This window comes from Nocardia sp. NPDC055050 (assembly GCF_053608345.1).
In genome coordinates this window covers 1-55,133 of the sequence record NZ_JBSGVG010000031.1, presented here as the reverse complement: position 1 = coordinate 55,133, position 55,133 = coordinate 1, and the positions used below count along the sequence as shown (strand labels likewise).

The following is a 55,133-nucleotide window of genomic DNA, read 5'->3' as shown; positions in this document are numbered from 1 at the left end:
GTGCCGCGTGACCTGGGTGAACGCCCCTGGGAGGATCTCGACTTCCTCGGCTGGACCGACCCCTCGTACGCGGGGCGCTGTTATATCTCGGTGCCGCGGGCGGACGGGCTGGTCAGCGTCGCGTTGCGGCACGAGACCGGCGGGTCGGGCAAGACGCAGATGTGCACGATCTGCCTCACCACGCACTCCGGCGGCGGCGTTTCGCTGATGACCGCGAGCAAGACGGGCGAGTCGGGGCGCAAAGGCAACACGGTCGGTAGCTACATGTGCACCGATCTGGCCTGCTCGCTGTATGCGCGCAACAAGAAGCGGCCGTCGATGGGCAGCCGGTATCGCGAGGATCTGACGCCGGAGGAGAAGGCCCACCGCGTGGTGGAAAACCTGAACGCCTTCGTGGACCGGCTCTACACGTAGCCGACCCGACCCGCCGAACGACAGGAGGTAGATGCCGTGCGCCGACACTCGACAATCCGGTAAGCCCGAGTTCTGTTGAACCCCAACAGAACTCGGGTCGGTGTGTTCCTAGCCGGTCGAGTCGGCCCGGGCTGATCCCGGACCGTCCCGAGCGGAGCAGGAACCTAGAGCATCGCGTTCATGATGGTGCCCGCGCTGGTGGCGACGACGCCGCCGATCATCGCGCCCGCGACCATCTTCGGCGACTCCATGGAGCTGCCTGTCCACTTCTCCCAGGCGAACTTTCCGCCCGCGACAGTGATGGCGATGATGCCGGACAACAAGATGAACCAGGTCAGGTACCTGACCAGCTGCATGATCTTGTCCGCCAGTGGCGGTGCTTCGGGGGTCGGATTGCCGATCTGCGCCAAGGTATCGGTGACGGCGGCCAGGAGCATGGGGTCTCACTCGGTATCTCGGAGGAACGGGACGACGATGAACTCTGCACTGATGGTATCCGGTCATGTGTCACCGTGTCGGCGCCCATCTCGATCGAACCGATCGGTTTTGTTGGTGTGCAGGGGGTTCGCGCCCGTATCCTGGACCACGATCGAATACGGCAGGGCTGGAACGCAGTTCGCGTCACGCGATAGGGGAGCAGGCTATGAGCATCATTCTGACGTCGATGGCCGACACCATCACCACGTACGCGCAGATCGGCAACCCGTCGCCGGAAGCGCCTCCGCTGTCGGACAAGATCATGAAAATGGTTCAGTACCTGACCTGGTTCATGATCCTGTCGGGTGTGCTCGCCATCACCGTCGCCGGCGGAAAGTTCGCCTGGGAGAAGTGGACCGGTAGCTCCATGGAGTCGCCGAAGATGATCGCGGGCGCGATGATCGGCGGCGTCGTCGCCACCAGCGGCGGCACCATCATGAACGCGATTCTCGGTTAGATCCGCGCGCCCTTGGCGCGATTGCAGGCCCGGCACAGGATCTGCAGGTTCGTCACGCTCGTCGCACCACCGCGGCTGAGCGGGATGATGTGGTCGAACTCCAGGTAGTGGCCGTCGCCGCACTCGACGCACGCGCCGCCGTCGCGCTGCCACACCTGGGCTTTCACGTCCTGGGGGATGCTGCGGCTGTCGAGCTGTCCCGGCGTCAGGACCAAGCGTTTCGATACGCGCAGTGCACCTTCCAACGCTGCCGCCACATAGTCGGGGTCGGTGACGCCGAAGGTAGCGCCGCCGCGCGCCGAGGTTGCCGCGAGCACGACGGTGCCGTGCTCGGGATGCACCGACACCACCCGGTTCCACGGCAGCTCGATGCCGGTGCCGTCGCCGACGAAACGCAGCTTCTTGGAACTGCCGATCAGGCGGCCCTCGGTGTTGCGTGGGCCGCGCGCGAGCATGCGGATGTGGACGGCGGGCAGATCGAGGTGCACGCGTTCGTCGGGATCCAGATGCAGACCGGGGGTGTTGACGGTGGGCAGTTCGCCGGCGCGCAAGCGGGACAGGGTGCGGCCGCGATGCATTCGGCGACGCAGATCGTCGACGATGCCGCCCGACAGCGCCAGCTCGCTGACCACGTGTTCGAAAGCGTCCAGTTCCTCGGCGAACACCTCACCGTCGGCGAAGGCGAAGGCGACCATCCGCTCGACCTGGGTCAGACCCGCCTCGCGCAGCAGTGTTCGGCCGCGCTCCTCGTCGATGCGCTGGAAGCGCAGAGCGGCCCACACCTCGGTCCACTCCACCGACATCGTGCCGGGACCCGCGAGGACGCGCCTGGCTCGGTTGCGCCAGTGCGTGAGGAACTCCTCGATTTCGGCGGCACAGTTCTTGCACGGTCCGTGGCCACCGAACAGCTTGCGCCGCAGTGGGCTACCACAGCGGGTACAGCGGGTGCGGTGATCGTGGATGTGCGGGCGGACGCTCGAGGTCCACTCGTCGCCGTCCCACCAGCGGAGTTGATCGGGGGTTTCCGGGTCGGGGTGCCAGTCGGCGATCTCCGGGTCGACCGGTGGCGGGGGCGGCACGTCGATGACCCGGCGGGACAGGGCCGGTGGGCGCGTCGACGCCGGTCCGTCGAATCGCGCTGCGGCGGGATTCGCAGACTCGGGGGACGAGCGGTTCGCCCGGTGATCGGCGCCGGGCAGATCGGCAGTAGACGTCGACGCGTCGTGCCGTGACGGCACACTCGCGAATCGTGCGCGATCGGCGGAGCGCGCGGCGTCGGCGGCTGCCCCATTCGGCCGCGCGGGCACCCGCGAGCTGTCGTCGGGAGTGATGCTGGGACGTCCGGTGGTGGGCTCGTCGACCGTGACCCCGAATTCACCGGCGAGTCCGGCCAGCCCGCCCGACCAACCCTGGCCGATCGCACGGAACCGCCACTGGCCGTCGCGGCGGTAGAACTCGCCGAACATCATCGCCTGGACGTCTTCGATACCGTCGATGGTGAACTGGGCGACCGGGCCGTCGGCGGCGTGCACGGTCAACGTGAGGTCGAGGAGCTGGTCGAAGGTGGCGTCGTCGAGGGACGCGCTGATGACGATGCGCGCCACCTCGGGTTCGGTGCGGGGCAGTGAGATGCTCAGTCGCGCGGTGCCGGGGGCGGGCTCCTGGTCGAGGGTCACCGCCTGGGAGGCGTGCCGGGGTGCGTTGAAGAAGACGAAATCCCGGTCGGCGCGGACCAGGCCCGACTCGGTGACCAGCAGGGCGTGCGCGTCTACGGTATGCGCCGACCGCCATGAAACGACCACGGCGAGAAGCGATGTCGGTACCGGCGTGTGCGCACCCTTGCGTAGTTCCATGGTGCTCGCATGATGTCATGAGGGTCCGACAGGGTTTTTTTGAGCGCTGGCGCGCTCGAGTTCGCGGCCCCGCCGGTCCCGCTGTTCAGGTGCCGTTGCTTGCTCCTTCGTCGCCTACGCAACGGCACCTGAACAGCGGGACGGCCGCGAACCGCCGCTGCGCGGCGGACCCTCCTCGAGGTCGGGTCGTGCGGGGCTGGGAGTGTTCTGTCGCCGGACACGGAGGTGAGCGGGGGTGCGGTTCCCTGCGTAGGCGGCGTGGTTGCGGCACAGTGGTGTCATGACGAACCCGAGGAAGCGGGGGCGCGCGGAGGAACCTGCTCCGGCGCAGGCGCGGAAGGTGCCGGGGGCGGAGTTGCTGTCGGCGGCTCAGGCGGCGGTGGGGGCGGCGCAGACTGCGGCGGGACAGGCTATCGATGCTGCGCAGCAGACTGCGGGGTACGCCTTCGACGCGGCGGTTCGGTTGCCGCCCGCGTCGGCGCAGCTGGCCGCGCAGTTGCCGGATCTGGTGGAGAACCTGTCGATCGCGGTCGATCGGCTCAACAGCACGATCGACCGGCTCGATCGGACGTTGGCGCTGGCCGATCCGGTGTTCGCGACCTATGACCGGCTGTTGCCACGGCTCGAGGCGATGATCTCCCTGGGCGAGGACGTGTTCGGTGCGGTGGCGAAGCTGCCCGGTGTCGGATTGCTCGGGCGGATCACGGGGCGTGGGGGCGAGGAACCCGCACCGGAACCGGAGCCGGACAAGCGCGGCCGTCGGCGGCGCTGATTCCTCGAACGCCGTCCGCTCCGGCGGCGAGGTGGCCCGACCGGTGTTGCCGCGTGCGCGTCGAACTCACCTTTCGGGAGTCAGCGCCCGGAATGTCGCCGCCGCCTTGAGTACCATCTCCGCGTACTCGTCCTCGGGATCGGAATCGAGGACGATCGCGCCGCCCGCGCCGATCCGCCACTCGTCGTCGTAGCGGACGGCGGTGCGGATGACGATGTTGAGGTCGGCGGTGCCGTTCAGGCCGAGGAAACCGATGGTGCCCGAATAGATGCCGCGCGCTTGGGTTTCCAGTTCGTCGAGGATTTCCATGGTCCGCAGCTTCGGCGCGCCGGTCATCGAACCGCCGGGGAAGCAAGCGCGCAGGCAGTCGATCACCCCGGCGTCGGGGAGCAGCGTGCCACGCACGGTCGACACCAATTGGTGCAGGGTGGAGTAGGTTTCGGTGTCCATCAGCTTCGGGACGTGCACCGAACCCACTTCGCAGACGCGGCCGAGGTCGTTGCGCAGCAGGTCGACGATCATCAGGTTCTCGGCCCGGGTCTTCGGGTCGTCGGCCAGCGCGCGACGCAGGCGCTCGTCCTCGTCGGTGGTCCGTCCGCGCGGGGCGGTGCCCTTGATCGGCTTGCTCTCGACCACCCGATCCCGGTCGATCTTCAGGAACCGTTCCGGCGAGGAACACGCCACATCCAGACCGTCGAAGCGCAGGTAGGCGGCGTACGGTGCCGGATTGCAGCGGCGTAGTCGCCGGTAGAAGGCGAATCCGTCCCCGGGCGCCGCGGCGACGGCGACCGCGTCGGTCAGGCAGATCTCGTAGGACTCGCCCGCGTGCAGCCGGTCCTGACACACCGCGATGTCGGCGAGGTAGCGGTCGCGGCCACGCACCAGATGCGCCTGCACGGCGCCGGGATCGGCGGCCACGGGCAGGTCGGCGGGATTGACCCAGGTGGGGAGATCGTCGAGGGAGTCGGAAGTCTCGCGCAGCCACTGCTCGGCGCCGCTCGCGGTGGCGGGTTCGCACAGGGCGAGCAGGTGGGTTCGCCCGGCCTCGTGGTCGACGACGATCAGCCGGTCGGCGAAGATCCACTGGGCATCGGGGGTGGGGGAGCGGTGCGCGATGTTCGCACCACAGTCGGCCTTCACCTCGTAACCGAGATAGCCGACGTAGCCGCCCGCGAAATCGAAAGGCAGCGGCGGGGTTTCGCAGTGCCGCGCCCGGAGTTCGCGATCGAGATAGTCCAGGACCGTGCCCGCGACGGTACGGGTGCCTTCGATGTCCGTCACGGTGACGCGGGCGTCGCCGACCCGATAGCCGACGATTTCGGCATGCGGCCCGCTCGCGTCGCCGAGGAAGGAGAACCGGTCCAGGCCGGGTTCGACGTGCTCGCTGTCGAGCCAGAACGCGTTCGGAGCGTCGGCGCAACGGCGCAGGAAGATCGCTTCGGTGTCGATCGCGCGTTCGATCACCTTGTGCCGCAGGTTGAATGAGCGTTCATGGGAAACGGGCGCCACGACACTGGGCCCGCGCACGACCACCGGTGCGGCTACCCGCGTACGCGCTTTGGTGAGATCGGCGAAGTTGCGCAGCAGCGCGGCGCCGAATTCGCTCGACACCGACTCGGGGTGGAACTGCACACCCCACTGTGGCCGCTCGCGATGGCGCACCCCCATGATCACCCCATCGCTGGTCGACGCGGTCACCTCGAGCGAGGCGGGCAGCGGCTCCCGCGCCGCGAGCGAGTGGTAGCGCACCACGGTGAAGCCCTGCGGCAGACCGGCGAACAGATCCCGATCGTCGTGGGTCACCCGATCGAGGAAACCGTGCCTGGCCTGTGGCGCGCGCTCCACCGTTCCGCCCGCACCGAGCACGATTCCCTGATGGCCCAGGCATACGCCCAGCAGCGGCAGATCGGTCTGCGCGATCAGCGCTGTCGACGCCCCCATGTCGCGGGCGCGGTCCGGGCGGCCGGGTCCGGGCGAGATCACCACATTGTCGAACTGATCGAGGTCGAGGGAGCTGTCGGCCTCGTCGTTGCGCACGACGGTCGGCTCGCTCCCGTTGACCTCGCTGATCAGCTGATAGAGGTTGTAGGTGAACGAGTCGTAGTTGTCGATCAAGAGCGTGCGCATCGTGGCAGAAACATTACGCCGGGCGTGCGCGTGCGCATTCCCGCGCAGTCCCCGCCGATCTCCGGGCACAATGTGCGGCATGGCTGTTTCTCAACCTGTCGATGTTGACCCGGCGATCGCCGATTTCGCGGCGATCGGGCGGTGGATGGACGAACAGGGCTTGCCCGGGACGGAATTCGATGCGGTCACCGCTCTGGGCGGCGGCACGCAGAACGTGATGCTGCGCTTCACCCGGGGCGGGCGCGAGTACGTGCTGCGGCGCGGGCCCAAGCATCTGCGTGCCAAGAGCAATGAGGTGATCGGCCGGGAATCACGACTGCTGCGCGCGATCGCCGGCACCGAGGTGCGCTCGCCCCGGGTGATCGCGGCCTGCGACGACGAGTCGGTGATCGGTGCGGTGTTCTATCTGATGGAGCCCATCCGCGGCTTCAACCCGCAGACGGAACTGCCCGAACTGCACGCCGGTGATCCCGAGGTCCGGCGCCAGATGGGTCTGTCCGCGGTCGAGGCCATCGCCCGGCTCGGCTCCCTCGACTATCAGGCGCTCGGCCTCGACGACTACGGACGTCCCGCGGGTTTCCTCGAGCGGCAGGTCCCGCGCTGGCTGCGCGAACTCGACTCCTACAACGCCAACGAGGGCTACCCCGGCCCGCAGATCCCCGGTCTCGAGCGGATCGGCGACTGGCTCGAGCGGCACCGGCCGGCGGACTGGCTGCCCGGCATCATGCACGGCGACTGTCACCTGGCGAACATGATGTTCGACTACGACGGCCCCGAGGTGGCGGCGATGGTCGACTGGGAGATGTCGACGATCGGCGATCCGCTGCTCGACCTGGGCTGGCAACTGGCAACCAGGCCAGAGCCCGGCACCGTCGGGGCGGGTCTGATGGGCACCCTCGGCACCGTCGGCGGTCTGCCGACCGAGGCGGAGATGATCGAGCACTACGGCAAGTTCTCCGATCGCGATCTCAGTGCCGTCACCTGGTACACCGTGCTGGCCTGCTTCAAGCTGGGCATCGTCCTCGAGGGCACGTACGCGCGGGCCTTCGCGGGCAAGGCGCCCAAGCCGGTCGGCGACTTCCTGCACGCGGTGACGCTGGAACTCTTCGAGCAAGCGAATCAGCTCGCCGAATGATGCCGGATCTCGCCGGTAGTTGGCCGAATATAGATGGAGCATAAAAAGAGGACAATTTAGGCTGACTTCCATGATCGTCCCCGACACCAAGAACTGGACCTGGGTCCTCGAACGCACCTGCTCCGAGTGTGGATTCGATGCCGAGGCCACCGCGTACTCGGCCGTCCCCGAGCTCGTGCTCGACAGTGCCACCCGCCTCGGTGCGGCGCTCGAACGCGACGACGCGCGAGTGCGTCCCGACGAGCTGACCTGGTCGGTCCTCGAATACGGCGCTCACGTGCGCGATGTGTGCCGGATCTTCGATACCAGGCTCGCACTGATGCTCGACGGTGACGGGGTCGAGGCGCCGCGGTTCGAGAACTGGGATCAGGACGCGACCGCCGTCGCCGATCGCTACGACCGGCAGGACCCCGCCGTAGTGGCCCGGGAGCTGGCGCTCGCCGCCGATCGGGTGGCTGCCGCGTTCGGCGCGGTGCCCGCCGATCGGCTCGATCTGCGGGGCGCGCGCAGTGACGGTTCGCTGTTCACGGTCACCTCGCTGGGCCGGTACTTCGTGCACGACGTCGTGCACCACGTCCATGACGTGCGCGGATAGAAATCTCTCGAATATTTTCTAGAACGTGTTTCAGAAACCGGTGATTTGTGGCTAGGGTGAGTGCAGTCACAACGAGGCACGAGCTTGGCGAGAGGTCTACCGGCATGAAGACGAAGGGCGCGATCCTGTGGGGCACCGACCAGGAATGGTCGGTCGAGGAGATCGAGGTCGGCGACCCCGTCGCCGGTGAAGTGCAGATCCGGATGGAAACGGCGGGCATGTGCCACTCCGACCATCACATCGTCACCGGCGCGACGCCGATGCCGGCCTACCCGGTGATGGGTGGGCACGAGGGCGCGGGTGTGATCACCAAGCTCGGCCCGAACTGTCCGGCCGACCTGGCCGTGGGTGACCACGTCATCCTGTCGTTCATCCCCGCGTGCGGCCGCTGTCCCTCGTGCGTCGCCGGCAACATGGCGCTGTGCGACCTGGGCGCCGGACTGCTGATGGGGCAGGCCATTTCGGACGGCACGTACCGCATCCAGGCGCGTGGCGAGAATGTCATCCCGATGTGCCTGCTCGGCACGTTCTCCCCGTACATGACGGTGCACCACACGTCCGTGGTGAAGATCGATCCCACCATCCCGTTCGAGGTGGCGTGCCTCGTCGGCTGCGGCGTACCGACCGGGTTCGGATCGTCGACCCATGTGGCACAGGTGCAGCCGGGTGAGACCGTGGTGATCGCGGGTATCGGCGGCGTCGGCATGAGCGCGCTGCAAGGGGCTGTGCTCTCCGGTGCGTCGAAGGTCATCGCCATCGACCCGAATCCGTGGAAGCGCGAACAGGCGCAGAAGTTCGGCGCCACCCACACCTACGAGAGCATGGCCGCCGCGATCATGCCGATGATCGAGGCCACCGAGGGTCGGATGGCCGAGAAGGTCATCCTCACCATGGGTGAGATGCACGGCGACTACGTCGAGGAGGGCCTGATCCTCACCGGCAAGGCGGGCACTCTCGTCGTCACCTCGATGGGGCGCATGGACGCCGGCGACGTCAAGATGAACAGCTTCCTGCTGTCGATGTTGCAGAAGACGGTGAAGGGCACGATCTTCGGCGGCGGCAACGCTCGCCAGGACGCGCCGCGCCTGCTCTCGCTCTACAAGGCGGGCCAGCTCAATCTCGACGACATGGTCACGCGCACCTACTCGCTCGAAGAGATCAACCAGGGCTACCAGGACATGCTGGACGGCAAGAACATCCGCGGCATCATCCGCTTCACCGAAGCCGACTGGTAGTCAGCTCTTGCCCGCCCGCTCGGCGAGGCGGACCGCGACCTGGGCGATCAGGTCGTACGGAATCGGTTCGCCGAGTGGGAATTTCAAGGTGCCACGGCCCGAGTTGTAGGGCTCGACGGCTTGCTCGAGCGCCTCGTCCCCCTCGGGGACGGGGTACACGCTCACGTGGGACTTCCAGCCCGCGAAGAAGATGAACACCCGGCCGTCGATGGTGGCGGCCGGGATGGCGTAGCTGATCTTTTCGCCCGTGTCGGGCACCGCGCGGTGGATCGTTTCGCGGATCCGCTGCAGGACAGCGCGCTCCGACGGCGGTTGGGCCGCCAGATAGGCGTCGACGGAGTCGGGTTTCTCGGTCATGTCCTCGACTCTAGGCTCTGACCAGCACTTTCTCCGGATGACCCGCGGCCTTCAGTCGCCCGTCCCGCAGCAGCAGACAGTGGTCTGCCCGGCTCGCCTCGTCCAGGTCGTGGGTGGCCTGGACGACAGTCACACCTTCCGTGCTGATCTGCGTCAGAACCCGGGAGATCTCGGTCTGAGACGCCTCGTCCAAGCCCGCCGCCGGCTCGTCCAGCAGCAGTAGATCGGACTCCTGCGCCAAAGCCTGTGCGAGCAGGGAGCGTTGGCGCTGACCGCCCGAGAGGGTGTCGAGCCGCCGGGTCGCCAGGTCGGCGAGCTCCATGCGCTCCAGGCAGGTGCGCGCGATCTCGCGATCCGCACGGGTGAGACGCCGCCACGGTCCGCGGTGCGCCCAGCGCCCCATCGCGACCACTTCTCGCACCGTGATCGGCAGCGTCGGTGGAATCGCTGTGTGTTGCACCACGAAGGCGGGTCGCCGGGTGGTGGACCGGTGCACCGTCCCCTCCTGTGCCGCCACGGTGCCGGCGAGAACGCCGAGCAGGGTCGATTTCCCCGAGCCGTTGGGTCCGACGATCGCGGTCACCTGCCCCCGCGGGATCGTGGCCGTCACCTCGTGGAGTACGGGCCGCCGGGCGTAACCGGCGGTCAGCCGCTCGATCCGGATTGCTGCGTCATCTGTGTGCTGCATCTCACCTCAATTGAAACGATAATCATTTTCAGTATATCGTCTCGCGCTATGGATTGGCTGTTCGCCCCGTTCGAGGTGGCTTTCGTGCAACGCGCGCTGTGGGGTGGGCTGCTCGTGTCGTGCGTATGTGCCCTCGCCGGGACCTGGGTGGTGGTGCGCGGCATGGCATTTCTCGGCGACGCGATGGCGCACGGGATGCTGCCCGGCGTCGCGGTCGCCGCCTTGCTCGGCGGGAACCTGATGATCGGCGCCGCGATCAGTTGCACCGCGATGGCCGCCGGAGTGTCGCTGCTCAGCCGTGGCAAGCGGTTCGCGCCGGATACCGCGATCGGGCTGTTGTTCGTCGGGATGCTCGCGACCGGGGTGATCATCGTGTCGCGGTCGCAGTCCTTCGCGGTGGATCTGACCGGGTTCCTGTTCGGTGATGTGCTCGCCGTGCGTGCCGTCGACTTGTGGTATCTCGTTGCGGCCCTTGGCGTCGCGCTGGTGGTGGCGGTGCTCGGACATCGCGCGTTCGTCGCGCTGACCTTCGATGCACGTAAGGCACACACCCTCGGCCTGCGTCCGAAGCCGGCGCACGCGGCGCTGGTGGGGTTGGTCACCCTGGCGATCGTGGCGTCGTTTCATGTCGTGGGGACGCTGCTGGTCTTCGGATTGCTGATCGCACCGCCCGCCGCCGCGGTGTTCTGGTCGAACCGGGTGCCGGTGGTGATGGCGGTTGCCGCGTTGATCGGTGGGCTGTCCACCGTGGGGGGACTGGTCATTTCGTGGCACGCGGGAACCGCGGCGGGGGCCACCATCGCGGCGGTGGCCGTCGGCGCGTTCTTCGTGTCCGCGCTCGTTTCCGCGGTGCGGGAACGGGTCGGCCGGGTGGGCGTGGTCGCGCTCGCCGCGGTGCCGTTGGTCGGCTGCGGGGCAACGGAGGTTCCGGTCGTCGAGGAGGCGGCGCCGCACGGGTTCGTCGCGGGCGCGGAGGAGATGAGCGAGGCTCAGACACGCGTGGTTGTCGCCGACGGGGCCGGGGCTGTACGGGTGATCGATCTGTCGAGTGGGGAGGTCACGACAGTCGCCGCCGGTTCACCGGAAAGTGTTCGAGCGCAACCGCATTCGAGTGCACCAGGTGGTGCTGCGCCGTCACCGAGCAGTGGCGACCAGAAGGTGTCGACCGTGGGAGCGGTGGGGGACGGGCGTTTCGCGTACCTGAGTTCAGGTGGGTCTATCCAGGTCGTGGACAGCGGAGCGTGGACCGTCGACCACGTCGACCACCGGCACTACTACAAGGCCCCCGTGCGGGAGATCGGTGCGATTGCCGCGACCGACAGTGGTGCGACTACCGGGCCTGGCGCCGCAAGTGTTTCTCCCGCACCGGAAGGCGCCCGCGGGGTTGTCGGGGCGTACAGCGATGCTGCCGTCGCGTCGGTGGTGCTGGACTCCGGCGCGTCGATCTTGTTCGACCGTCCGGCGCTGGACGGCGGCGTCGTCCAGACGCAACGCCGCATCGAGGGCATCGCGGTGCCGTATGCCGAGCGGATCGTGGTGGCTGACAGCTCGGGTCGAGTCGAGGTGCGCGGGCGTGACGGCGCGGCCGGGCGAGTGCAGGCTGCCACGTGTCCGCAGCCGAGAGGGCAGGCCGTTACCAGGCGCGGAGTAGTTTTCGGCTGTGCGGACGGCGCGGTCGTGGTGGCACAGCGCGAGGGCGAGGTCGTCGCCGAGAAGATTCCCTATCCGGCCCAGACCTCGGACCGGGCGAGCGCCTTCACCCACCGCCCCGGCAGCACCACCCTGACCGCGCTCGCGGGCCGCGATGGTGTGTGGACGCTCGACATCAGGAAGAAGACCTGGGCTCGTGTCGCGATCTCCGGCGCGGTCGCGGTGAACACCGCCGGTGAGGGATCGCCGCTGCTGGTGCTCACCCGCGACGGCGTGCTGCACGGCATCGACCCCGGCACCGGCACGGAGACGACGCGGACCGCGCTCATCGCCGGACCCGTCGAAGGAGATCCGGTGATCAATGTCGACCCGGAGCGCGCCTACATCAACGACTCTCGGGCGCGCACCGTCCACGAGATCGCCTACAACGACAATCTTCGCGTCGCGCGCACGTTCTCGCTGGACATCGCGCCCTCGCTGATGGTGGAGACCGGCCTGTGAAGCGCGCGCACATCTCTCACGTTCTGCCCTCGAGCCGACGGCGGGCAACTGCCGTGCCGTCGATACCGCTTCGCCGCTACGACATTGGTCGAATCACGGAGACGATCCGCCGCGCATTCCCGCTCCTGTTCGCGGCTGCCCTGCTCGTGCCGCTGGTGAGTGCGTGCAGCAGCGGGGCCGAGCGGTCCGGGATCGTGGTGACCACCAACATCCTCGGCGATCTGACCCGGGCCGTCGTCGGTGACACGGTGCCGGTGACGGTGCTGATGCAGGCGGGGGCCGATCCGCATTCGTTCGGTATTTCCGCACGTCAAGCCGCCGAGATCGAGCGAGCCGCACTGGTGGTGCACAACGGGCTCGGGCTCGAGGAAGGTGTGGCCCGGCACGTGGGGGCTGCCGCCGGTGCCGGGGTTCCCACCCTCGCCGTGGCCGAGCGAGTGGATCCGATCACCTACACCTCCGATGAGTCGGCGGGACAACCCGATCCGCACTTCTGGACCGATCCGCGCCGGGTGCGCACGGCTGTCGAGGCGATCAGTACCGAGGTGCTTGCCCGGGTCGACGGCATCGACGCCGACACAGTGCGGGCGAACACGCAACGCTACCTCGGCGAGGTCGACGAGCTGGACCGGTGGATGACCGATCGGTTCGCCGCCGTCCCGGCCGAGCGCAGGCAGCTGGTGACCGACCATCACGTCTTCGGGTATCTCGCACAGCGATTCGGATTCCGGGTGATCGGCGCGGTGATCCCCAGCGGCACCACCCTGGCCTCGCCGAGCGCCTCCGATCTCGACGACCTCGCGACCGCGATCAGGACCGCGGGCGTGCGCGCGATCTTCGCCGACTCCGCACAGCCCGATCGGCTGTCGCGCGTCCTCGCCGAACACACCGGGCTACAGGTGCAGGTGATCGCCCTGCACACCGAGTCGCTCACCGCGCCCGGTGGCGGCGCGGCCACCTATCTGGAGATGGCTCGCGCCAACACCGAGGCCATCGCCCGTGGTCTATCCGGGCCCAGCACGTAATGCACGCACAAGAGATGGAGCACTACATGAACAGGTCACGGACCACCACCATGGTGGCCCTGTCCGCGGCACTCGCCTCGGCGATGGCGCTGAGCGGTTGCGGCACAGCGGATTCCGGTCACGACCACCCGCACACGCCCGGTGCCGAACCGATCGCCCTCACCTATGACGGCGGAATCTACGTCCTCGACGGCGCGTCACTGGCCCAGCGGGGCGAGGTGAAGATCGATGGCTACAACCGGCTCAACCCGGTCGGGGACGACGACCATCTGATGGTGTCGACCAAGGACGGCTTCCGCGTCTTCGACGCCTATGAGGCCGCGTTCACCGGAACCCAGTTCCCGGCCGCCAAGCCGGGCCACGTCGTCCGGCACGCGGGTAAGACGGTGCTGTTCGCCGACGGCTCCGGTGAGGTCACCGTCCTCGACACCGCGCAGGTCGACAGCGGTAAGCCGACGGAGGTCTACAAGGCCGCCGCCCCGCACCACGGTGTCGCGATCGAGTTGAGCAACGGGAACATGGTGCTCACCCTCGGCACCGAGGACAAGCGGGTCGGCGTCGTCGCGCTCGACAAGGACCGCAAGGAGCTCACCCGCAACGAGGACTGCCCCGGCGTGCACGGCGAAGCGGCGGCCCAGGGCGAGGCGGTCGTGATCGGCTGCCAGACCGGCGCCCTCGTCTACCGCGACGGCAAGATCACCAAGGTCACCAGCCCCACCGCCTACGGGCGGATCGGCAACATGTCCGGCACCGACGCGTCGCCGATCGTGCTCGGTGACTACAAGCAGGACAAAGACGCCGAACTCGAACGCCCGCAGCAGATTTCGCTGGTGAACACCGTCGACGGCACGCTGCGACTGGTCGACATCGGCACCAGCTACACCTTCCGTTCGCTGGCCCGCGGCCCGCAGGGTGAGGCGCTGGTGCTGGGCACCGACGGCAAGATCCACGTCATCGACCCCGTCGCGGGTGCGGTGGTTCGCACCATTCCCGTGATCGGCAGCTGGCAGGAGCCGCTCGACTGGCAGGTCGCCCGCCCGAACCTGTTCGTTCGCGACGGCGTCGCCTACGTGAGCGACCCCGCGTCCAAGCAGGTGCACCGTGTCGACCTGGCCGCCGGAAACATCACCGCCAGCGCCACTCTGGCCGCCACGCCGAACGAGCTGACCGGCGTCACCGCGCACTGATCGAGGTCACCACGCTCGCCCGTGTTCGTTTCGGGGAACACCGGGCGAGCGTGGTGCTCGTCGGTTCGGATCGTGGACTCAGGCGGCGCACCGCACGACGACCTCGCGCAGGTTGCGGCTGCGCACATCGTCGAGAATCGCCATACCGAGGCGATTCATGCTGTAGCCGAAGCCCACTCCGGTTGCCGGGTCGGCGAATCCGAAGGAGCCGCCCAAACCGGTGGTGCCGTACGCGCGTTTGTCCGAGCCGAAGCGGAACGTGCCGCGCGACTTGCGGAAACCGAGGTGGTAGCGGCTCTTGGTGTGCAGCACCAGATCGTCGGCGGGCACATCGTCGGCGGTGTCGGCGGCGGCCAGCAGGTCGAGAACGTCCTCGCTGATCGGCAGCACACCGGTGCGGCCCGCGGCGGCGCCGTAGACCTTCGCCAGCGCGCGGGCATTACCGACGCCGTTCATGCCGGGCCATTCGATTTCTAGGAACTCCCGTCGCGCGGCGCGGGCGGGAGCGCCGGGGCGCGGATTGGTCAGGGCCGCGTAGGAGTATCCGCGCTTGGCATAGACCTCACCGCCGATGCGCAGCGGCAGATCGCGCCACTCGTAGCGCCAGATGTCCCAGCCCTTGGTCGCCGAGAGCTGGGCGACCCGGTCCATCGACTCGGTCTCGGGCAGTCCGATGAACAGATCGGCGCCGACCGGGGCGGCGATCTCCTCGGCGAAGAATCGCCCGAGACTTCGGCCCGCCGGATCCACCCGCCGCAGCAGTTCGCTCTGATACAGCCCCAGCGTGAGCGCGTGATAACCGTGCCGAGTGCCCGGCTCCCAGGCCGGCTTCTGCGCGGCCAGCAGTTCGCCGAGGGCCTCGCGGTCGACCAGTTCGCGCAGTTTCACGATCCGGTCCAGTCCCGACAGCCCGGCCTGATGGTCGATCAGCTGACGCACCGTGATGCGCTCCTTGCCGTGCGCGGCGAACTCCGGCCAGTACTTCGCCACCGGGGCCTCGTAGTCGAGCAGCCCCCGCGATACCGCCGCCGCGAGGGTGAACGCCGACATTCCCTTCGATGAGGAGAACACCGGCACGATCGTGTCGCGCTCCCAGGCCACCTCGCGCTTGCGGTCGCGATGGCCTGCCCACAGGTCGACCAGGGGTTGGTCACCGGAGTAGACGGCGACGGCGGCGCCGATCTCGCCGTGCTCGGTGAAGTTGCGGCGGAAGGCGTCGGCGACGGGGCCGAAACCGGCCGCCACGTCGCCGTGGATCGATGGTGCGGGACTCATGGTGTCCACGATCGTAGCCGCGTCTCGTACGCTGCCGATATGCGATCGTTGCAGCAGGTACAGCACTGGCCGGTCGAGAACGCCGCCGCCGCCGTCGTCACCGCAGGCACGGTGTCGAGCATCGGCGACACCGAACGGGTGTTCCGGCTGGCCTCGGTCACCAAACCGCTCGTCGCCTACGCCACCCTCGTGGCGCTCGAGGAAGGTGCGGTCGAACTCGACCAACCGGCGGGTCCGCCCGGTTCGACCGTGCGGCATCTGCTGGCCCACACCTCGGGCGTCGCGTTCGCCACTCCCGAAGTTCTCGCCGCACCAGGGGCCCGGCGTATCTACTCGAGCGCGGGCTTCGAACTGCTCGCCGATTTCCTCACCGAGCACACCGGGATCGAATTCCCGCAGTATCTGCGTGAGGCGGTTTTCGAGCCGCTCGGTATGCGCACGGCGGTCCTCGACGGTTCCGCCGGCCATGCGGGCAGTGCTTCCCTCGCCGACCTCACGCTATTCGCCGCCGAGTTGCTGACACCTCAATTGATATCTCAGCAAACTCTGGACGACGCGACCTCGGTGCAATTCCCCGACCGCAACGGAGTCCTGCCCGGATACGGCTCCCAGCGCCCCAACGACTGGGGATTGGGATTCGAAATCCGCGACGGGAAAACCCCGCATTGGACGGGGGCAACCAATTCCGCCCGCACCTACGGGCACTTCGGGCAGTCCGGCACGTTCCTCTGGGTCGATCCGGAAATCGGAGTGGCGACAATCGCGTTGAGCGACGAGAATTTCGGGGACTGGGCCAGAGCGGCGTGGCCGAAATTCAGCGATTCCGTTATCGCAGAGACACATAACACGCAGTAAAGTAACACGCGCAACACCGCACACTTCAGTACACTCGTGCCACGCCAGACCACGACGGGCCGTTGGGGAAGACGTTCCTTGTCGAGGCTGGAGGTGTTGGTAAGTGCGCGCATCGAGTCAGTTCGCTGACGCGACGGCGGGTGTGGTCTACATCCACTCATCGCCTGCCGCGTTGTGCCCTCACGTGGAATGGGCGCTGTCCACCGCGCTGTCGTCCCCCGCGAAATTGCGCTGGAACACCCAACCGGCCGACGGACAACTCCGCGCCAGCAGCGACTGGGTCGGCCCCGTCGGCACCGCGGCCCGGATAGCCCAATCATTGCGCACCTGGCCTGTACTCCGTTTCGAAGTCACCGAGGACCCCAGCGAAGGCGTCGACGGCGAACGCTACAGCTTCGTCCCCGCCCTCGGCCTCTGGCACGGATCCACCGGCGCCAACGGTGACGTGATGCTGGGCGAGATGCGATTACGCGCCTTACTCCAAGCCGCCAAAGAACTGGACGTCCACGGAACCTTCGACCTCTCCACCGAACTCGACCGAGCATTGGGCGCACCCTGGGACGAGGATCTCGAGGCGTTCCGTCAAGGGACCGACAACGTCGGCGCGGAAGTCACCTGGCTGCGACGGGATGTGGGCTGAACCCTGAACCGTGCGCCGCGGCGTTCATCGTGACCGGCCGGTCGCGGTCAGTCGGCGAGGTCCATGCGGAGGAACTCGGTGATGCGGAGGAGTTTCGGTGGGCGGGGGATTTCCGGGGGAAGTGCCTGGAACGCTTCGTCTCTGCCGACGACGCGGGGTGCGGTGAGGGCTACTTCCCGGCCGTCCGTGCGGAGTTGCGCGGTGCCTGCGGCCAGGATGTTCTGCACCCAGTCCGAGGCTGATCCGTAGACGAGGACGAACAGGTAGCCGCCGTCGACGGGGTGGGCGTCGAGTGGGGTGCGGTAGGTCTTTCCCGAGGAGCGGCCGGTGTGGGTGAGGACCGGCCATTTTCCGCCTGCGACAGCGCGGGGGTTGAAGACGCGCTTGTTGATGTGGCCCCACCAAATCGGCATAGGCATGAGGTGCTCCCTTGTTCGGGCCGGTGTGACTTACACTTGTAAGGCTGACTTACACCTGTAAGGTTGTCAACACTTCGTCACCGAGGAGGTCCCATGCCCGTACGGCAACCGCTCAGCCGCGATCGTGTGCTGGAGGCCGCGATTCGGGTCGCCGATCGTGGGGGAGTGGAGGCCATCACGATGCGGCGGGTGGCGCAGGAGCTGGGCGTGGAGGCGATGTCGCTCTACAACCACGTGCCGAACAAGGACGCGATGCTCGACGGGGTCGTCGACGCGGTGTTCGCGGCGATCGAGTTGCCGAAGTCGGGCAGTGCGCAGTGGCGGGAGGCGATCCGCGACAGGGCCTGTTCGGCGCGTTCGGTACTGGCGCGACACAGCTGGGCGCTCGGGCTGATGGATTCCCGCCGGAATCCCGGATCGGCGACGCTGCGTCATCACGACGCTGTTCTCGGAGTTCTTCGCGAGGCCGGGTTCTCGCTGCCGATGGCCGCGCACGCGGTCTCGCTGATCGACAGCTACGTCGGCGGGTTCGTCCTGCAGGAGGCGAACCTGCCCGTGTCTGTGCCTGCCGACGTCGAGGAAGTCGCGGGCGGCATCCTCGCGAACCTTCCGGCAGGCGAGTTGCCGTATCTCACCGAGATGATCGTCGACCACGCACTGCGACCGGGGTACGACTACTCGAGCGAGTTCGGGTTCGGTCTGGATCTGATCCTGGATGGGCTCGAGGCGCGCCGAGCTTCGCGCTGAGGCGCCAGCCCCCGATTGCTGGGGCACGGCCGTCCTTGTTTCGAAATCCTCTGTGGTGCAGCATCAAACGTGTGATGAACAGACGAATTTCTGGAGCCATCCTCGCCGCGTCAGCCGCGGCTGTCGCCTTCGGTCCCGGCGCGCCCGCAAGCGCGGCGACCCCGTTCGTAGCGCCCGAGATCAGCTTCGCCGGTACCGCGGCGGGCACCGTCACCGCCACCCTGCGCAACCCGAACGACCGGGGCCAGTGCTGGGCCGAAGCGGGCGTCGGTCCCGAGAACAACCACGTGTTCTTCGGTGACAGCGCCCCGGAATCGCTGGCCGACCCCGGCAAGACGGTCGTGACCTCGCTCGACGGTCTCGAGCCCGGCAGCACGATCACCGCCCGCGGTGGCTGCGTCAACGGCGCCGAGTTCGCGTTCTCCGAGTTGGTCACGGTCACCGTACCGGCCGTGACCCCCTCGACCGGAAGTTTCGGCTTCTAGGTTCGCTGACAGCCGCGGCCGGTGTGCCGCGGCTGTCCTCACTCGCCTGTGCGTCGCGGCGGGAGGGCGACACGGTCGAGATCGTGGGCGAGGACGGCGCCGGGGAAGTCTGCCTGCTCGATGAACAGGTGGTCCTCGCGTTCGGTATAGCGCTCCGAGAAATGCGTCAGAACAAGGGTTTTCACACCGCAGGAACGCGCGACCTCGCCCGCCTGACGCGCCGTGAGATGGCCGCGTTCGTGCGCCTGATCCGTCTCCGAGTCGAGGAAGGTGGACTCGATGATCAGCATGTCGACGCCATCAGCGAGCTCGAAGACGTTGTCGCACAGGCGCGTATCCATGACGAACGCGACCTTCTGGCCCGGCCTCGGCGCCGAGCATTCCTCCAGCAGCGGTCCGGACAGCTCGCGGATCGCGGCGCCGGAAATGCCGTGCTCACGCAACTTCTCGGGCAGAAACGTTCGGCTGTCCGGTTCGGCGAGGCGATAGCCGTACGTGGGGATGCTGTGGGCGAGGGAAAGCGCGGTGAGGGTGAAACCGTTGCCCTGCAATGTTTCGCCGGGACCGCTCACCGGGTGCTCGATCAGTGTGGGAGAGCCGTAGTAGCTCGTCGCGTACCGCAACCGGTCCCAGTACTCGGCGTTCTCGCCGGGGTAGACGGCGTGCACCCCGTGGGGCACCCCATCGCGTCCGAGCCGCTGCACGATGCCTGGAACGCCCAGCGAGTGGTCACCGTGAAAATGGGTGATACACAACCAATTCAGTTCGGTCGCGGAGGCGCCCGCGTGCGCCATCTGACGTTGCGTGCCCTCGCCGGGATCGAACAGCACACCCTGCCCGTCCCAGCGCAGCAGGTAGCCGTTGTGGTTGCGACGGCGGGTGGGCACAGCCCCGGCTGTGCCGAGGACGACGAGTTCTCGTGTCGACATCGACCCATCCTGGCGGGTCGCCGTGTCGGTGTCACGTCGATTCGAATGACGGACGCGACGACCGGGTGCGCGGAGGAAGGTGATGGTGAGATGGACCGAGTGCGTGCCGCCCGCCGAGGCCCGTACCGATGACACAGCTTCCGGAGGACGACGATGGATCTGTTCGACTACGACGCCGAACTACGTCTGCACACTGCTCACTTCTTCGCGGCCGCGAGGGTCGGAGCCGGTGATCGCGTGCTCGACATCGGTTGTGGCACAGGACAGACCACGCGCGAGGCGGCTCGCGCGGCCGTCGACGGGAGTGCGGTGGGCGTCGACATCTCGGAGGTGATGCTCGAACAGGCCCGTCGCATCAGCGCCGACGAAGGGCCGTCGAATGTCAGTTTCGAGCTGGCCGATGCGCAGGAGAACACCTTTCCGCCCCTGTACTTCGACCTCTGTATCAGCAGGTTCGGGGTGATGTTCTTCGCCGATCCGGTCGCCGCGTTCACCAACATCGCACGCGCATTGCGTCCGGGCGGTCGTCTCGCGTGGCTGGTCTGGCAAGGCCACGACCGCAACGAATGGGCGACGGTGTTCAGCGACGTCCTCGCCGCGTCGATCGCCACGCCCGGCCGCGGACCCTTCTCGCTGGCCGACCGGACCGCGACCGAATCCATGCTGACGACAGCGGGTTTCACCGACATCGACTTCACCGAGATCGACGACCCCGTCTACTACGGTCCCGACAGCGCGGCCGCCTACGACAACCTCCTCCGCCTGACAGGTTTCACAGCCTTCCTCACCGCGCTCGAGCCCACGAAAGCCGACCGAGCCCGCACACGGTTGCGCGAGATCCTGGCCGACCATGAGACAGAAACCGGTGTGTATTTCGACTCACGCTCGTGGCTCATCACCGCTCGTCGCCTTTGAGGGGGCCTTCCGGGATCCTTGCTCGCAGGTCCGCAGCGGCGACGGACGAACCGCAGCCCGAGGAAGGAGCCGGACAGCACGAAATTCGGACGATACCGAGGTGCGTATCGGTTGCCGACGAGTTTGGGGCGGGTGAATCCTTTCGGGGCGCCGGTGCCTCTTATGTGTGTCGCGACGGACGTCGGGACAGGACACGGAGGTTTGTTGTGGTCATCGGTATCGGTGTTGTCGTCGGTCTGGTGTTGCTCTGCACGTGCATGGTGGTCGTGAAGCGCAAACGAGCTGGGCGTGGGTGAGTCGCGGTGGCCCGATGAGCGATTGATCGTCGCCGCGCAGGGTGGTGACGTGGATTCGATCGCGGCGCTGGTGGTGGGTTCGCATCCACATATCCAGCGCTTCGCCCATTCCCTGTGCGCCACACCGGAAGACGCCGAGGATGCGGCGCAGGAGGCGCTGATCATCCTGTATCGCAAGATCGGGATGTTGCGGGCCTCGGGTGCGCTGGCGTCGTGGATGTTCCGGATCGTTCGCAACGAGTGCCTGCGTCGGGCGCGGACGGGTCTGCCGGGACGAGTCCTCCTGCAGGACACCGTCGCGGCTGCTTCGGCCGAGGACGAAGTACTGCGACGTCTGGAAGCGGGCAGGGTGGCGGCCGCGGTCGCCGATCTGCCCGCCGACCAACGCAGCGTGCTGATCATGCGCGACATCCAGGGCTACAGCGGGCGGATGGTCGCCGATGCGCTCGGGCTCAGTACGGCGGCGATGAAATCACGGCTGCACCGGGCCCGGGCGACAGTTCAACACGCGCTACAGGCCACGCCTGATGAGGCTGCCGGAGGAAATGATGAGCGATGATTTCGCGAGTAAGTCCATGGTCGAGCACCTGGTGCGCGGCGGGGTGGGGTTCGGCGCGCTGATCGGGTCGGTGGCGCTGATCCCGGTGGTCGGGCCGATCAGCTTGTTGCTGCTGCCCGTGGGTTTGATCGCACTACGCGGGTGTCCGACGTGCTGGGCGATCGGACTGATGCAGACCCTCTCGCGGGGTCGGCTCCAGCGCTCCTGTGAGGGCGGCCAGTGCACGCTGACCGTCAGCGACACCCACCGAGTCGCTTCCTAGGAGCTGACGGCTTCGAGCGGTCGCCGATCCGGCCGACCGCTCGAAGCAGCTCACGCCGCGCCGAGCAGGGGCAGGCACGGTGCGAGTCCGTCGATCTCGACGGTTGTTCGCTGCAGGCTCTCCCATTTCGCGCGCGAGAGACGTACTCGGCGCTGGACGGTGGCCTTTCCGCGCACAGTGAGGCGCCGGATCCCGTCCGGCTCGTAGCCGAGCTTCTCGGAGACTCGCAACGATGGCGAGTTGTCGGCGAAGGCGCCGGATGTTGCGTCGGTGGCTTCGAGCCCTGCGAAGGCCAGGTGGAGGACCGCTGCGCGCATTTCGGTGCCGATGCCTCGCCCTTGATGTCGAAGACCGATCCAGGAGCCGGTGTCGACCTCACGCAACGTCGCGTAGTCGCGGGCGGCGATCGCCTGCTGTCCGACGATTCGGCCGTGCTCGAAGACCGCGAGGTTCAGCGTCCAGTTGCCGGGGGACCAGTTGCCGAGTCGGAGCCAGTGGTATTGGACCACCGAGCGTGCTCGTTCGCGGGGAGGAAGGTCGGTCCACGGGACGGCGAACGGCATGCGGTCAGGGTCGTGGACGCCGTCGGCCGCGAGCTCGGCCAGCTCGGCGAGCTCGGCATCCGAGGGCAAGCGCAGTTCCAGGCGGGGTGTGGACAGTCGCAGTCCGAACAGCGGCCAGTGATCGGTGAGCATGAGTCATTCTGCGGGGCGGACCCGACCCTTCTCACCTCATTTTCAATGGCAGTGAATCCCCAGCGCCGCAGGTGAACCGAGAGTACGAACTCCTGTCCGGACCGAGCGCGGCTTCCGCGTGATCTCCGGGTGTGGTCCAGGGTTGTTCCGGATGTGTGGACGGTGGGGGATTCCTAGGGTCGGATGATGCGCAGATTCTCGATCGTTGCCGCGATGGCGGTTGTCGTCTCCTTGGTGGGGTGTGCGAGTCCGGCGGACGGTCCCGAGGTCTCGCCCTCCGAGAACCGCGCGGAATCGTCCGGCCGGGTGCAGCGGGTGCGCGACGACATCGACGCGGCAGTGGCCTCGGGGGTGTCGGGGGTGATCGCGACACTCACCGAGAACGGCAAGACCACCACGTTGGCCGCCGGTGTCGGCGATCAGGCCACCGGGGTGCCGATTCCGGTCGAGCCGCCGCAACGGGTTCGGGTCGGCAGCGTGTCGAAATCCTTTGTCGCGGCGATCGTGCTGCAACTCGTGGCCGAGGGGCGAATACAACTCGACGAGCCGATCGAAACCTATCTGCCCGGCTCGATCGTCGGTGACGGCGTCGACGGACGGGCCATCACGGTGCGTCAGATCCTGCAGCACCGCAGCGGGTTACCGGAGTTCGCCGACGCACCGGAGATCGACGAATACCGCGCCGCTCTCGACCATCGGACGTTCACACCCGCCGAACAGCTCGCCATCGCCTTGCGGCGGCCGGCGAAGTTCGCACCGGGTGCCCGCTTCACCTATACGAACACGAACTATCTGGTTGCCGCGATGCTCGTCGAGCGCGTCACCGGACGCCCCTATGCGGATACCTTGCAGGACAGGATCATTCGCCCGCTGGGCTTGACCGGCACCTACCTGCCCGCTACCGGCGAGCACGATATCCGCGGTCCGCACCCGCACGGCTACGCGCCGATCGACGGCACTCGCACCGATGTGACCCGGATCGAGCCCTCGGTGCCGTGGGCGGCAGGCGCGCTGGTCTCCACCGGCGAGGACCTGAACCGATACTTCCTCGACCTGGTGGCGGGAAAGGTGGTGGCGGAACCGGAACTGCAGCAGATGCTCGCCACCTTGCCGACCGGCGTGGACAGCATGCCCGAATACGGTCTCGGCGTGATGTCGGCCGAACTGTCCTGCGGCACCCGCTATATCGGGCACACCGGCGGAATCACCGGGTACGCCACCTTCGCGGGCGCCACCACCGACGGGCGGGCCGCCACGATCGTCTGGACCGAGCCGCCCAGCGAACAGCCGGACATGACGGCGATCCTGACCCGCGCCCTGTGCCCCTGACTCGGCTAACCCCCGAACAGCAGATACAGCCCGGTGAACGTGAAGCCGACCATGGTCAGCATCAATGCCAGCTGGCCGGTCAGCCGGTGACGCGGTGGGAGAAGAACTAGGCAGCGATCGTGCGCGGCGGCGACACCGAGGATGTGGCCGATCAGGACAGCGAGCACTTTGCAGGTGGCGAGCACACTCGGATGACTCGACAGCACGTAGGCGACGTCTCGATCGGCCAGGCCCGCGATGTTCCATCCACGGTCGAGTGGGTCCGCGAACAGCAGGACTGTCGCCTGCCCCTTCTCGAGGAGGAACGTGAGGTAGTGGGCGATCAGATAGCCCGCCACGATCGGGGTGAGACTGAGTGCCAGCCGCCGCGGCAGCAGCGCTCGATCGGCGTGGGAGAGGCCGCCGGTGGCGCGCGCGGCGACGGAGAACAACCCGCCCACCACCCCGATGAAGACCAGCAGTCCGGCCGTGCGCACCAGTGTCGCGTCGACGACCGGGGCCAGATCGTCGAGCAGTTCACGCCACCGCGGAAAAGCGGAGAAGCTGTCGAAGGCGGTGGATCCGAGCAGCGTCGCCGCGACCGCGACAGATCCGGCGAGTCCGGGAGTCCCCGCGAGATTGTTCAGCGGCATCCGCAACACCGGCTGCCCGGCGTGGTCGCGGCCGTAGGCGCTCAGGTGCGCCAGCAGCGTGCTGTACACCTCGAGCGGATCGGCCCGCTCTGCCCAGACGGTGCCGAACAGCGTGAGACCGATCGTGGTCACGACCAGATAGCCGAGCAGCCAGGTGAGCACCGAGCTCACCGACCCCGGTGCGCGCCAAGCCAATTCCAGCCACACGAAGGAGAACAGGCCCGCGGCGGCCGGGAGGTAGCCCCACTCCTCGCGATAGCGGAGAAGTCCCTGCTCCGGCGGGCGCCGCAGCAGGAGGCAGCCGAATCGATGGATCGCCCGGACCGGCGAAACGACTTTCCAGACCGGTCCGATCAGCAGGGACGCCACCATCACCCCGACCCAGACGCCGATGTACAGCACTCCCGGCACCGGATTCAGGGCCGGATCCGAGGAGCCGAACACCGCGATGACGAGCACGCAGCCGGTGACCACCACGCTCGCCACGGCGATGACCGTCCGCGTCGCGCGGGCATCGATCATCCGGCGAACCGGCATGGGCAGTGGGAATCCCGGTGAGTCGGGGTCGAGCCGGGGTCGACGCCAGGCGAGGAACAGCAGGGCGAACGAGAAGGTGAGCGCCCACGCCGCGCCGATCAACGCGTAGGTGAGCGGAATCGGCAGGTCAGCGGCGCCGTTGAGGCCGTGGGCGAGGGAATTCACTGCCGGACCAGCAGCGTCGTCACCGTCCGTCCGAGGTGGTGCAGCTCGATCTCCACCCGGCCCGGCACCGTCACGGTGAAGTCGAACTGCTGGCCGGACGCCGCGGCGACGGGAAAGGTGTGCGTGGGGGCCGAGTGGACATGCAGTTCGTCGGTGGCGTCACTGTCGACCCGCAGCACGATGCGTTGCCCGGTCGTGGCTTCGGTGCGCGTATTGGCCGGGGACACCGCGCCGTTCGCGATCCGGATGTCGATGATGCGGGCCGTGCTCGCGGGCTCGCCGGCCGGCTCGGACTCCGCACCCGATGAGCAGCCCACCAGCAGCGAACCCGCGGCGACCGTGACAAAGCCGTACCGGAGCCGACGAGGGGTCACGGATTCTCCTCGGTGCGGTCGATCGGCACGGATTGTGCTCGTGCGTCCTCGTTTTCGCGCTTCTCCGCGCGCCGGTCACGCATCGCGATGAACAGCACCAGGCCGACCAGTGCCACCGCGGGCAGGAAGGCCGGGATCGCCAGCAGGAGGGAGTGGTCGGCGAGGATGTCGACGTGCTCCTGGCCGATCATGGTCCGACCGTCGCCCGCTGGTCCGGTGTGCTGCCCGCCGCCAGATACCGGTCGTTGACGCGGGCCGCACCCCACGCCATCGCCGCGATCAAGGCCAGGCTGCACGCCAGCACCACCAGGCCCGCCAACCCGATCAGCCAGGACGGATGATCGAAGGACCGCTCACGCTGCAGGACCGAGATCTCCTCGACGAACGGCCGCGTGAAGCTCGCGGGCGCGGGTACCTCCGCGGCGCCGATGCCGCGATCGAGCGGCATGAAGATCGGAAGCGCGGATTGCATGCGCCCGTCCTGCAGGCGCAGCAGTGTCTTCCAGGTGCCGTGCACGGGTACGGGCCGGGTGGAGACGAAGTGGTCGTCGGCGACGCGACGCAGCTTGTCCACGACTAGGCCGTGGCCGGGGCTGTCGTCGCCGGTACCGCCCTGCCAGGCCAGGATCTCCACCCACTCCGGATCGGAACCGATGAGATCGCCGGGGGAGAGCCGGATGTCGGCGGTGACCATCCGCCCACCCTGCTCGGGAGCGGCGTCGGTCAGCGCGACTGTCGCCGACGCGTTCTCCGGTACCCGGATGATCAGCCCGTTCGCGGTCGCCGCTGCCGCGATCACCACCGCGGCGACCACGAGTCCACGCCGCACCGCAGGTCTGGGCAGTGCCTCGCCGCGCAAGACGGTGCCGAGCATCGCGCCGATCACACCGCCCGCCACACCGACCGGCACCGCCATCGCGAGCAGTTCCAGCCACATCCCGCCGACCCAGGGATTGACGAACATCCGCTCGATCCACAGCGATTCGAGCCAGATGCCCACCGTCGCCACACCGAGCCCGGTGAGCGCACCCCACCAGAGCGGTCGGCGAATCAGCGGAACAAGGGCGAGCAGTTCGACCACGATCGCGGCACCGAGGTAGAGCGGGAACACATTGCGTGGCGCCTCGAATCCGGTGCCGACGAGGACCGCCACGATGGACCGCACGCAGAAGGCGAAGGCCACGAGCAGCAGTGTGCTGAGTGGGCCGAGCGTCAACCGCGCCGAGATCAGCGCGATCGTGGCGGCGAAGACGATCAACATCGGTTGCAGCACCAGCCGGAACTGTTCGACGCCGAAGTCGAACTCCACCTGGAACACCGACAGCCCGATCACCAGGCCGCCGAAAGCGAAGGCCTGGATCGCCCACAGCATCCGCCCGTCGGTCCGTTCGGGGTCGGGCCGGTTGTAGCGGCCTTCGAGTTCGAGCAGGAGCACCCCGATCAGCGACAGACCGGCGCCGCCGATGAGCATGAGGTGGGTGGGTCCCCAGAGCGTGACGTCCTGGCCGAACAGCCGGTGCCAGATGTCGTCGAGCGGGAAACCGATCAGCGCGTACAGGCCGGCACCGGCGATCAAGATGCCGCCCACGGGGGCGTACCAGTCGCGGGTGATCTTCACCGCGGCCCTGCCCGGCTTCTCGTCGAGCGGCAGGATGATCGCGAGCATGCCCGCCATGAAGAGGAAGAACAGGCCGACGAGGATGAAATAGTGCGCCGGGTTGGCCAGCGGCCCGTCGTCGCGGCCCTTGCCGACATGCAGGCTCACGTCCCAGATGAAGCCGAGAAACGCGGTCAGGATGGTCGCGAGGAACATCGCGATCGGCAGCGCTACCCAGCCGGGACGGTTCATGAGGCGGCCGCTGAAGTCGGCCAGCCGTTGCAGCCAGGTGATGCGTCGCGTCCGGTGCAGGTAGGCCACCCACAGCAGCACCGCGCCGACCACCGCGGCAGCTCCTGTCATCAGCGCCACCTGATCGAGGGCAGCGCCACCGCCCTCGGTGCCCGGGGCGGCCAGGATCGTCGACGGATCGCTCAACACTGTGGCCACGGCAGTCCTCCGATATGTCGAAGCGCCCGGTCTGCGGGGTAACGAACAGTATCCCGAATTCCGCGCTACACCGATACCCCGCGCGCGGGTCGCGGTCGAGGGGCTCAGCCGCGCGAGGTGTCTACCCGGCCGGACGCAGCTGCTCCCGGTACTGCTCGCCCCAGGTCTCCATCAGCTCGATGATCGGGACGAGACCGCGGCCGAACTCGGTCAGCTCGTACTCGACCCGGGGTGGGACCTCCGGATACACGGTGCGGGTGAGCACGCCGTCGCGCTCGAGTTCGCGCAGCTGCGCGGTCAGCATTCGCTGGGTCACGTGCGTCATGGCGCGGCGCATCTCGGTGAACCGGGCCGTACCCTCGCTCAGCTGGAAGACGATCATGCCCTTCCATTTGCCGCCGATCACATCGAGGGTGACCTCGACCGGGCAGTCGAAATCGAGATCCTGCTTACGTTTGGCCATACACATCCTCGTCTCACCGGCAAAGGTATGAAAAAGGGTACTGGGTAACAGAAATGTGCGTTCTTACGCGGATATTCCCCGTCGGGCAGGCTCGATCCAGCAAGCAGATTCGGTCCCGACAGGAGTTTCAGAGATGGCCCAGCTACTTCAGCTCGATGCCAGCCCGCGCCGATCGCGCTCCCACACCCGCACGCTGGTCGGGGAGTTCGTCGCGCGCTGGAGCGAGGGCAGGCCCGGTGACACGGTGATCCGCCGCGACCTCGGCCACGAACCGCCTCCGCACCTCACCGAGGAGTGGATTGCCGCCGCTTTCACCCCACCGGGGGCGCGCACCCCGCAGATGCGCGACACCCTCGCCTACAGCGACCAGCTGGTGGACGAGCTGTTCGCCTCCGACGTGCTGGTACTCGGAGTCCCCATGTACAACTTCGGGGTACCGGCCATGCTGAAGGCCTACATCGACCAGATCGTCCGGGTCGGGCGCACCTTCTCCTTCGATCCCGAGGCCGCGGCTCCGTACACACCACTCACCTCCGAAAAGCGCGCCTTCGTCATCGTCGGCACCGGCGACGCCGGCTACGAGACGGGCGGTCCGCTGGCGAGCATGAACCACGTGGAGCCGTACCTGCGCACGGCTCTGGGTTTCATCGGCATCGATGAGGTCGAGTTCGTGTACACCGGCAACGACGAATTCGGCGGGGAGCGCCTCCAACGGTCCCTCGAACGCGCCCGCGACCGGGTAGCCGACCTGACTGTCGAGCGTGAAGTTGTCGATCTGGCGGGTTGAGCAGCGGCTATCACGCCGAAACCCCGGACATGGCCCGGGGTTTCGGTAACCGACCTGAGTGATTCAGGGTCAGCGAGTGGCGATGATCGCCGAACCATGGCCGAAGAGACCTTGATTCACCGCGATGCCCGCGCGGGCGTTGTCCACCTGGCGGCCGTCGGCCTGGCCGCGCAACTGCCAGGTGAGCTCGCAGACCTGGGAGATGGCCTGTGCGGGGATGGCCTCGCCGAAGCAGGCGAGTCCGCCGCTGGGGTTCACCGGTACCCGTCCGCCCAATGTCGTTGCGCCACTGCGCAGCAGAGCCTCCGCTGCACCCGTCTCGCAGAGCCCGATGTCCTCGTACCAGTCCAGTTCCAGCGCGGTGGAGAGGTCGTAGACTTCCGCGAAGGACAGGTCGGCGGGACCGATTCCGGCCTCTTCGTAGGCGGCGTGCGCGATGGCGGACCGGAAGGTGCGTGACGGAGGCTCGACGGCCACGGCGGAATCCGTCGAGAAATCCGGCAGATCGAGCACGGTCTTCGGGAACGTCGGCGTCACCGTCGACAGCGCGGAGATGCGCACCGGATCGGCGATGCCGTGGCGGCGTGCGTAGTCCATCGACGTCAGCACCAGCGCGGCCCCGCCGTCGCTGGTCGCGCAGATGTCGAGCAGCCGCAACGGATCCGACACGATCGCCGAAGCGGAGATCTCCTCGACCGAGACCTCCTTGCGGTATCGGGCATTCGGGTTGTTCAGGCCGTGCCGGGAGTTCTTCACCTTGACCGCGGCGAAGTCGTCGAGAGTGGCGCCGTGCAACGCCATGCGGCGGCGGGCGTAGAGCGCGAAATAGATCGGGTTGGTGGCGCCGAGCAGATGGAAGCGCAACCAGTCGGGGTCGTCGCGGCGCTCGCCACCGACCGGCTGGAAGAAGCCCTTCGGCGTGGTATCCGCGCCGACCACCAGCGCCACCTCGCACAGCCCGGCCAGGATCTGGGCGCGCGCGTTGGCGATGGCCTGCGCACCGGAGGCGCAGGCGGCGTAGCTGCTCGAGATCTGCGCACCCGACCAGCCGAGCGCCTGCGCGAAAGTCGCGCCCGAGACGAAACCGGGATAGCCGTTGCGGATGGTGTCGGCGCCGGCGATGTAGCCGACGTCGCGGTGGTTCAGCCCGGCATCGGCCAGCGCCGCACGCGCGGCCACCAGACCGTATTCGACGAAGTTGCGCCCCCACTTGCCCCACGGGTGCATGCCCGCGCCGAGGACGGCGATGTCGCGATCATTCGTGTCAGTCATTGACCGGCCTCCACATCCACACCGTGTGTTCTGCGTCCTCGTCCTCGTACAGCGTCCCGACGGTCAATTCGACCGGCATGCCGACGGCCAGATCGTCGACGGTGAGACCGCGCACGACCTGCCCGAGAATCACCATCTGCTCGACCTCGAGCTCCACGGCCGCGACGACATAGGGCACGAAGGGATCGGCCGAGACGTAGGGCGCGGGCGGCTTGTACCGGGCGTCGGCGTACGACCAGATCCGGCCGCGCGTGGAGAACAGGTACTCGACGAGTTCGGAGCCGTCGTGGGTACCTGTGCACTGGGGGTTGCGGCAGGCGAGTGTGTTCTTCGGGAAGTACGGCGTGCCGCAGTCGTTGCAGCGAGTTCCTTTGAGGCGTACCTGGCCGTCGTCCGCAGTGAACCAGTCAGCCACGGCGGGGCGTTGTTCTTTCTGCACGTGGCCGACGGTATAGGAACACGTTCTACTTTGGGGCGGAATTCCGTTCCAGCGCTGCTCGGGCGCGGGTACGGTGAGCGGATCGAGGATGCGATGACATCGATCTGGAGTACCGCGCGATGGGCACCAAAGCTATTGACCCGCAGTCGATCCGCAACGTCACGATCATCGGCGATGCCGAGGAGACGGCGCGAGTGGTTCATCGCCTGCGCCGATGTTTCGGCGACACCGAGAACACGGTCCACTGGTCGATGGACGGTATCGAGCACACGATTCGCGTCACCGAACTGTCGAGCGACGCGCTCATCGCCGACTTGGAGCGATCCATTCGCGTCGCCGACGGGGTCATCGTGGTCGTGAACGCCGCCGCGCACGCCACCCCGCGACTCGAAACCATGTTGCGCGTCGCCGACGATCATCAGGTCGCCCGCCTGTGCTTGGTCGGCGGCCTCGATCAACCCACCGCCGACTTCGACCGCTGTGTCCGCACGATCGCCGACGCTCGCGGGGCGGTGCCGTTGGCCCTCCAGGTCCCCGTCGGCGCCGGTGTCGGCTTCGACGTCATCGACCTGGTCTCGCTACCGGCCCTCGAACATGCGGCAGCCGAAACCCTGGGAAGCCGAAGGCAACTCGCTGAGCGGTGGTATCGCGAACTCAGGGCGACCCTGACCGAACACCGCGCGGACTCGTTCACCGTTGGAGACCTGCACACCCGCATCCGCCGCCGCACCCGCAACGGCGACATCGTGCCCATTCTGTGCGCCACACCCCTCGCGAGCGACGACATCGCCCCCCTCCTGGACGCCGTCGTCCGCTACCTGCCATCGCCCCTGTACGTCTGTCAGCCGGAGCACGCCCTCGACTACTGACCGCCGCGTTCGGGCCTGATCGGGACTCGCTCGGCGGTGGTGTGCCCAGTCGTGTCGTCCAGCCGACGAAGTGCATAATCGAACGTATGTGCGACTCGATTCGGCTCTACCTGCGCAATGGACGCTGGACGGAACCTGCGCCGCGCTTCTGCCCTAACGGACACCGGCTCGGAGCAGGCCGGTCGCTCGTCAGCGTGTTGCCCTGTGTCCGGATCGGCGGACACCACCGAACGCACACCTGCCTGGCCTGCGCCACGACCATCTACTGCCCGCCGATCCACAACGACTGCGAGCACTAGGTCTGCACCGGCCGAAATCCCCCGCCGCTGAAGCCTGACAAAGCCGTGTCCCATCATCACTCGACGAGAAGGCCCCTTGCCGCTACGCGGTGATCTCGCCGATCTACAGAGGGATGACGATGGGCCCGCAGGAGTTGGCACCGACGGCACATCCGATCGCGGTGAGCACGGACTGCACCAGGGAGGAAGAGCCGGTGCCCGACGAGTCGCTCCCCGAACCCAGCGGGGCTTCCGCAGCGGCGGGCCCGGCGGCGGTGACCAGTCCGGCGGTGATGGCAAGGGCCGCGGCGCCGGTGCGCAATGCCCGACGGGTGAGAGTCATGCCGGAATCGTACGGTCGATCAACAGATTCCAACCGCCCCCGAATCCTGGGGCAGCAGTGGTGCAAGGGCGATTGCCTTCCACCTGCAACGTGAAATGTGGGCGCAGAGGGGATCGAACCCCCGACCGCTGGTGTGTAAAACCAGTGCTCTACCGCTGAGCTATACGCCCTGGCACCGCCGGGGAGTACCGGCGGTGTCGGGTTATGAATCTAGCGCGGCGAGGGCTTTCTCCCAAGCCGCCTGGTCACGGGCCTGTCCGGGGCCGTTCATCTCCGCGAAAGTGATGTAGCCGGACTTGTCGACGACGAAGGTTCCGCGGTTGGGGTAGCCGGATTTCTCGTTGAAGACGTCGTAGGACTGGGTGACGGCGCCGTGCGGCCAGAAGTCCGACAGCAGGGGGAACAGGTAGCCCTGTTCCGCGGCCCAGATCTTGTGGGTGGGTGGCGGTCCGACGGAGATCGCGATGATCTCTGCGTCGTCGTTCTGGAATTTGGGCAGCTCGTCGCGGACCTTGCACAGCTCGCCTTGGCAGATGCCGGTGAAGGCGAGCGGATAGAACACCAGCAGCACGTTCTTCTTGCCGCGGAAATCCGACAGGGTGACGGGCTGGTTGTTCTGGTCCTTGAGCGTGAAATCCGGCGCGAGAGTGCCAACCTCTAGCGGCATACTACGAATCCTCCGTCGTGTCGGGTCCCAGCCGGGCATGCGAGCCCAACTGAGACCCTAGCGAACGGCGGATTCAGCGCTGTTTGGACGGTGCCTTCGGCTGAACGAGGCGTGAGCCCGTCCAACTGCCGAGGCTGATGGTGGATGTCTGGGTCAGGCCGGCCGTGGGTGCGGCTTCGGCGATCTCGCTCGGATCGACATGGCCTTGTTGACCGGTTTTGGGGGTGAGGACCCAGATGAAGCCTTCATCGGCCAGCGGGCTGATGGCATCCATCAGCTCGTCGGCCAGATCGCCGTCACCTTCTCGCCACCACAGCAGGACGGCGTCAACGACCTCATCGGAGTCTTCGTCGACCATTTCGCCGCCGCTGACCTCCTCGATCTCGGCGCGCAATGCGTCGTCGGTGTCCTCGTCCCAGCCCAATTCCTGAACAACCAAGCCGTGAGAAATGCCAAGCTTCTGAGCGTAGTTCTGCGCGTCCGCCGCGGCGACCACGGTGGTGTCCTCCCTAAACTTCCGACAGTAAGATAGGTGCAAGCGAACATGGTTATCGGCCGCAGCGCAAGCTGATCGGATGAATTGGGACCGTATGCCGCGTGTCGGGAGGGCGAAATCGGCCGTCTCAACAGGCGTCGTGGACGGCGGTGCGTGCCTGGTTGATGGTGCGGCTGGCCTCGTTGAGCTTGCCGACAGGTGAGTTGTAGGTCATCTTTCTGGTCTGCACGGCCAGCTCGCGTGCCGCGACGACATACGCGGTGAATTTGTCGGCCAGTTCGGTCGGCAACGCGCCCGCCGCGGCGACGACGCCGGACTCCACTTTGGTCGCCGCGTTGTCGAGGGTGGTGGCCGCGGACTCGCGCTTGGCGGCGTAGTCGGGAGCGTTGGTGTCGTGGGCGGAGACGAAGTCGTTGTACGCGGTGACGCCGGCGCCGGTGGTGGTGGCGAACTGGCCGCAGTTGTCGGTGATCGCGCGCTCTCGCGCGGCCGCGGCGCGCGAGGACGCGGCGGCCGAGGACGACGCCGCGGCGGTGGTCTTGTAGGCGGCCACTTCGGCCGCGTCGGTCGTCGGTGTGCCGGGGATCTGCTCGGCACAACCCGCCACCACCGAACCCGCGGTCACGGCGACAAAGGCACAGATCAGCCCCAGTCGGCGCGCGTGCAGCTCCCTCATCGTCCGGCGTTCCCTCTCACTCACGTGCGTGACTCGTATTTCCCCGCAGAACCTACCTAATGGTATTCGCGCCGAGGTGATGACCTCGGCAGCCGTTTCGGTAAGGATGGGGGGTGCACCCGAACCTTTCGCAACGGGTGGTCCGCACACCAAGCGGGCAGGCCCGGGGATAGCGACGCCGACCAAGCAGTTCAGCCCCCATCACGAGGAGCAGATTTGACCGACCTGATCCACTCTGCAGCTTCCAACGATCCAGTAGCGACCTCCACCGGGGGCGGTGAATCCACCACCAAACCCACCGGTGAACGGGTACGGGTCATCCGCGAAGGAGTGGCGTCGTATCTACCGGATATCGACCCCGAAGAGACCAGTGAATGGCTGGAATCCTTCGACGACATGCTCGACCGGGAAGGCCCGGGTCGCGCCCGCTACCTGATGTTGCGCCTGCTCGAGCGAGCGGGCGAACGCCGTGTCTCGATTCCGGCGCTCACCTCCACCGACTACGTCAACACGATCCCCACCGAGAACGAACCGTGGTTCCCCGGTGACGAGGAAGTCGAGCGCCGCTTCCGCGCCTGGATCCGGTGGAACGCCGCGATCATGGTGCATCGCGCGCAGCGCCCCGGAATCGGTGTCGGCGGCCATATTTCGACCTACGCGTCCTCGGCGGCGCTCTACGAGGTGGGCTTCAACCACTTCTTCCGCGGCAAGGATCACCCCGGCGGCGGCGACCACGTCTACATCCAGGGCCACGCCTCGCCGGGCATCTACGCGCGCGGTTTCCTCGAGGGCCGCCTCAGCACGGACCGGCTCGACGGATTCCGTCAGGAATACAGCCACGGCGGCCTGGGCAAGGGCCTGCCGTCCTACCCGCATCCGCGGCTGATGCCGGACTTCTGGGAGTTCCCGACGGTCTCGATGGGCCTGGGCCCGATGAACGCGATCTACCAGGCCAGGTTCAACCACTACCTCACCGATCGCGGCATCAAGGACACCTCCGACCAGCACGTGTGGGCGTTCCTCGGCGACGGCGAGATGGACGAGCCCGAGTCGCGCGGCCTGATCCAGGTGGCCGCCAACGAGGCGCTCGACAACCTGACCTTCGTGATCAACTGCAACCTGCAGCGGCTCGACGGCCCGGTGCGCGGCAACGGCAAGATCATCCAGGAACTGGAGTCGTTCTTCCGTGGCGCGGGCTGGAACGTGATCAAGGTGGTCTGGGGTCGCGAGTGGGACGCGCTGCTCGGCGCCGACCGCGACGGTGCACTCGTGAACCTGATGAACTCCACCCCCGACGGTGACTACCAGACCTACAAGGCCAATGACGGCGCGTACGTGCGCGACCACTTCTTCGGCCGCGACCCGCGCACCAAAGCGCTGGTGCAGAACATGTCCGACAGCGAGATCTGGAATCTCAAGCGCGGCGGACACGACTACCGCAAGGTCTACGCGGCGTATTCGGCGGCGATGGCGCACAAGGGCCAGCCGACGGTGATCCTGGCCAAGACGATCAAGGGCTACACCCTCGGCAAGCACTTCGAGGGCCGCAACGCCACCCACCAGATGAAGAAGCTGGCGCTGCAGGACCTCAAGGACTTCCGCGATCTGCAGCGCATCCCGATCAGCGACGCCGAGCTGGAGAAGGACCCGTACCTGCCGCCGTACTACCACCCCGGCATGGACGATCCGGCCATCGAGTACATGCTGGCCCGCCGCACGTCGCTCGGCGGTTTCGTGCCGGAGCGTCGCTCGCCCGCCAAGGCGCTGAAGCTGCCGGGCGACGAGGCCTACCGCTCGGTGCGCAAGGGTTCGGGCAAGCAGAAGGTCGCCACGACGATGGCGCTGGTGCGCCTGGTCAAGGAACTGTTGCGCGACAAGGAGATCGGCAAGCGCATCGTGCCGATCATCCCCGACGAGGCCCGCACCTTCGGTATGGACTCGTGGTTCCCGACGCTGAAGATCTACAACCGCAACGGCCAGCTCTACACCTCGGTCGACGCGGAACTGATGCTCGCCTACAAGGAGAGCGCGGTCGGCCAGATCCTGCACGAGGGCATCAACGAAGCCGGTTCCACCGCCTCGTTCACCGCGGTCGCCACTTCCTATGCCACCCACGGCGAGCCGATGATCCCGCTCTACATCTTCTATTCGATGTTCGGATTCCAGCGCACCGGCGACAGCTTCTGGGCCGCGGCCGACCAGCTCGCGCGCGGATTCGTCCTCGGCGCCACCGCGGGCCGCACCACCCTCACCGGTGAGGGTCTGCAGCACAACGACGGGCAGTCGCTGCTGCTGGCATCGTCGAATCCCGCCGTGGTGACCTACGATCCGGCGTTCTCGTTCGAGATCGCGCACATCGTGCGCGACGGTCTGCGCCGGATGTACGGCGGCGGCGAGGCCCCGGCCAGTCAGCTGCCCGGCACCGAGGTGCCCGCGGTCGGCACGTTCGGCGGGGAGAACATCTTCTACTACATCACCTTGTACAACGAGCCCTATCAGCAGCCGGCCGAGCCCGACGACCTCGACGTCGCGGGTCTGCTCAAAGGTCTGTATCTGTACCAGGGCGGCGGTGAGGGCGAGGTTCGCGCCCAGATCCTCGTCTCCGGCGTGACCGTGCCCGACGGGTTGCGCGCGCAGGAGATCCTGGCGCAGGAGTGGGGTGTGGCCGCGGACGTGTGGTCGGTGACCTCGTTCGGCGAGCTGCGCCGGGAGGCGCTCGACAAGGAGATCGCGGCGCTCAAGCACCCCGATGCGGATTCGGGCTCGCCGTACGTCACCCAGGCGCTCTCGGCCGCGCGGGGACCGGTGGTCGCCGCGACGGACTGGATGCGCGCGGTGCCCGATCAGATCCGGCAGTGGGTGCCCGGCGACTACATCACCCTCGGCACCGACGGGTTCGGCTTCTCCGACACCCGCACGGCCGCGCGCCGGGTGTTCAACGTCGACGCGCAGTCGATCGTGGTCGCCGTGCTCGAGGGTCTCGTCCGGGACGGCACGTTCGACAAGGCCAAGGCGGTGGAAGCGGCCGCGAAATACGGCATCGACAGCGTGGCCGCCGCGCCGAAGCCGAGTGCGGACGCGGCAGAGGAACTCGCGTAGCGGACTATTGGACTGTGGAGCGCAAACCGCCGCGGCCCCGTCGGATCACCGAGGGCACCAGCGAACACGAGGTCTATCTGCCGACGGGGGCTCTGTCCCCGAATCGGCAGACCCGTGATCCGCTGCCCGACACGCTGCTCAAGCGGGTCAAGCAGTTCTCGGGCCGGCTGTCCACCGAGGCGGTGGGGTCGATGCAGGATCGGCTGCCGTTCTTCGCCGATCTGGACGCCGCGCAGCGAGCGGGCGTGCAGATGCTGGTGCAGACGGCGGTCGTGAACTTCCTGGAGTGGTTGCAGGATCCCGATTCCGATATCCGCTTCAGCCTGGACGCGTTCCAGGTGATTCCACAGGATCTGGCGCGGCGGCTCACGCTGCGCCAGACCGTGGACATGGTGCGGGTGGCCATGGACTTCTTCGAGCAGTGGCTGCCCGCGCTGGCGCGCAACGATCGGCAGCTGGTGGCGCTCACCGAGGCGGTGCTGCGGTACGGGCGTGAGCTCGGCTTCGCGGCCGCCTCGGTGTACGCCAGCGCCGCCGAGTCGCGTGGTGCGTGGGATACCCGCCTGGAGGCCCTGGTGGTCGACGCGGTGGTCCGCGGCGACACGGGTCCCGACATGCTTTCCCGGGCCGCCACGTTGAACTGGGACGCCACGGCGCCCGCCACGGTGCTGGTCGGCACACCGCCGCTGGACCAGGGCGTGTCGACGGTCGGCGCGGTGCACACCATCGCGACCAAACACGGCAGGGCCGCGCTGGCGGTGGTGCAGGGTGCGCGGCTGGTGATGGTGGTCAGCGGGCACCTGGGGGAGTCGGGCATGGGCTCGCCGTTCCTCACCGATCTGCTGGCCGAGGTGTTCTCCGACGGCCCGGTGGTGATCGGTCCGACGATGCGCACCCTCGGGGCGGCGCACGCGTCGGCGATCGAGGCGCTGGCGGGAATGGAGGCCGTGGTGGGCTGGCGCGCGGCGCCAAGGCCCGTTCACGCCACGGAGTTGTTGCCCGAGCGCGCGTTGCTGGGCGATAGAGCTGCGATAGAGGCGTTGAACGAGTATCTTGTGCTCCCGTTGGCTGCTGCCGGATCTTCGTTATCCGACACACTCGACGCCTACCTGGATTGTGGCGGAGCAGTAGAAACTTGCGCTCGGCAGCTGTACGTCCATCCAAATACCGTTCGGTACCGACTCAAACGAATCGGCGAGGTCACCGGCCGCGATCCGATGAATCCCCGGGACGCCTATGTGCTCCGAATCGCAGCAACAGTGGGCCGTTTGACACGAACGCATAACGAATCGTCTCCTTCTGTCACAGAAACCCCGTCTACCCCATTGGCTCACGACACCCTGTAACGGGATTGGGGAATCGGTCGATCCCGACACCCCACCTCGGATTTTGTGGGACCCCTACAAAAGCGATCGGAAAGCTTCATTCGCGCCGACATCTCATGCGGCGGGGGTCACAGTGTTGTCTTAGGGGGTGATCGCGTTGCTCACCCCTGGACAGGGGTCCCAGACACCCGGCATGCTCACGCCGTGGCTCGCACTTCCCGGTGCGACTGATCGCCTCGAGCTCTGGTCGAAGGCCGCAGGCCTCGATCTGGTCCGTCTCGGTACTACCGCGACGGCCGAGGAGATCGTCGACACCGCGGTGACGCAGCCGCTCGTGGTCGCCGCCGCCCTCCTCGCGTTCGCCGAAATCGCCCCCGGGTCGATTCCGGCGGATACAGTCGTCGCCGGACACTCGGTCGGCGAATTCGCCGCAGCCGCTGTCGCCGGTGTCATCACCGCCGACGAGGCAGTCGCCCTCGCCGCCATCCGCGGCCGGGAGATGGCCAAGGCCTGTGCGCTGGAGCCGACCGGCATGTCCGCAGTGCTCGGTGGCGATGAGGCCACCGTGCTCGCACGGCTCGCCGAACTCGATCTCGTCCCGGCCAACCGCAACGCGGTAGGCCAGATCGTCGCAGCGGGCCGCCTGGAAGCTCTGGCGGAGCTCGCCGCGAACCCGCCGGAGAAGGCACGGGTCCGCGCGTTGCCCGTCGCCGGTGCGTTCCACACCGTCTTCATGGCCCCGGCACAGGAAGCTGTCGCCGATGCCATCGCCCAGATCTCGCCGAGCGACCCGATCCGGACGCTGCTGTCGAACTTCGACGGACAACCGGTCACCTCGGGCGCCGACGCGATCGAAAAACTTGCCGCTCAGGTCACTCGCCCGGTGCGCTGGGACCTGTGCAACGAGACCATTCGCGCCGCGGCCGTCTCGGCCGTGGTCGAGTTGCCGCCGGCGGGCACGCTGGTCGGCATCGCCAAACGGGAACTGAAGGGCACGCCCAATCTGGCCCTGAAGACCCCCGAAGACCTCCCCGCGTTGGCCGAACTGACCACCTCGGGCTAGCTTTCCCCCGGCGGTTGTGCACAGCGAAGTGCAGGCCGTTCACGAACCCTACAAATAGCAACAAGAAGGGAGCCACCAAAGTGGCCGCTCTGACCCAGGAACAGATCGTCGAAGAACTCGGCAAGATCATCGAAGAGGTTACGGGTATCGAACCCTCCGAGGTGACCCTCGAGAAGTCCTTCGTCGACGACCTGGACATCGACTCGCTGTCCATGGTCGAGATCGCTGTGCAGATGGAAGACAAGTACGGCGTCAAGATCCCCGATGAGGATCTGGCCAGCCTGAAGACTGTCGGTGACTCCGTCGCTTACGTCCAGAAGCTCGAGGCCGAGAACGCCGACGTCGCCGCCGAGCTCAAGGCCAAGTTCGACAGCGCCGGCGAGTAGGGCCGAACTTTGACCACTCCTGCTCCCAGTACTTTGAACGGGAACTTCCCCAACGTCGTCGTCACGTCGATGGCGGCGACCACGTCGATCGCTGGTGATGTCGATGCGACGTGGAAGGGACTCCTCAACGGTGAGAGCGGAATCGACGTTCTCGAGGATTCCTTCATCGAGGAATACGACCTGCCGGTGCGAATCGGCGGTCACCTGAAGGTCAGCCCCGACACCCTGTTGAGCCGGGTCGAGATCCGCCGTATGGCGTATGTCGAGCGCCTGGCGACCGTTCTCGGTCGTGAGGTGTGGAAGAACGCGGGCAGCCCGGAGGTCGACAACGACCGTCTCGGCGTCGCGATCGGCACCGGACTCGGCGGCGGCGACGCCCTGATCGACTCGGTCGACAAGCTGAAGAACGGCGGCTATCGCAAGATCTCGCCGCTGGCTGTTCAGATGGTCATGCCGAACGGTCCGTCGGCGGTCGTCGGTCTCGAGCTGAAGGCCAGGGCGGGAGTGGTCACTCCGGTCTCGGCGTGCTCGTCGGGTTCGGAGGCCATCGCCAACGCGTGGCGGATGATCGTGATGGGTGACGCCGACATCGTCGTCACCGGTGGTGTCGAGGGCTTCATCGACTCGGTGCCGATCGCGGCGTTCTCCATGATGCGCGCGATGAGTACCCGCAACGACGATCCGAAGGGTGCTTCGCGTCCCTTCGACAAGGATCGCGACGGTTTCGTCTTCGGTGAGGCCGGCGCGCTCATGGTCATCGAGACCGAAGAGCACGCCAAGGCGCGCGGTGCCACCATCCACGCTCGTCTGCTGGGTGCCGGTATCACCTCCGACGGGTTCCACCTGGTCGCTCCCGATCCCGAGGGCACCGGTGCGGCCAGGGCGATGACTCGCGCGATGCAGACCGCTGGTCTGACCAAGAGCGACATCACCCACATCAACGCCCACGCGACCGCGACGCCCATCGGTGACTCCGCCGAGGCGAACGCGATCCACAAGGCGATCGGTAAGCACGCTTCGGTGTACGCGCCGAAGTCGGCACTGGGTCACTCGATCGGCGCCGTGGGCGCCCTGGAGTCGATCCTCACCGTGCTCGCGATCCGGGACGGCATTGTTCCGCCGACACTGAACCTGGACAACCAGGATCCGGAGATCGATCTCGATGTGGTGCACGGGGAAGCCCGTCGCCAGGAAATCGAGTACGCGATCAACAATTCCTTCGGTTTCGGTGGGCACAACGTCGCGCTCGCCTTCGGTCGGGCATAAGCCGCCGACTGCATTCCGATCCCCGGTGGGGGTCGTGCCAACTGAATGGTTCGACTCCCACCGGCGGTTCGCCACAGCAGCCGCCGCCGCGGCAATCTTTACGAAGGAGTGAGCGCGATGACCATCATTGCTCCCGCGTTTCAAGACACCACCACCGATCCGCGCGACCCACTGGGTCGGCTCCAGCGCTTCTTCGACCCCGGCACCGTCCTGCCGCTGCATCCGCGTGACCGCTCCGGCGTGCTCGCCGCGATCGGCGAGGTCGACGGGGTCCGCACCGTGGCCTATTGCTCCGACGCGACCGTCATGGGCGGCGCGATGGGCGTCGAGGGCTGCAAGCACATCGTCGACGCGATCGACACCGCGATCGAATCCTCCATCCCCGTCGTCGGGCTGTGGCACTCCGGTGGTGCGCGCCTGGCCGAGGGTGTCGAGGCGCTGCACGCGGTAGGCCTGGTCTTCGAGGCCATGGTTCGCGCGTCCGGTCTCGTTCCCCAGATTTCGGTGGTCCTCGGCTTCGCCGCCGGTGGTGCCGCCTATGGTCCCGCGCTGACCGATGTGGTGATCATGGCGCCGGAGGGCCGCGTGTTCGTCACCGGACCCGACGTGGTGCGCTCGGTGACCGGCGAGAACGTCGACATGGCGACCCTCGGTGGTCCCACCACACACTTCAAGAAGTCCGGCGTCTGCCATATCGCCGCCGATGACGAGGCCGACGCCATGCACCGCGCGCGCCGGCTGGTGTCGATGTTCGCCGAGCAGGGCGAGTTCGACCTGGTCGCGGCCGAGCACGGCGATGTCGATCTCAAGGCGATGCTGCCGGAGTCGGCCAAGCGCGCCTACGACGTGAAGCCGATCGTGCACGAGCTGCTCGACAACGTCGACGGTGAGTCCTCCTTCGAGGAACTCCAGGGTGGTTACGCCCGCAGCATGGTCACCGGTCTCGGTCGTCTCGGTGGTCGCACCGTCGGCGTCCTGGCCAACAACCCGCTGCGCCTCGGCGGCTGCCTCAACTCCGAAAGTGCCGAGAAGGCTTCACGTTTCGTGCGACTGTGCGACGCTTTCGGCATCCCGCTGGTCGTGGTCACCGACGTTCCCGGCTACCTTCCCGGTGTCGGCCAGGAACTCGAGGGCGTGGTTCGTCGCGGCGCGAAGCTGCTGCACGCTTTCGCCGAAGCCCGCGTTCCCCGTGTCACCCTGGTGACCCGCAAGATCTACGGCGGCGCCTATATCGCGATGAACGCCCGCGCCCTCGGCGCCACCGCCGTCTACGCCTGGCCCGGCTCCGAAGTCGCCGTCATGGGCGCCAAGGCTGCCGTCGGCATCCTCCACAAGAAGGCTCTCGCGGCCGCCCCCGAGCCCGAGCGTGAAGCCCTCCACGAGCGCCTCACCGCCGAGCACGAGCAGCTCGCGGGCGGCGTCGAACGGGCCGTCGCCATCGGCGTCGTCGACGAGGTCATCGACCCCGCCAAAACCCGCAGCATCATCGCCGCGGCCCTCGCCGCGGCTCCGGCCCGCAAGAGCCACCACAAGAACATCCCCCTGTGATCTGAACTGACACAACAACTTCGGGCCCTGGGAGATCGATCCCGGGGCCCGAAGTCGTGCTGGGTCAGGCAGTCGGTGCGGGGACGAACCTGGTCTACCGCGCCGCTGTCGTGCTCGTTCGGGGGATAATGACAGGGTGCGCTATGAGGAACTCGCAGATGTCCCGTGCTCGATCACGCGGCCGCTGGTGATCTTCGGTGATCGCTGGACCTTGCTGATCCTGAAGTACAGCTTCGCCGGTGTGCGCCGTTTCAATGCGTTCCAGAGCGCGCTCGGTATTTCGCGAAGCCGGCTGCGTGACCGCCTCGATCGTCTGGTCGAACACGAGATCCTGGTGAAACGTCCGGCCGATGACGGCGTCTACGAGGAATACCGCCTCACCGAGAAAGGCCACGCCATCTATCCGATCCTGATGGCTGTCCGCGACTGGGGCGACACATACATGGCACCAGACGGACCACCGGTGGAATACCGGCACCGAGGGTGCGCCGGCGAAGCCCACACCCACCTGACCTGCGACACCTGCGCGGCCGACGTCACCGCCCGCGACATCGAGCCCGAAGCGGGCCCCGGAATGACCGCGCGCACGCTGGACAATTGATCACCACGCTCTGACGCGAGCATCGGTCGAGAGCCGGCCGCCACCAGCGCGTGGTGATCTTGATCCGCGGGGCGGGTCAGGAGGTGTGCCAGGTGACCTGGTCGTCGAGGGGGGCTCGGGCGGTGCGGAAGGCGTTGATCGGGTGGGTGGTGTCGGGGTGGCCGAAGGAGATGCCGAAGACGACCTTGCGGGTGTCGGGGATGGCGAAGTAGTCGCGGATGAAGGGGGCGTAGGAGGCCAGGGCGGCTTGGGGGGCGGCGCCGAGGCCGAGAGCTTGGGCGCCGAGGAGGAAGTTCTCGAGCCAGAGGCCGCAGTCGACGGCGCCGTAGATGCCCAGGTCGGCTTCGGAGGTGACGATGGCGACGTGCGGGGCGTCGAAGAACTCGAAGTTGCGCACCATCTGGCGCATGGTCTTCTCGTGGTCGCCCTTGACGATGCCGACGCTGTCGTAGAGCTGGAACCCGCAGGCCCGGCGACGGTCCCGGTAGATGCCCTCGTAGGCGGCGGGGAACTCGAAATCGGGTGTGTTGCCTGCGGTTTGGATGTGGTCGAGGAGTTCCTTGCGGAACCGCTGGGTGCCCTCGCCCGCGGTGACCACGACCTGCCAGGGCTGGGTATTGCACCACGACGGCGTGCGCTGGGCGAGGGTCAGCAGCTGTTCGATGGTCGCGCGGTCGACCTGTTCGGCGGTGAACTGACGGCAGCTCCAGCGTTCGTCGGCCAGCCGCTGGAGGGTGGCGAAATCGCTGCTGTCGTGGTCGGTCTGCGCCATCGCGTGGCTCCCTCGGGTACGGAGAACTGGTCTCATTTCGAGACTGAATCTAGCAGTTCCGCCGCTGCCGCGGAACCCGCCGGCACCACGAGTTCGGGTGCCGGCGGGCGCGGATCAGCCGCGTCGGCGGCCGACGACCAGGATCGCGATACCGATGCCGGCGACCAGCGCTACACCCGCCCCGATCAGGACGTACCAGGCCCACGGCCGGGCGATCGTCGCCGGACCGCTCACGGCGACAGGCTGTTCCGCTGCCTGCTGCGCACTGGCACCGATATAGGTCGGGCCGGGCTCCGCCGCACCGGCCACGGTGACGTCGAGCTGTACCGGCGTCGGCGGCAGAGCGTCGGCGCCGGTCGGGATGCCGACCTTCACCGCGAGGTAATACCAACCTGCCACCGACTGCGCACGAACGTCGTAGCTGTCGCGGTTGGCGTAGCGGACCGGCACCGATGCCAGGCGAAGTTCGGCGCCCGATCGGCCGGTATAGGCGTTGGTATCGGAGCCGATTTCGGTGCCGAGCGGGGAGTACAGCGTGGTCGTCACGTTCGAGGCCGCGATGCGATTGGCGCCGCCGGTCTCGGCGAAACGCACCCGGTAGGCCAGGCCCTGTCCCCACTCGAGCCGAACACGGTAGAAGACGTACTCGCCCGACTGCACGGTGTCGGTGTAGCTGCCGCCGCCGGGCAGCGTGGCGGCGGTCGTGAACGAGCCACTGCCGCCGACCGGCCGGGCAGGCGACGTCGGTTCGGCGAACGCGGTCTTGGTGGTCGAGGCCGCCGGGCCGGGATCGGTGACGCCGGGTTCGATGCCGACGAGAATCTCCACGGGCAACCGATCGGAGGAGCCCTCCGACACCAGATCCCAGGTCAGCTCGAAGGTGTAGCGACCGGCGCCGGTGCACTTGTCGGACTCGAACAGCGGTTTGGCCGCGCCGTCGAAGGCCTTGGCGATGGTGAGGGTGGCGCCGTCGCTCGATCTGGTCTCGAGTTCACGCTCGCGAATGCCGCACTCCACGCTCTCGCGTCCGAAGAGGCGAAGGTCGAGTGCGTTCATGTCTTCGGTCGTCGAGGTGCTTCGCCCGCGGGGGAACGAGACGATCCCGGTGAAGTAGGCCGTGGCGCCCTCGGGCACGTCGACCGCGTAGTACCGCTTCTCCCGCTGGCCGAGGGTGTCGAGGTACTGGCCGGGCTTCGCGACCGGTGCGGTGCCGATGCTGCCGGTGCCGGTGATGGGCGTGCCGGTGGCCTGGTAATCGCGCAGTGCGGCCGTACTCACCCGCGGCAGAATGCGTTCCAGCGCGGCGCCGTCGGCCGCATCGCTGTAGGTGCCGCCGGTGGCCTGCGCCGTACAGGTGAGCTGGGCGCGCGCCTTGTCGTCGACGGCGAAGCCGATCGAATGCACGATCAGGTCGACGCCCTGCTGCTTCAACTCCTTGGCGACCTCACACGGGTCGGGCGGGGAGCAGGTGTCGTCACCGTCGGAGACGAGCACGATCGAGCGCGGACCGGAATCGGGCAGTGCGTCGGCGGCTCGGCGCAGCGCGGTGCCCATCGGGGTCCAGCCGCGCGCGTGGATGCTGTCGACAGCGGTGGTGAGGGCGGGCTTGTCGATGATCTTCGGCTGCTGCAGCACTTGGACGTCGCGGCAACCGGCCGCCTTGTCCGCCTCGGAATTGCTCGTGCCGGTGCCGTAGGTCGTGAGTCCGACCGAGGATTCGGTGGGTGCGGAGGCGACGAACGAGCGGACGGCCCGCTTCGCGGAGTCCATCATGGTGCCGCCCTGATCGGGCCGTTCCATCGAGCCGGAAGCATCGAGGATGAGCATGGTCGGCGCGTATTGTGCGGGGTCGGCCTGCGCCATGGCCGGTAACGATGCGGGCAGCACGGTGAGGGCTACTGCGGTGAGTGCGGCGGTCAGCGTGCTGATTCTCGGCATCGTCCTAGATTCGGTGTCGCGGGGTGAAACCGGACAGACGTTACCGATCGCTCGGTGGTCGCTCCACCCCTGCTGAAGTGGTGCAGCCCACCGTTTGAAAACATCGGTCACGTTTGGGCAGGTGAGGACGTTGCGCTCGGGGGCGGCTCGCGCCTGCGGCGAATCGGGGCAGTTCCGGGGCACAATCGACCGCATGGCTTCGCAGGCCCGCGACGCGCAGGAGCGCAAACGGCACGGCAGGCACTACACGCCACCGGAACTCGCGCGGTTCCTGGCGCGACGGGCGCTGCGCCACGCGCCACGCGCCACGACGTTGCGTGTGCTCGACCCGGCCTGCGGGGATGGCGAGCTGCTGCTGGCGGTGCATCGGGAAATCGCTTCGAACGCACCGGATGTGACGGTTCACCTCACCGGATATGACCTGGATCGACAGGCGGTCGCCGAAACCACTGGGCGGGCCGACGCGCTCGGCGTCGAAATAGACTGCCGTGCAGGTGATTTCCTGGCAGCCTCCGCTCAACTGGCCGACGGCTCCTTCGATTTGATCATCAGCAATCCGCCCTACGTCCGGACCCAGCAGCTGGGCGGAGCGACCGCTCAGCTGCTGAGCAAACAGTTCGGCCTGCGCGGGCGGATCGACCTCACCCACCCCTTCGTGGCCGTGGCGCCGCGGCTGCTGAGGGCCGGGGGCGTGCTCGGATTACTCTGTGCCAACCGCTTTCTCACCACGCGGGCCGGATCGAACCTGCGCCGAATTCTCACCGATGAACTGACCCCGGTGGAGCTCTACGACCTCGGTGACACCAAACTCTTCGCCGCCGCGGTGCTGCCCGCGATCACCGTCGCCCTGCGTGCCACCGGACCACCCGACTGCCGCTATGTCTCGGTCTATGAGGAATCAGGGATCGAACCCGACTGCACCACCGAGCTTTTCGACGCGCTGGCGGGCGACGATGCCTGCCGCGTCGGCGCCGGGGGGCGGGTGTTCGCGGTGGAGGTCGGCGTGCTGGCGACCGGCGACGTGGTGGCCCGTGCGCCTGCGACAGACGTGCGGTCGCCGCAGCCGTCGGCCACGGTGACGGCCCCGCCGACGGCGGGTGCGGAGCCGGCAGGGCTGCTCGCCCCGCGAGGCGGGATCCGATCCGGCCGTCACGGTGACGCCGCGTGGCGCATGTCGCGCCCCGCTGTCGATCACTGGCTCGGCCGGATCGCCGATCGCACCTGGCGCTCGTTCGGGGAGGCCGCGCGGATCCGGGTGGGGATCAAGACGACGGCCGATCGGGTGTTCATCTCGGACCGCTGGGATCAGATGGACCCGACGCCGGAGCCGGAACTGCTGCGGGAGTTGATCACTCACCATGATCTGCAACCCTGGCGAGTCGCGATGGCACGCGGGACGAAGGTGCTCTATCCCTACGATCTGCTGCAGCCGCGCCGCACCCCGATCGACCTTTCCGAATTCCCTTGTGCGGCAGCATATTTACAATCACACGAACAAGCTCTGTCGGGCAGACGTTACGTACTCGACGGCGGCCGGAAGTGGTTCGAGATCTGGGTTCCACAGCGCCCGCATCTCTGGGGCGCACCGAAATTGGTGTTTCCCGACATCAGCGAACGTCCGCGATTCGCCCTCGACCGATCGGGTGCGGTGGTCAACGGTGACTGCTACTGGATCTCGCTCACCGATCTCGGCGCGGGCCGCGCGGCCATCGATCTGGCGTACCTGCTGATGGGCGTGGCGAATTCGGCACTGGGACTGCGGTTCTACGACGCCGTCTGTGGCAACCGGCTGTACTCGGGCAGGCGCCGCTGGATCACCCAGTACGTGGCGCGACTGCCGGTGCCCGATCCTGGCTGTCCGGCGGCGGGTGAGGTCGTGCGAAGGGTGCGCGCCCTGCTGGAAGACGGTGTACCGGTGGCTGATTCGGGTATCGACGAGGTGGTGGCGGCGGCCTTCGGCGTCTCAGTGGATGTCGCGCAGACCGACCATCGGTAGCAGCGTGCGCCGCGCGAACTCGCGCCCGGCTTCGGCGTCGTCGAGTGGAATGAGTCCGTCGGGGGTCAGCGCCAGCGACAGCGCGAGTCGCGCCATGATCTCGGCGACCAGATCGGGATCGAATTCGGGCACCGGCGCGCTGACCTGGAGCTCGCGCAGCTTCTCGGCCAGATACGCGCGCCCGACGGCGAGAATGGGCCCGGCGTCGGTGGTGAGCCGGGGCAGGATGATCTCCGGCTCGGTGCTGAGCAACCGGCGTAGCAGTTCATTGCCGGCGATGGTGGTGACGAAGGCGACGAAGATCTCGACGAGTTGCTCGCCGGGTTCGGTGACCGCCCGTACTCGCTCATCGATCTCGGTCACATAGCGCTGTGCCTCGCGCACGCCGACGGCTTCGACCAGCTCGTTCTTGGATTCGTACCGCCGATAGAGGGTGGCCGGGCTGATGCCGGCCCGCCGCGCGATCTCGCCCATGCTCGTGCGCTTGATCCCGAAGTCCAGAAATGCCGACAGCGCGCTGTCGAGCAGTTTCTCCCCGTCGGTGACAGGCTTTTCGAGTATCCGCGCGAGGATCGACGTAACGGTAGGCATTACCCCATTATCCCCGCGGCGGCAGATCCAAGGCGGCCATCTCCTGCTCGATCGCATTGGCCGCGAAATGTACTCCGCGAGAACGGAGTTCGTGAACACGGGATTGGAGTGCCTCGACCCCGCCGGGCTGGGCCGCGATATCGGCCACGCTGAGCCGCCCCGCCGCTCGGCGCACACCGGAATGCACGTAAGCCACCGTGATACCTCCTGCCTCGCGTATCCGGTGCCGATCGCCACTCTTATGATCGGACGCAATACGCAGGACAAATGCTATCAGGGTTCCCTACTGGTCACTTGCTCAGTGTGACGGGTCACAACACCTCGGCGTCACGATGGTTGGTCAGATTGTGCAGATACACCGCCGCGTTCAGCTTGATGCCGTCCTGCTGTGCCGGGGTGAGTTCGCGGCGCACCTTGCCCGGTACTCCTGCCACGAGTGAGCCGGGCGGAATCTGCGCGCCCTCGGGAATCAGGGCATTGGCCGCGATCAGGCTGCCCGCGCCGATCACCGCGCCGTTGAGCACGGTCGCGCCCATGCCGACGAGAACATCGTCGCCGATGGTGCAGCCGTGCAGAATCGCGTTGTGTCCCACCGAGACCCCGGTGCCGACGGTGAGCGCGAAACCGGGGTCGGCGTGCAGCACGCAGCCGTCCTGGATATTGGTGCGCGCGCCAATGCTGATCTGTTCGAGGTCGCCGCGCAGCACCGCCGAGTACCAGACGCCGACCTCGGCGCCCAGACGCACCCGCCCGATCACGGTCGCGTTCGGCGCGATCCAGGCAGTGTCGTCGATCTCGGGAGTGAACCCGCTCACCTTGATGATCATGAACGTCATTATTGCGCCGCACCGCGGAACTGCGCACGGTGGGCCGCCGGAGACGTGCCGAGCACCCGGTGGAAGTGGTGACGCAGACTCACCGTGCTGCCGAAGCCGGTGTCGCGGGCGACCCGGTCGACAGTGTCGTCGGTCGATTCCAGCAGCAGCCGGGCATGGTCGATGCGCTGCTGCAGGAGCCACTGCTGGGGACTGGTGCCGGTGCGATCGCGGAAGCGGCGGGTGAAGGTACGCCGCGACATCAGCGCCTCGCGTGACCAGTGGTCGAGGTCGACGGCGGTGTCGAGGCGGGCGCGAGCCCAGGCCATCGCGCATTCGATCGGATCGTCGGGATCGTCGTCGGGCACCGCGATCGGGATGTACTGCGCCTGCGAGCCGTGGCGGTGCGGTGCGGTGACCAGCGATCGCGCCAGTTCGGTGGCAGCGCGGACGCCGAGGTCGGTGCGGACGATGTGCAGGCAGCAGTCCAGCGCGGCGGCGACGCCCGCGGAGGTGATCACGTCGCCCAGGTCGCTCCACAGGGTGTCGGCGCGTACGTGGACGTCGGGGTAGGCCAGAGCCAGTGCGTCGGCGGCGGCCCAGTGGGTGGTGACCTCGCGGCCGTCGGCGAGCCCGGTCGCCGCGATCGCCCAGGAGCCGAGGCACAGGCCGACCAGCCGGGCGCCGTGGGCGTGGGCGGTGTGGACCGCCTCGTTCAGCGCGGGCGAAATCCCTTGGTCACGGACCCATCCGGGAAAGACCACCAGGTCGGCGGTGCGCACGGTATCGAGGCCATATCGGACGGTGATGTCGAAACCGGCTGCGGTGGACAGTGTTCCGGGTTCCTCGGCGCAGACCCGCACGTCATAGGGCGGCGTGTCGTCGACGCCGGTACCGGATCGGCCGAACACCAGGCTCGGCACCGACAGGTGGAACGGGCTGATTCCGTCGAACGCGATCACGGCCACCGAGGTCATGGCCCGATCTTAGCGTTGTACGGCCTGCAGGCCACTGTCGGGCGGTGGGCCCGCTCGGCGAGAGTTATCGGCATGACCGAGATGATCACCCGCCCCGCCCTGGCAGCCGCCCTGCACATCGGCGGCCCGACCCTGCGTTTCCGCTACGGCGGACTGACCTGGCTCACCGATCCGACGTTCGACGAACCCGGCGACTACCCGGGTCCGATCACCCTGCACAAACTCAGCGGACCGGCCGTACCGGTCGAGGAGATCGGGACGATCGACATCGTGCTCCTCTCGCACGACCAGCACGCCGACAACCTCGACACCGCGGGCCGTGCGCTTCTCGCCGAGGTCGACACGGTCCTCTCGACACCGGATGCCGCGAGCCGGATCGAGGGTGTGCGCGGCCTGGCGCCGTGGGAGACGGTGACCGTCGGCGCGGTGGAGGTCACCGCGGTGCCCGCACTGCACGGGCCGCCGGGATGCGAGCCGCTCAGCGGTGTGGTCACCGGATTCGTGCTGCGCGCGCCGGGCGAGCCCACGGTGTACGTGTCCGGCGACAACGCCTCGGTGGAGTTGGTGGAGCGGATCGTCGAGCGGGTCGGGCACATCGATGCCGCGGTGCTGAACATCGGCGGGGCCAATGTGGGGCGGTTCGGCGACAGTGACGTCACGTTGAACGCCCGTACCGCCGTCGCGGCCGCCGCGGCGCTCGGCGACGCCGTGATCGTCGCCGTGCACGCGGAGGGATGGGGTCACTTCAGTGAGTCGCTGGACTATCTCGAGCGCACCTTCGCCTACGCCGATCGCGCGCATCAGCTGATCGTGCCGGTGCGAGGTGAAATGTTTTCCGTGTGAGCGGCGATTCAACGAATAGTTCTGCTATCTAACATCTTTCGTGCGACCCGCACCTGCTCCTGCCAGGTGCGGGTCCGTGGGCTGAGGAGAAGACATGGTACGGAAGTTACTGAGGGGCAACCTGTTCCGGATTGCGCTCGGTGTGCTGATGGCTGTGGTGGTGTTCGCTGTCGGTGCCTGTTCGTCGGACGGTGGTGACTCCGGTGATTCGGGATCGACTTCGGTTTCGAAGACGTCGGTCACCGCGACGCCGTCGGTGCCGCCGACGAGTTCGCCCGCGGCATCCACTGTTCCGGGAGGTTCGGGTGGTGGATCGACGCCGGAGTCGTCGTATTACCACTCACCCACGCAGGTCGCGCCGGGGTCGCCCGCGCAAGGCGAGATCCCGCCCGGGTACACCTGTGTACCGGGGCCTGAGTGTGGAACGGACTCCTGCGGTCACAACGAATGCGGTATCCCGCCCGGGTACAACTGTGTGCCCGGCCCGGATTGCGGAACAGACTCCTGCGGCCACAACGAGTGTGGTGAAACGGTCCCGCCGGTCACGACGACCCTCGCCCCGACCACCACGCCACCCGCGGTGACGACCACGCAGACAACAGCACCGCCGACCACCACTACCGTTCCGGCGACGGCCCCGGAAACGACGTCCAGCCCGCCGGCTCCAGCCCCGGCGTAATCGGCGCTGCCGCGACACGCGATCGAGCCGACGGCTGAGCTCCGGCCCAGGTCCTAGGCTTGCCCGATGACGCGAACGGGCGTAGTCGTCGGGGTGCCGACGGAGGTCAAGCCGCAGGAGTTCCGGGTGGCGCTCACCCCAGCGGGCGCCGCCGAACTGGTCGCGCACGGGCACGAGGTGCTCGTGCAGGCCGGTTCGGGTGCCGGGTCCGGCTTCGCTGACGACGACTACCGCGCCACGGGTGCGTGGATCGTGGCCGACGCCGATCAGGTCTGGGCACGAGCGGATCTGGTGGTGAAGGTGAAAGAGCCTATCGCGCGGGAATACTCACTGATGCGCCGCGATCAGGTGCTGTTCACCTTCTTGCACCTGGCGGCATCGAAGGAGTGCACCGACGCGATCCTGTCCGCGGGAGTTGTCGCCATCGCGTACGAGACGGTGCGCGGGCCCGACGGGTCGCTGCCGTTGCTCGCACCGATGAGTGAGGTGGCGGGCAAGCTCAGCGCGCAGGTCGGGGCCTACCACCTGATGGCGCCGATGGGGGGCGGTGGCGTGCTGCTCGGCGGTGTGCCCGGGGTGCGACCGGCCGATGTGGTGGTGCTCGGCGGCGGTGTCGCGGGGACGAACGCCGCGAGTATCGCGGTCGGGATGGGTGCCGTGGTGAGCGTGCTCGATACGAACCTGGCGCGCCTGCGTGAGCTCGACGCTCGCTTCGCCGGTCGGGTCGGCACCCTCGCCTCGCATGCGCTCGAGATCGAAAAAGCCGTTGTCGCCGCGGATCTGGTGATCGGGTCGGTGCTGGTGCCGGGGGCAAAAGCGCCGAAACTCGTGTCCGACGAACTCGTCGCGCGCATGCGGCCCGGCTCGGTGCTCGTCGATATCGCCGTCGACCAGGGCGGTTGCTTCGCCTCGACCCGGCCGACCACCCACGCGAATCCGACCTTCGCCGTGGCCGATTCCCTGTTCTACTGCGTGGCGAACATGCCGGGCGCGGTGCCGCACACCTCGACGGTGGCGCTCACCAACGCCACCCTGCCGTTCGCCTCGGTGATCGCCGACAAGGGCTGGCGCGGAGCCTGCGCCGCCGACCCCGGCCTGGCCGCGGGACTCACGGCCGTCGACGGCAAGCTGCTGTCCGCCGAAGTCGCGGCCGCGCACGGATATTCCCTCGGCGCGTAACCGGGCCGCGTCGCGGCTACCGGCCGCCGCCCAGGTACCAGTCCGGGTCGCCGTCGATGGGCAGGTCGCGCAGCTTGTCGGGATTGCGCACCACATTGATGGCGACGACGCGACCGGCGTCGATGACGAACGAGAAGACGCCCATATTGGTGCCGTCGAAGACGACCAGGCCCGGCATGCCGTTGACCAGCACCGCACGACCCCAGCCGTTCGCGGCGGTGTACCAGCCGAGCAGCATCTTCGCGATGAGCTCCGCGCCGCGCACTGGCTGGCGGATGGCGGGCACCTTGCCGCCGCCGTCGGCGGTGAGGACCACGTTCTCGTCGAGAATGCCGAGCAGCGAACTCAGATCACCCGAGCGCCAGGCCAGCGAGAACGCCGAGACGACCTTCTCCTGTTCGGCGGGCGAAGCGGGAAAACGTGGAGTGCCGTTCTCGACGTGCTTGCGGGCACGGGAGGCGAGCTGCCGGACCGCGGCGGGCGTACGCCCGACCACCTCGGCGACCTCGGGGCCGGTCATGCCGAACACGTCTTGCAGCACGAACGCGGTGCGTTCGGCGGGCGAGAGCGACTCGAGCACGACCAGCAGCGCGGTCGTGACGCGTTCGTCCTGGGAGATGCGGTCGGCCGGATCGTCCCAGGAAGTGACCTCGGGTTCGGGCAGCCACTCGCCGACGTACTGTTCGCGGCGAGCGCGCGCGGACCCGAGCTGGTCCAGGGCGAGGCGGCCGATGACGGTGGTGAGCCAGGCACGCAGGTTGTCGATCTCGCCCGCCTTGCCCGCGTCGAACTGCCGTTGCAGGCGCAGCCACGCGTCCTGCACCACGTCTTCGGCGTCGCTGATGCTGCCGAGCGTGCTGTAGGCGAGACGCCGCAGGTACGGGCGGTGTTCCTCGAAGCGGCGGGCCAGTTCGGCCTGATCGAGAGGCTGCGGTGCGGTCATGGTGTGCGCCCGTTCGGTTGATCTTGCTCGGTCCCGGCGAGTCTAGAAGTGCCGTCACAGTGATGACGAAGCAGTGGTCGCGGGTGTGACATTCGGGTCGAGGGTTACCCTCGGCCGGTGCGGAACGGGACACCGACGGCGGTCGGGCTGGTGCTGGGATTTGTGCTCGATCGGGTCTTCGGCGATCCACGGCGGTGGCATCCGGTAGCCGGGTTCGGTTCGGCGGCAGTGGCATTGGAAGCCGAGACCTATGCCGACGATCGACGTGCGGGGGTGGTGCACGAGGTGATCGCGGTCGGGTCGGTGGTCGGGATCGGTGCGCTCGCTATCCGCGGGAGAGGCGCGGGTGGTGCTGTGCTGCTGACCGCGGTGGCTACGTGGACCGCGTTGGGCGGTCGCAGCCTCGTTCGTGCTGGACACGCTATGGCCGATCGTCTCGACGCCGGCGATCTCGTCGGTGCCCGCGAACTGTTGCCTTCGCTGTGTGGGCGGGACCCGTCGGTGCTCGATGCCGAGGGGCTTGCGCGCGCCGCGCTCGAATCCATCGCCGAGAACACCTCGGATGCGGCGGTCGCGCCGTTGCTGTGGGGCGCGGTCGCGGGTGTACCGGGGGTGCTGGGGTACCGCGCGGTCAACACTCTCGACGCGATGGTCGGGTACCGGAACGAGCGGTACGAGCGGTTCGGCTGGGCAGCTGCTCGTACCGACGATGTTGCCAATCTTGTTCCTGCCCGGGTCACCGGGCTGCTCACGGCTGCCCTCGCTCCGTTGGTCGGCGGGAGACCTTCGGGTGCGTTGCGCGCGTGGCGGCGTGATGCTGCCGGGCATCCGAGTCCCAATGCGGGGGTTGTCGAGGCGTCTATGGCGGGTGCGCTCGGTATCGGGTTGGGTGGACGCACGCAGTATCGGCACGGGACCGAACTTCGGCCGGCCCTGGGTGACGGGCCGGCGCCCACTGCCGCGGATCTGCGGCGTGCGGTGCGGATGTCGGGGGCTGTGCAGGTTGGTGCGGTTGCGGTTGCGGGTGTGATTGCCTGGCTGCGGGGTGGTCGGCGTGTGGGGTGGTAGGCGTGTGGGGTGGTAGTGGTGGGGATGACAGGGGTGGGGATGACAGGGGATAGGTAGTCCTAGACGGTTTGACGCTGTGTTTATTGGCGCGCTGGCGCGCGCGTGTCCGCGGCCCTGAGG

Annotated in this window: 57 protein-coding genes and 1 tRNA gene (1 of these 58 running past the window's edge); 30 read left to right on the top strand and 28 right to left on the bottom strand. The window is 67.7% G+C overall.

The window, feature by feature from the left end:
• Positions 1–414, top strand: partial view of an FBP domain-containing protein gene (locus tag ACWGCN_RS26580; protein ID WP_387447926.1) — the 3' portion only. The gene continues 75 nt to the left of window position 1, outside the view; 414 of the gene's 489 nt are visible here — the last part of the coding sequence; the start codon falls outside the window, past its left edge; the stop codon is at positions 412–414.
• 164 nt (positions 415–578) lie between these two features.
• Here ACWGCN_RS26580 and ACWGCN_RS26575 read toward each other — a convergent pair whose 3' ends face one another.
• Complete coding sequence (locus tag ACWGCN_RS26575; RefSeq protein ID WP_101469239.1) at positions 579–851, bottom strand: hypothetical protein; 273 nt, start codon at positions 849–851, stop codon at positions 579–581.
• Positions 852–1,057: 206 nt separating this feature from the next.
• Here ACWGCN_RS26575 and ACWGCN_RS26570 point away from each other — a divergent pair, with 206 nt between their 5' ends.
• Positions 1,058–1,348: a hypothetical protein gene (locus ACWGCN_RS26570; RefSeq protein ID WP_378994033.1), complete on the top strand. Its 291-nt coding sequence runs from the start codon at positions 1,058–1,060 to the stop codon at positions 1,346–1,348.
• Here the strand turns inward: ACWGCN_RS26570 and ACWGCN_RS26565 are convergent.
• Entirely contained in the window at positions 1,345–3,201 is a 1,857-nt protein-coding gene (locus tag ACWGCN_RS26565) for a TerD family protein (RefSeq protein ID WP_452459338.1), read from the bottom strand. The genes ACWGCN_RS26570 and ACWGCN_RS26565 overlap by 4 nt on opposite strands.
• A 280-nt stretch (positions 3,202–3,481) precedes the next feature.
• Here ACWGCN_RS26565 and ACWGCN_RS26560 point away from each other — a divergent pair, with 280 nt between their 5' ends.
• The gene (locus ACWGCN_RS26560; RefSeq protein ID WP_378996359.1) at positions 3,482–3,973 is read left to right on the top strand and encodes a hypothetical protein; all 492 of its coding nucleotides are present in this window, start codon (positions 3,482–3,484) and stop codon (positions 3,971–3,973) included.
• Between the two features lie 66 nt (positions 3,974–4,039).
• Here ACWGCN_RS26560 and pabB read toward each other — a convergent pair whose 3' ends face one another.
• Positions 4,040–6,100 (bottom strand): aminodeoxychorismate synthase component I, encoded by a 2,061-nt coding sequence (gene pabB / locus ACWGCN_RS26555; RefSeq protein ID WP_452460042.1) that lies wholly within the window; start codon positions 6,098–6,100, stop codon positions 4,040–4,042.
• Between the two features lie 70 nt (positions 6,101–6,170).
• On the opposite strand from pabB, the gene ACWGCN_RS26550 reads away from it, so the two are divergent.
• The 3 genes from ACWGCN_RS26550 to ACWGCN_RS26540 all read left to right on the top strand — a co-directional run bounded on the left by ACWGCN_RS26550 (position 6,171) and on the right by ACWGCN_RS26540 (position 9,065).
• Positions 6,171–7,235 (top strand): phosphotransferase family protein, encoded by a 1,065-nt coding sequence (locus ACWGCN_RS26550; RefSeq protein WP_379315171.1) that lies wholly within the window; start codon positions 6,171–6,173, stop codon positions 7,233–7,235.
• A 70-nt stretch (positions 7,236–7,305) separates the two neighbouring features.
• On the top strand, positions 7,306–7,830 hold the full coding sequence (locus tag ACWGCN_RS26545; RefSeq protein WP_452460043.1) for a DinB family protein: 525 nt from the start codon (positions 7,306–7,308) through the stop codon (positions 7,828–7,830).
• A 104-nt stretch (positions 7,831–7,934) separates the two neighbouring features.
• Complete coding sequence (locus ACWGCN_RS26540; RefSeq protein WP_378996349.1) at positions 7,935–9,065, top strand: NDMA-dependent alcohol dehydrogenase; 1,131 nt, start codon at positions 7,935–7,937, stop codon at positions 9,063–9,065.
• Here ACWGCN_RS26540 and ACWGCN_RS26535 read toward each other — a convergent pair whose 3' ends face one another.
• Both ACWGCN_RS26535 and aztA read right to left on the bottom strand, forming a co-directional pair.
• The gene (locus ACWGCN_RS26535) at positions 9,066–9,422 is read right to left on the bottom strand and encodes an iron chaperone (RefSeq protein ID WP_378996347.1); all 357 of its coding nucleotides are present in this window, start codon (positions 9,420–9,422) and stop codon (positions 9,066–9,068) included.
• A 10-nt stretch (positions 9,423–9,432) separates the two neighbouring features.
• On the bottom strand, positions 9,433–10,110 hold the full coding sequence (gene aztA / locus ACWGCN_RS26530; protein ID WP_452460044.1) for a zinc ABC transporter ATP-binding protein AztA: 678 nt from the start codon (positions 10,108–10,110) through the stop codon (positions 9,433–9,435).
• Between the two features lie 48 nt (positions 10,111–10,158).
• Between aztA and aztB the strand changes: the two genes are divergently transcribed.
• The 3 genes from aztB (at position 10,159) to aztD (ending at position 14,473) form a co-directional block, all read left to right on the top strand.
• Positions 10,159–12,261 (top strand): zinc ABC transporter permease AztB, encoded by a 2,103-nt coding sequence (gene aztB, locus ACWGCN_RS26525; protein ID WP_452460045.1) that lies wholly within the window; start codon positions 10,159–10,161, stop codon positions 12,259–12,261.
• 104 nt (positions 12,262–12,365) lie between these two features.
• Entirely contained in the window at positions 12,366–13,286 is a 921-nt protein-coding gene (gene aztC, locus ACWGCN_RS26520) for a zinc ABC transporter substrate-binding protein AztC (RefSeq protein ID WP_452460053.1), read from the top strand.
• A gap of 26 nt (positions 13,287–13,312) precedes the next feature.
• Positions 13,313–14,473: a zinc metallochaperone AztD gene (gene aztD, locus ACWGCN_RS26515; RefSeq protein ID WP_452460046.1), complete on the top strand. Its 1,161-nt coding sequence runs from the start codon at positions 13,313–13,315 to the stop codon at positions 14,471–14,473.
• A 78-nt stretch (positions 14,474–14,551) separates the two neighbouring features.
• On the opposite strand, the gene ACWGCN_RS26510 is transcribed toward aztD, so the two are convergent.
• Entirely contained in the window at positions 14,552–15,748 is a 1,197-nt protein-coding gene (locus ACWGCN_RS26510; RefSeq protein ID WP_452460047.1) for a serine hydrolase domain-containing protein, read from the bottom strand.
• Positions 15,749–15,787: 39 nt separating this feature from the next.
• Here ACWGCN_RS26510 and ACWGCN_RS26505 point away from each other — a divergent pair, with 39 nt between their 5' ends.
• Complete coding sequence (locus ACWGCN_RS26505) at positions 15,788–16,603, top strand: serine hydrolase domain-containing protein (RefSeq protein ID WP_378996333.1); 816 nt, start codon at positions 15,788–15,790, stop codon at positions 16,601–16,603.
• Between the two features lie 103 nt (positions 16,604–16,706).
• A complete protein-coding gene (locus ACWGCN_RS26500) occupies positions 16,707–17,243 on the top strand; it encodes a DUF3145 domain-containing protein (RefSeq protein WP_378996331.1) in 537 nt (178 codons plus the stop codon).
• Positions 17,244–17,290: 47 nt separating this feature from the next.
• Here ACWGCN_RS26500 and ACWGCN_RS26495 read toward each other — a convergent pair whose 3' ends face one another.
• On the bottom strand, positions 17,291–17,662 hold the full coding sequence (locus tag ACWGCN_RS26495) for a nitroreductase family deazaflavin-dependent oxidoreductase (protein ID WP_378996329.1): 372 nt from the start codon (positions 17,660–17,662) through the stop codon (positions 17,291–17,293).
• 93 nt (positions 17,663–17,755) lie between these two features.
• Here ACWGCN_RS26495 and ACWGCN_RS26490 point away from each other — a divergent pair, with 93 nt between their 5' ends.
• Entirely contained in the window at positions 17,756–18,409 is a 654-nt protein-coding gene (locus tag ACWGCN_RS26490; RefSeq protein ID WP_379313515.1) for a TetR/AcrR family transcriptional regulator, read from the top strand.
• Between the two features lie 74 nt (positions 18,410–18,483).
• Complete coding sequence (locus tag ACWGCN_RS26485) at positions 18,484–18,894, top strand: hypothetical protein (protein WP_452460048.1); 411 nt, start codon at positions 18,484–18,486, stop codon at positions 18,892–18,894.
• A gap of 38 nt (positions 18,895–18,932) precedes the next feature.
• On the opposite strand, the gene ACWGCN_RS26480 is transcribed toward ACWGCN_RS26485, so the two are convergent.
• Positions 18,933–19,823, bottom strand: a complete 891-nt coding sequence (locus ACWGCN_RS26480) for a ribonuclease Z (protein ID WP_452460049.1) — start codon at positions 19,821–19,823, stop codon at positions 18,933–18,935.
• 153 nt (positions 19,824–19,976) lie between these two features.
• Between ACWGCN_RS26480 and ACWGCN_RS26475 the strand changes: the two genes are divergently transcribed.
• The 3 genes from ACWGCN_RS26475 (at position 19,977) to ACWGCN_RS26465 (ending at position 21,855) form a co-directional block, all read left to right on the top strand.
• Positions 19,977–20,738 (top strand): class I SAM-dependent methyltransferase, encoded by a 762-nt coding sequence (locus tag ACWGCN_RS26475; protein ID WP_452460050.1) that lies wholly within the window; start codon positions 19,977–19,979, stop codon positions 20,736–20,738.
• A gap of 288 nt (positions 20,739–21,026) precedes the next feature.
• Entirely contained in the window at positions 21,027–21,593 is a 567-nt protein-coding gene (locus ACWGCN_RS26470) for an RNA polymerase sigma factor (protein ID WP_452460051.1), read from the top strand.
• On the top strand, positions 21,583–21,855 hold the full coding sequence (locus ACWGCN_RS26465) for a hypothetical protein (RefSeq protein WP_452529122.1): 273 nt from the start codon (positions 21,583–21,585) through the stop codon (positions 21,853–21,855). The genes ACWGCN_RS26470 and ACWGCN_RS26465 overlap by 11 nt, the downstream gene beginning before the upstream one ends.
• A 50-nt stretch (positions 21,856–21,905) precedes the next feature.
• On the opposite strand, the gene ACWGCN_RS26460 is transcribed toward ACWGCN_RS26465, so the two are convergent.
• Positions 21,906–22,550, bottom strand: a complete 645-nt coding sequence (locus ACWGCN_RS26460; RefSeq protein WP_452529120.1) for a GNAT family N-acetyltransferase — start codon at positions 22,548–22,550, stop codon at positions 21,906–21,908.
• Between the two features lie 186 nt (positions 22,551–22,736).
• Between ACWGCN_RS26460 and ACWGCN_RS26455 the strand changes: the two genes are divergently transcribed.
• Positions 22,737–23,879 (top strand): serine hydrolase domain-containing protein, encoded by a 1,143-nt coding sequence (locus ACWGCN_RS26455; protein ID WP_379312566.1) that lies wholly within the window; start codon positions 22,737–22,739, stop codon positions 23,877–23,879.
• A gap of 5 nt (positions 23,880–23,884) precedes the next feature.
• Here ACWGCN_RS26455 and ACWGCN_RS26450 read toward each other — a convergent pair whose 3' ends face one another.
• The 5 genes from ACWGCN_RS26450 to ACWGCN_RS26430 form a co-directional block, all read right to left on the bottom strand.
• On the bottom strand, positions 23,885–25,213 hold the full coding sequence (locus ACWGCN_RS26450; RefSeq protein WP_452459380.1) for a hypothetical protein: 1,329 nt from the start codon (positions 25,211–25,213) through the stop codon (positions 23,885–23,887).
• Positions 25,210–25,587: a hypothetical protein gene (locus ACWGCN_RS26445; protein ID WP_452459379.1), complete on the bottom strand. Its 378-nt coding sequence runs from the start codon at positions 25,585–25,587 to the stop codon at positions 25,210–25,212. Before ACWGCN_RS26445 ends, ACWGCN_RS26450 begins: the two co-directional genes overlap by 4 nt.
• On the bottom strand, positions 25,584–25,778 hold the full coding sequence (locus ACWGCN_RS26440) for a hypothetical protein (protein WP_387449193.1): 195 nt from the start codon (positions 25,776–25,778) through the stop codon (positions 25,584–25,586). Before ACWGCN_RS26440 ends, ACWGCN_RS26445 begins: the two co-directional genes overlap by 4 nt.
• Positions 25,775–27,634, bottom strand: coding sequence for a hypothetical protein (locus ACWGCN_RS26435; RefSeq protein WP_449968745.1), 1,860 nt, complete (start codon positions 27,632–27,634; stop codon positions 25,775–25,777). Before ACWGCN_RS26435 ends, ACWGCN_RS26440 begins: the two co-directional genes overlap by 4 nt.
• A gap of 121 nt (positions 27,635–27,755) precedes the next feature.
• On the bottom strand, positions 27,756–28,097 hold the full coding sequence (locus ACWGCN_RS26430) for a winged helix-turn-helix transcriptional regulator (protein WP_378996302.1): 342 nt from the start codon (positions 28,095–28,097) through the stop codon (positions 27,756–27,758).
• Positions 28,098–28,230: 133 nt separating this feature from the next.
• Between ACWGCN_RS26430 and ACWGCN_RS26425 the strand changes: the two genes are divergently transcribed.
• Entirely contained in the window at positions 28,231–28,884 is a 654-nt protein-coding gene (locus ACWGCN_RS26425; protein ID WP_452459378.1) for an FMN-dependent NADH-azoreductase, read from the top strand.
• Positions 28,885–28,953: 69 nt separating this feature from the next.
• On the opposite strand, the gene ACWGCN_RS26420 is transcribed toward ACWGCN_RS26425, so the two are convergent.
• The gene (locus tag ACWGCN_RS26420; protein ID WP_387449185.1) at positions 28,954–30,156 is read right to left on the bottom strand and encodes a lipid-transfer protein; all 1,203 of its coding nucleotides are present in this window, start codon (positions 30,154–30,156) and stop codon (positions 28,954–28,956) included.
• The gene (locus ACWGCN_RS26415) at positions 30,149–30,595 is read right to left on the bottom strand and encodes a Zn-ribbon domain-containing OB-fold protein (RefSeq protein WP_378996296.1); all 447 of its coding nucleotides are present in this window, start codon (positions 30,593–30,595) and stop codon (positions 30,149–30,151) included. The genes ACWGCN_RS26420 and ACWGCN_RS26415 overlap by 8 nt, the downstream gene beginning before the upstream one ends.
• 119 nt (positions 30,596–30,714) lie before the next feature.
• On the opposite strand from ACWGCN_RS26415, the gene ACWGCN_RS26410 reads away from it, so the two are divergent.
• Positions 30,715–31,464: a GTP-binding protein gene (locus ACWGCN_RS26410; RefSeq protein ID WP_452459377.1), complete on the top strand. Its 750-nt coding sequence runs from the start codon at positions 30,715–30,717 to the stop codon at positions 31,462–31,464.
• 402 nt (positions 31,465–31,866) lie between these two features.
• Here ACWGCN_RS26410 and ACWGCN_RS26405 read toward each other — a convergent pair whose 3' ends face one another.
• The 5 genes from ACWGCN_RS26405 to ACWGCN_RS26385 form a co-directional block, all read right to left on the bottom strand.
• Positions 31,867–32,085 (bottom strand): hypothetical protein, encoded by a 219-nt coding sequence (locus ACWGCN_RS26405; protein ID WP_452459376.1) that lies wholly within the window; start codon positions 32,083–32,085, stop codon positions 31,867–31,869.
• A gap of 98 nt (positions 32,086–32,183) precedes the next feature.
• A tRNA-Val gene (locus tag ACWGCN_RS26400) sits at positions 32,184–32,255 on the bottom strand.
• Positions 32,256–32,287: 32 nt separating this feature from the next.
• Entirely contained in the window at positions 32,288–32,752 is a 465-nt protein-coding gene (locus tag ACWGCN_RS26395) for a peroxiredoxin (protein WP_067456651.1), read from the bottom strand.
• Positions 32,753–32,825: 73 nt separating this feature from the next.
• Positions 32,826–33,248 carry a DUF3052 domain-containing protein gene (locus tag ACWGCN_RS26390; RefSeq protein WP_101469203.1) on the bottom strand — a complete coding sequence of 141 codons (423 nt, stop codon included), beginning with the start codon at positions 33,246–33,248 and terminating at the stop codon, positions 32,826–32,828.
• Positions 33,249–33,375: 127 nt separating this feature from the next.
• Positions 33,376–33,924: a hypothetical protein gene (locus ACWGCN_RS26385; protein WP_378996285.1), complete on the bottom strand. Its 549-nt coding sequence runs from the start codon at positions 33,922–33,924 to the stop codon at positions 33,376–33,378.
• A 216-nt stretch (positions 33,925–34,140) separates the two neighbouring features.
• On the opposite strand from ACWGCN_RS26385, the gene aceE reads away from it, so the two are divergent.
• The 7 genes from aceE to ACWGCN_RS26350 all read left to right on the top strand — a co-directional run bounded on the left by aceE (position 34,141) and on the right by ACWGCN_RS26350 (position 43,212).
• Positions 34,141–37,023, top strand: a complete 2,883-nt coding sequence (aceE, locus tag ACWGCN_RS26380) for a pyruvate dehydrogenase (acetyl-transferring), homodimeric type (RefSeq protein ID WP_452459375.1) — start codon at positions 34,141–34,143, stop codon at positions 37,021–37,023.
• A gap of 44 nt (positions 37,024–37,067) precedes the next feature.
• Positions 37,068–38,369, top strand: coding sequence for a PucR family transcriptional regulator (locus ACWGCN_RS26375; RefSeq protein WP_452459382.1), 1,302 nt, complete (start codon positions 37,068–37,070; stop codon positions 38,367–38,369).
• A gap of 127 nt (positions 38,370–38,496) precedes the next feature.
• Positions 38,497–39,411: an ACP S-malonyltransferase gene (locus ACWGCN_RS26370; RefSeq protein WP_101469200.1), complete on the top strand. Its 915-nt coding sequence runs from the start codon at positions 38,497–38,499 to the stop codon at positions 39,409–39,411.
• An 80-nt stretch (positions 39,412–39,491) separates the two neighbouring features.
• The gene (gene acpM / locus ACWGCN_RS26365; protein ID WP_056821158.1) at positions 39,492–39,797 is read left to right on the top strand and encodes a meromycolate extension acyl carrier protein AcpM; all 306 of its coding nucleotides are present in this window, start codon (positions 39,492–39,494) and stop codon (positions 39,795–39,797) included.
• A gap of 9 nt (positions 39,798–39,806) precedes the next feature.
• Positions 39,807–41,063: a KasA/KasB family beta-ketoacyl-ACP synthase gene (locus tag ACWGCN_RS26360; RefSeq protein ID WP_266299014.1), complete on the top strand. Its 1,257-nt coding sequence runs from the start codon at positions 39,807–39,809 to the stop codon at positions 41,061–41,063.
• A 117-nt stretch (positions 41,064–41,180) separates the two neighbouring features.
• The gene (locus ACWGCN_RS26355) at positions 41,181–42,611 is read left to right on the top strand and encodes an acyl-CoA carboxylase subunit beta (protein WP_452459374.1); all 1,431 of its coding nucleotides are present in this window, start codon (positions 41,181–41,183) and stop codon (positions 42,609–42,611) included.
• Positions 42,612–42,747: 136 nt separating this feature from the next.
• Positions 42,748–43,212 (top strand): winged helix-turn-helix transcriptional regulator, encoded by a 465-nt coding sequence (locus tag ACWGCN_RS26350; protein ID WP_379318687.1) that lies wholly within the window; start codon positions 42,748–42,750, stop codon positions 43,210–43,212.
• A gap of 76 nt (positions 43,213–43,288) precedes the next feature.
• Here ACWGCN_RS26350 and ACWGCN_RS26345 read toward each other — a convergent pair whose 3' ends face one another.
• Together ACWGCN_RS26345 and ACWGCN_RS26340 are read right to left on the bottom strand one after the other, a co-directional pair.
• Entirely contained in the window at positions 43,289–43,984 is a 696-nt protein-coding gene (locus tag ACWGCN_RS26345) for a nitroreductase (protein ID WP_452459373.1), read from the bottom strand.
• 114 nt (positions 43,985–44,098) lie between these two features.
• Positions 44,099–45,922: a vWA domain-containing protein gene (locus ACWGCN_RS26340; RefSeq protein WP_387449170.1), complete on the bottom strand. Its 1,824-nt coding sequence runs from the start codon at positions 45,920–45,922 to the stop codon at positions 44,099–44,101.
• 193 nt (positions 45,923–46,115) lie between these two features.
• On the opposite strand from ACWGCN_RS26340, the gene ACWGCN_RS26335 reads away from it, so the two are divergent.
• The gene (locus ACWGCN_RS26335; RefSeq protein WP_452459372.1) at positions 46,116–47,918 is read left to right on the top strand and encodes an Eco57I restriction-modification methylase domain-containing protein; all 1,803 of its coding nucleotides are present in this window, start codon (positions 46,116–46,118) and stop codon (positions 47,916–47,918) included.
• On the opposite strand, the gene ACWGCN_RS26330 is transcribed toward ACWGCN_RS26335, so the two are convergent.
• The 4 genes from ACWGCN_RS26330 to ACWGCN_RS26315 all read right to left on the bottom strand — a co-directional run bounded on the left by ACWGCN_RS26330 (position 47,886) and on the right by ACWGCN_RS26315 (position 50,301).
• The gene (locus ACWGCN_RS26330; RefSeq protein WP_378996269.1) at positions 47,886–48,509 is read right to left on the bottom strand and encodes a TetR/AcrR family transcriptional regulator; all 624 of its coding nucleotides are present in this window, start codon (positions 48,507–48,509) and stop codon (positions 47,886–47,888) included. The two genes, ACWGCN_RS26335 and ACWGCN_RS26330, sit on opposite strands and share 33 nt — an antisense overlap.
• Before the next feature lie 7 nt (positions 48,510–48,516).
• Complete coding sequence (locus ACWGCN_RS26325) at positions 48,517–48,705, bottom strand: hypothetical protein (RefSeq protein ID WP_378639113.1); 189 nt, start codon at positions 48,703–48,705, stop codon at positions 48,517–48,519.
• Positions 48,706–48,820: 115 nt separating this feature from the next.
• A complete protein-coding gene (locus ACWGCN_RS26320) occupies positions 48,821–49,336 on the bottom strand; it encodes a gamma carbonic anhydrase family protein (RefSeq protein ID WP_101469311.1) in 516 nt (171 codons plus the stop codon).
• Between the two features lie 8 nt (positions 49,337–49,344).
• Complete coding sequence (locus ACWGCN_RS26315) at positions 49,345–50,301, bottom strand: GlxA family transcriptional regulator (protein WP_452459371.1); 957 nt, start codon at positions 50,299–50,301, stop codon at positions 49,345–49,347.
• Between the two features lie 72 nt (positions 50,302–50,373).
• Between ACWGCN_RS26315 and ACWGCN_RS26310 the strand changes: the two genes are divergently transcribed.
• Together ACWGCN_RS26310 and ald are read left to right on the top strand one after the other, a co-directional pair.
• Positions 50,374–51,144 carry an MBL fold metallo-hydrolase gene (locus ACWGCN_RS26310; RefSeq protein ID WP_378996265.1) on the top strand — a complete coding sequence of 257 codons (771 nt, stop codon included), beginning with the start codon at positions 50,374–50,376 and terminating at the stop codon, positions 51,142–51,144.
• A 745-nt stretch (positions 51,145–51,889) separates the two neighbouring features.
• On the top strand, positions 51,890–53,002 hold the full coding sequence (gene ald, locus ACWGCN_RS26305) for an alanine dehydrogenase (RefSeq protein WP_379313216.1): 1,113 nt from the start codon (positions 51,890–51,892) through the stop codon (positions 53,000–53,002).
• 16 nt (positions 53,003–53,018) lie between these two features.
• Here ald and sigJ read toward each other — a convergent pair whose 3' ends face one another.
• Positions 53,019–53,945, bottom strand: a complete 927-nt coding sequence (sigJ, locus tag ACWGCN_RS26300) for an RNA polymerase sigma factor SigJ (RefSeq protein ID WP_452459370.1) — start codon at positions 53,943–53,945, stop codon at positions 53,019–53,021.
• Positions 53,946–54,062: 117 nt separating this feature from the next.
• Here sigJ and ACWGCN_RS26295 point away from each other — a divergent pair, with 117 nt between their 5' ends.
• Entirely contained in the window at positions 54,063–55,013 is a 951-nt protein-coding gene (locus ACWGCN_RS26295) for a cobalamin biosynthesis protein (protein ID WP_452459369.1), read from the top strand.
• The last annotated feature ends 120 nt before the right edge of the window (positions 55,014–55,133 follow it).

Excerpts from the sequence above, each read along its gene's own strand:
- ACWGCN_RS26330 (WP_378996269.1), bottom strand. The coding sequence starts at position 48,509 with ATGCCTACCGTTACGTCGATCCTCGCGCGGATACTCGAAAAGCCTGTC.
- ACWGCN_RS26385 (WP_378996285.1), bottom strand. The coding sequence starts at position 33,924 with ATGAGGGAGCTGCACGCGCGCCGACTGGGGCTGATCTGTGCCTTTGTC.
- pabB (WP_452460042.1), bottom strand. The coding sequence starts at position 6,100 with ATGCGCACGCTCTTGATCGACAACTACGACTCGTTCACCTACAACCTC.
- ACWGCN_RS26315 (WP_452459371.1), bottom strand. The coding sequence starts at position 50,301 with ATGACCTCGGTGGCCGTGATCGCGTTCGACGGAATCAGCCCGTTCCAC.
- ACWGCN_RS26505 (WP_378996333.1), top strand. The coding sequence starts at position 15,788 with ATGCGATCGTTGCAGCAGGTACAGCACTGGCCGGTCGAGAACGCCGCC.
- ACWGCN_RS26490 (WP_379313515.1), top strand. The coding sequence starts at position 17,756 with ATGCCCGTACGGCAACCGCTCAGCCGCGATCGTGTGCTGGAGGCCGCG.
- ACWGCN_RS26340 (WP_387449170.1), bottom strand. The coding sequence starts at position 45,922 with ATGCCGAGAATCAGCACGCTGACCGCCGCACTCACCGCAGTAGCCCTC.
- ACWGCN_RS26565 (WP_452459338.1), bottom strand. The coding sequence starts at position 3,201 with ATGGAACTACGCAAGGGTGCGCACACGCCGGTACCGACATCGCTTCTC.
- ACWGCN_RS26420 (WP_387449185.1), bottom strand. The coding sequence starts at position 30,156 with ATGACTGACACGAATGATCGCGACATCGCCGTCCTCGGCGCGGGCATG.
- ACWGCN_RS26405 (WP_452459376.1), bottom strand. The coding sequence starts at position 32,085 with ATGACTCTCACCCGTCGGGCATTGCGCACCGGCGCCGCGGCCCTTGCC.
- ACWGCN_RS26510 (WP_452460047.1), bottom strand. The coding sequence starts at position 15,748 with ATGAGTCCCGCACCATCGATCCACGGCGACGTGGCGGCCGGTTTCGGC.
- ACWGCN_RS26310 (WP_378996265.1), top strand. The coding sequence starts at position 50,374 with ATGACCGAGATGATCACCCGCCCCGCCCTGGCAGCCGCCCTGCACATC.
- ACWGCN_RS26440 (WP_387449193.1), bottom strand. The coding sequence starts at position 25,778 with ATGATCGGCCAGGAGCACGTCGACATCCTCGCCGACCACTCCCTCCTG.
- ACWGCN_RS26495 (WP_378996329.1), bottom strand. The coding sequence starts at position 17,662 with ATGCCTATGCCGATTTGGTGGGGCCACATCAACAAGCGCGTCTTCAAC.
- aztB (WP_452460045.1), top strand. The coding sequence starts at position 10,159 with ATGGATTGGCTGTTCGCCCCGTTCGAGGTGGCTTTCGTGCAACGCGCG.
- ACWGCN_RS26550 (WP_379315171.1), top strand. The coding sequence starts at position 6,171 with ATGTGCGGCATGGCTGTTTCTCAACCTGTCGATGTTGACCCGGCGATC.
- ACWGCN_RS26455 (WP_379312566.1), top strand. The coding sequence starts at position 22,737 with ATGCGCAGATTCTCGATCGTTGCCGCGATGGCGGTTGTCGTCTCCTTG.
- ACWGCN_RS26335 (WP_452459372.1), top strand. The coding sequence starts at position 46,116 with ATGGCTTCGCAGGCCCGCGACGCGCAGGAGCGCAAACGGCACGGCAGG.
- ACWGCN_RS26465 (WP_452529122.1), top strand. The coding sequence starts at position 21,583 with ATGAGCGATGATTTCGCGAGTAAGTCCATGGTCGAGCACCTGGTGCGC.
- ACWGCN_RS26410 (WP_452459377.1), top strand. The coding sequence starts at position 30,715 with ATGGGCACCAAAGCTATTGACCCGCAGTCGATCCGCAACGTCACGATC.
- aztD (WP_452460046.1), top strand. The coding sequence starts at position 13,313 with ATGAACAGGTCACGGACCACCACCATGGTGGCCCTGTCCGCGGCACTC.
- ald (WP_379313216.1), top strand. The coding sequence starts at position 51,890 with ATGACGCGAACGGGCGTAGTCGTCGGGGTGCCGACGGAGGTCAAGCCG.
- sigJ (WP_452459370.1), bottom strand. The coding sequence starts at position 53,945 with ATGACCGCACCGCAGCCTCTCGATCAGGCCGAACTGGCCCGCCGCTTC.
- ACWGCN_RS26540 (WP_378996349.1), top strand. The coding sequence starts at position 7,935 with ATGAAGACGAAGGGCGCGATCCTGTGGGGCACCGACCAGGAATGGTCG.
- aztA (WP_452460044.1), bottom strand. The coding sequence starts at position 10,110 with ATGCAGCACACAGATGACGCAGCAATCCGGATCGAGCGGCTGACCGCC.
- ACWGCN_RS26570 (WP_378994033.1), top strand. The coding sequence starts at position 1,058 with ATGAGCATCATTCTGACGTCGATGGCCGACACCATCACCACGTACGCG.
- ACWGCN_RS26345 (WP_452459373.1), bottom strand. The coding sequence starts at position 43,984 with ATGGCGCAGACCGACCACGACAGCAGCGATTTCGCCACCCTCCAGCGG.
- ACWGCN_RS26460 (WP_452529120.1), bottom strand. The coding sequence starts at position 22,550 with ATGCTCACCGATCACTGGCCGCTGTTCGGACTGCGACTGTCCACACCC.
- ACWGCN_RS26355 (WP_452459374.1), top strand. The coding sequence starts at position 41,181 with ATGACCATCATTGCTCCCGCGTTTCAAGACACCACCACCGATCCGCGC.
- ACWGCN_RS26475 (WP_452460050.1), top strand. The coding sequence starts at position 19,977 with ATGGATCTGTTCGACTACGACGCCGAACTACGTCTGCACACTGCTCAC.
- ACWGCN_RS26430 (WP_378996302.1), bottom strand. The coding sequence starts at position 28,097 with ATGGCCAAACGTAAGCAGGATCTCGATTTCGACTGCCCGGTCGAGGTC.
- ACWGCN_RS26575 (WP_101469239.1), bottom strand. The coding sequence starts at position 851 with ATGCTCCTGGCCGCCGTCACCGATACCTTGGCGCAGATCGGCAATCCG.
- ACWGCN_RS26395 (WP_067456651.1), bottom strand. The coding sequence starts at position 32,752 with ATGCCGCTAGAGGTTGGCACTCTCGCGCCGGATTTCACGCTCAAGGAC.
- ACWGCN_RS26545 (WP_452460043.1), top strand. The coding sequence starts at position 7,306 with ATGATCGTCCCCGACACCAAGAACTGGACCTGGGTCCTCGAACGCACC.
- ACWGCN_RS26485 (WP_452460048.1), top strand. The coding sequence starts at position 18,484 with ATGAACAGACGAATTTCTGGAGCCATCCTCGCCGCGTCAGCCGCGGCT.
- ACWGCN_RS26425 (WP_452459378.1), top strand. The coding sequence starts at position 28,231 with ATGGCCCAGCTACTTCAGCTCGATGCCAGCCCGCGCCGATCGCGCTCC.
- ACWGCN_RS26320 (WP_101469311.1), bottom strand. The coding sequence starts at position 49,336 with ATGATCATCAAGGTGAGCGGGTTCACTCCCGAGATCGACGACACTGCC.
- ACWGCN_RS26480 (WP_452460049.1), bottom strand. The coding sequence starts at position 19,823 with ATGTCGACACGAGAACTCGTCGTCCTCGGCACAGCCGGGGCTGTGCCC.
- ACWGCN_RS26560 (WP_378996359.1), top strand. The coding sequence starts at position 3,482 with ATGACGAACCCGAGGAAGCGGGGGCGCGCGGAGGAACCTGCTCCGGCG.
- ACWGCN_RS26535 (WP_378996347.1), bottom strand. The coding sequence starts at position 9,422 with ATGACCGAGAAACCCGACTCCGTCGACGCCTATCTGGCGGCCCAACCG.